Here is a 54,946-nt window from a genome sequence, read left to right on the forward strand (position 1 = left end):
ATACGGGGCGATCTGCACATCCTCGAACGGATATTGCAACTGCGTATCCTCGGCGCCTTCGATGACCAGATTCTTGTTCAGGTAACTTTCGTAGCTGGAGGCGCTGGTCAGGCCGACTTTCTTGCCGCTCAGATCCTTGGCGCTGTGGATGCGATCGTCCTTGGCGTTGACCACAATCACCGCCGGCGAAGCGTAGTACTCGACCGGAAAGTCGAACACCTCGGCGCGGGCCTTGCTCGGCGTCATCGAGCAGATGCAGATGTCGTAGCGCCCGCTCCAGCGGCCGGCGGCGATCACGTCCCAGGACGGGGTTTCGAGACGAAGTTTGACGCCAAGCTTGTCCGCCACGGCTTTGGCAACGTCAACGTCGAAACCGTCGAGTTGATTCTGCTCATTGAGAAACGAGAACGGCGGATAGCTTTCCATCAGCACGCCAACCAGTTCTTTCTTCTGCTCGACACGGTCCAGCGTCGCGCCGCCGAAGGCTTGGCTGGAGGCCAGAATGGTCAGGCCCAGGGCCAATAGCGGTTGGAATTTCACAGTTGCTTCCTGCTGAAAAAAAGAGGTTGTTATTAACCGATTGGTGCGTATTAAATAGTTATAAGAACGGCTCCGATAGTGAGTTATTTTCATAAGCATATGAGTGAATAGCATATGAGCGCAGCAGCAACGGTCATTCTCGATGGCGGCATGGGCCGTGAATTGCAACGCGCCGGCGCGCCGTTTCGCCAGCCCGAGTGGTCGGCCCTGGCGCTGAGCGAAGCACCGCAAGCGGTCGAGGCGGTACACGCCGCTTACATCGCCAGTGGCGCTAACGTGATCACCAGCAACAGCTACGCAGTGGTGCCGTTCCACATTGGCGAGGCGCGGTTTGCAACTGAAGGCCAAGCGCTTGCGGCATTGGCGGGGGAGTTGGCGCAGCGGGCGGTGCTGGCATCCGGCAAACCGGTGCGTGTTGCCGGTTCGTTGCCGCCGCTGTTCGGCTCCTACCGTCCGGACCTCTTCGAAACGGATCGTGTGAGCGAGTTGCTGACGCCGCTGGTCAACGGACTGGCTCCGCACGTTGATCTCTGGCTGGCCGAAACCCAGAGCTCGATCGTCGAGGCACGCGCCATTCACGCGGGGCTGCCGAAGGATGGCAAACCGTTCTGGCTGTCGTTCACTCTCAAGGATGAAGACACCGATGAAGTGCCGCGCCTGCGCTCCGGCGAGCCGGTGACCGAAGCGGCTGCGGTGGCGGCTGAACTGGGCGTCGCGACCTTGCTGTTCAACTGCAGCCAGCCTGAAGTGATTGGCGCCGCCATCGACGCGGCGCGCGTAACGTTCGAGCGTCTCGGTGTGACGATCAATATCGGCGCGTATGCCAATGCGTTTCCACCGCAACCGAAGGAAGCCACGGCCAACGACGGGCTCGACCCGTTGCGTGACGATCTCGATCCGCCGGGGTATCTGCACTGGGCGCTGGACTGGCGACAGCGGGGCGCCAGTCATTTGGGCGGCTGCTGCGGGATCGGGCCGGAGCATATTGCGGTGCTGGCGCAGAAACTCGGTAGCTGAGCCACTCCAATCCAGAATGTGGGAGCGGGCTTGCTCGCGAAAGCGGCTGCTCAGTCACCGTTTGCAGTGACTGACACATTGCCTTCGCGAGCAAGCCCGCTCCCACATTGAAGTACTGTCAGGTGCAGCTACGGCATTCGGCCAAGCTTTTGAGTTGGCCGCCAGGCGTCTGGTTTTCATCGCTCAACCAGCGCTCGAACCCGGCACCAATCGCCGGCCATTCCGCATCCAGAATCGAATACCACGCGGTATCGCGGTTCTGCCCCTTGACCACCATGTGCTGGCGAAAAACCCCTTCAAAGCTGAAGCCCAAGCGCTCGGCCGCGTATTTGGAGCGGGCGTTGCCGTTATTGCACTTCCATTCCAGGCGCCGGTAACCCAGCTCGAACGAATACTTGGCCAGCAGGTACACCGCCTCGGTGCTTTTCGGCGAGCGCTGCATTGGCGCGCCAAAGGTGACGTGGCCGATTTCGATGCGGCCCTGCGCCGGAACGATCGACATCAGGCTGAGGATGCCCTGCACCTGATCGGTCGCACGGTCGATGACGCTGAAAAAATACGGGTCGCTGTTGGCCGCATGATTGTTCAGCCAGTCGTTGAATGCACTGCGCTCGCGGAACGGACCGTAAGGCAGATAATCCCAGAGTTTCGGATCGGCACCGGGGCCTTCAAGTGCGGCGTACAGTTGCTCGGCATGCCGCGCGGGGTCGAGTTTTTCCAGGCGAATGAAGCGGCCTTCGAGCAGGGTGGCGGAGGGGGCGGGGGCGCCTTTCCAGTCAGCGAGTGAAGCGCTCATGTGCGCGTCTCCTTAAAGGGCTTTACGAAACTGGATGAAACCTGGACGTTCGGCAATACGCTCATAGAGCTGGATCGCCGTGGCATTGGTTTCGTGGGTCAGCCAGTGGACTTTGCAGCAACCATCGGCCTTGGCGGTAGCGTAGACGTGCTCGATCAACAGCCGACCGACGCCGGTGCCGCGTGACTCGGGCACTACCAGCAGATCCTGCAGATAGCAGGAGTTTTCAATGCTCCAGTTCGAGCGGTGATAGATGTAATGCACCATGCCCAACGCTTTGCCATCGGCCCAGGCAAGGGCCGCGTGAGTCGGCTCGTTCGGATCGAGAATGCGCTGCCAAGTGCTCTGGGTGACGGCGTCTGGCAGTTCGGTGTTGTAAAAGCGCAGGTAGGCCTGCCACAGCGGCAGCCAGGCGGCGTGGTCATCGGCGCTGACCGGGCGGATATCGATCTGGGTCATACGGTTTTCCTTAACGCATCAAGCGGGCGAGGGTTTGATCGTTGGCGTCAGGGCTGGCGACGAGGCCTTCGCGTACCCCGGCAATGTCTTCGGCGCTGCGGTTCTGGCTGAGCTTGCGTTTGCCTTCGAGGCGGTCGATGGGAATGGCAAAACCGACGATGGCTTTGAGCATGCCATCGATGTAATCGGCCGGCGCATCGTCGACCGACCACGGCTGGGCGCGGCCCGCTTCGTGGCGGTCAGTGAGAGTGCTGACGATGTCGAGCAGACGCCCGCCATCGCTAAAGGTTTCGGCGGGGCCGTAGGCGTGGACAGCGATGTAGTTCCAGGTCGGCACGACTTTGCCGTGTTCGGCTTTGCCCGGGTAGAAGCTCGGGCTGACATAGGCATCCGGGCCGGCGAAGATCAGCATCGCCTCGGCGCCGTCGCGCAGGTCTTTCCACTGCGCATTGGCCTTGGCCAGATGGCCGTAGAGCGTGCCGTACTCGCCCTGTTCGCGATGCAGCAGCACCGGCACATGGCTGGCTTGCAACCCGTTCTCACCGTGGCTGACCAAAATGGCCAGGCGAGTGGCCAGGATCAGTTCGTGCAGTTGGGACAAGTCTTCGATGGCAAAGGCGCGTGGTGTGTACATGGACAGATTTTCCTTGGCGAATGCCTGCATCCTAGGCAGGCTATTGGTCTGTTGTAAGAGCCATTGCCGAGCCATTTGATAGGTCCATTTTCCATGCCTGATCTGCCGCCACTGTCGATGCCTTTCAATCCTGCCGGGATCGAGCTTGATCGCCGACTGGGCCTGAGCCGCCAGCTCTACCAGGCGTTGCGCTTGCGGGTGCTTGATGGGCGTCTGGCCAGTGGCACGCGACTACCGGCCAGCCGCGATCTGGCATCAGCCCTGGGAATTTCTCGTAACAGTGTGGTGCGCGCCTACGATCAGTTGTATGCCGAGGGGTTCATCGAAGGGCGCGTGGGTGACGGAACCTACGTCGCACAATTGGCTCAGGCATCAACCCCGAAGAAAAAACTATCCACAAATTCATCCACAGGCTTGTCAACAGGCTTACCCACAGCTTTATCCACAAATTGGCTGGATTTACCTGTAAATCCATCCAGCAGAGTTATCCACAACGGTGGACTTTCCCGTATCGAAAAGCATCATATGGCTCAACCGCCAAGCGGTCCGCCGCGAGCTTTTCGGGTAGGTGTGCCAGCGTTCGATCTGTTCCCTTTCGAGGTCTGGGCCAAGCTGAGCGCGGCTTTCTGGCGCAAACCGGATCTGCAGCAGCTGTGTTACGGCGACCCGGCCGGTGATGCGCGACTGCGCGGCATGATCGCTGCCTATTTGCGCAGTTCGCGGGGCATGCAGTGCACGGCTGAGCAAATTGTGATCACCAGTGGCGCGCAGCAGGGCATCAGCCTTTGTGCACAGTTGCTGGTCGAGCCTGGAAACGGTGTGGCGATGGAAAATCCAGGCTATCGCGCCGCCGGACATGCCTTCGCCGTAGCGGGAGCAAAATTGCATGGCGTGGCAGTAGACAGCGATGGCATCGATTGCAGCACCATGGCTCAGCTCAGCGACTGCCGTGTAGCCTACGTCACGCCGTCTCATCAATACCCCACTGGCGTGGTGATGAGTCTGGCCCGGCGTCTGGAATTGCTGGCCTGGGCCGAGCGTGTCGACGGCTGGATCGTCGAGGATGACTACGACGGCGAGTACCGCTACACCGGCGCCCCGTTGGCGCCGTTGGCGGCACTTGATCGTCAGGGCCGGGTGCTTTACGTCGGTACGTTCGGCAAAGTGGCGTTCCCGGCGCTGCGCCTCGGTTATCTGGTACTGCCGCCAGCGCTGGTCGAAGCGTTTTCGCAACGCCGTGCCGTCGACGTGCGGCATTCGGAAGTCAGCACGCAAGCGGTGATGGCCGAATTCATGGCGGCCGGGCATTTCCAGCGGCATATCCGCCGCATGCGTCGGGCTGCGCTTAGCCGGCGCAACTGCCTGCTCGAAGGCTGGCCGACGGCGATCGCCGGTGTCGGTCAATTGCCCGCCGTTCCTGCCGGGCTACACCTGACCGTGGCCGTGGACAGCATCGAGCGCGAGCAACAGTTGATCGCTCAGGCTGCTGCCGTCGACGTCGAGATCAACGGCCTGAGCACATACTGGTTACCCGACTCGACCACGCCCATGCAGCAGCGTGCCGGGCTGGTGCTGGGTTTCGCCGCCGTGCCGGAGGCGGCGATCAAAGCGGCACTGGCCCGGCTGCGACAGGCGTGGCAGGGATGAGCCGACAACGCCTCGCAGGCTGGATGAGTATCAAATTGCGAGGCCGTGGTTTCACGTCCCCGATTTGATTTTGGTCCAGGCCCGCGTCCGCGCGCGTTCGGCGTCCCGCGGCAGCGGTTGCAAGGTGTAGAGCGTGCTCATTGCCGCATCGGTCGGGTACAGGTTCGGGTTGTTGCGAATGGCCGGATCGACCAGGCCGGTGGCGTCCTTGTTCGGGTTGGGGTAGCCGACAAAATCGCTGACCGGGGCGATCACCGCAGGTTGCAGCAGATAGTTGATGAAGGTGTAGGCGTCCTCGGTGTTTTTCGCGCCTTTGGGAATGGCGAGCATGTCGAACCAGATCGGTGCGCCTTCCTTCGGCAGGCGCATGTCGACCACGACACCGTTTTTCGCTTCCTTGGCGCGGTTGGCCGCTTGCGAGAAGCTGCCGGAATAACCGACAGCCACGCAGATGTCGCCGTTGGCAATGTCAGCCATGTACTTGGAGGAATGAAAGTACGTCACATAAGGGCGGATCTTCATCAGCAACGCTTCAGCCCTGGCGTAATCGGCCGGGTTTTTGCTGTTGGGGTCGAGGCCCAGATGTTGCAGGACCAGCGGCAGAATCTCCGACGGTGAGTCGAGCAGGGCGACGCCGCACTGCTTGAGCTTGCTGATGTTCTCTTCCTTGAAGATCAGGTCCCAACTGTCCACCGGCGCGTTGTCGCCCAGAGCTGCTTTGATCCTGGCGGGGTTGAAGCCGATCAGGATGGTGCCGTACATGTATGGCACGGCAAATTTATTGCCCGGGTCATTGGCCTCGATCAGTTTCATCAGTTTCGGATCGAGGTGATTCCAGTTCGGCAGCTTGCTGCGATCCAGCGGCTGAAATACCCCGGCCTCGATCTGTTTGGCGAGGAACACGTTGGACGGCACCACCACGTCATAGCCGGAATTGCCGGTGAGCAGCTTGGCCTCGAGTGCTTCGTTGGTGTCGAAGATGTCGTAGATCAGTTTGGTCTGGCTGTTCTGTGCCTTGAAGTCTTCCAGGGCCTTGGGCGTGATGTAGTCGAACCAGTTATAGACGCGCAGCGTGCGTTCTTCGGCGTGGGCGCCAACGCTCAGCAGGGCCGCGCACAGCGCCGAGGCGATCAGTCGCTTTTTCATTGTTCAAAACCTTCCAGCACGTTCACTGCGTTGATGCCGATTTCTTCTACCGCGTAGCCACCTTCCATGACGAACAGGGTCGGCTTGCCGAGGGCAGCGATGCGTTTGCCCATGGCCAGGTAATCCGGGCTGTCGAGTTTGAACTGCGAGATCGGGTCGTCCTTGAATGTGTCGACACCGAGCGAGACGACGATGATGTCCGCGCCGTAGCGGTCAATTTCGTCGCAGGCCTGGTCCAGCGCCGCGCTCCACACATCCCAGCCGGAGCCGGCCGGCAGCGGATAGTTGAAGTTGAAACCTTCACCGGCACCTTCGCCACGCTCATCGTCATAGCCGAGAAAGAACGGAAATTCCGCTTCCGGATGGCCGTGGATCGAGGTGAAGAGTACGTCGCTGCGCTCGTAGAAAATCGACTGAGTGCCGTTGCCGTGGTGGTAATCGACGTCGAGGATGGCGACTTTCTGGTGGCCCTGATCGAGGAACGCTTGCGCGGCGATGGCGGCGTTGTTGAGGTAGCAATAACCACCCATCAAATCGCTGGCGGCGTGATGTCCCGGTGGGCGGCACAAGGCGAAGGCCGCGCGTGCGCCACGCTGGATTTCTGCTTGCGCGGTAAGCGCCACTTGCGCCGCGCTGTAGGCCGCTTGCCAAGTGCCGGCGGTGATCGGCGCGCCGCCATCGAAGCTGTAGTAACCGAGCTGACCATGCAGGCTGGTCGGTTTTATCGCACGCAGGGTGCGCGCCGGCCAGGTGTAGGGCAGCAAATCGCCGTCGGTGTTGAACTCCGTCCAGCGATCCCAGGCGCCCTTGAAAAATTCCAGATAGTCGCGGCTGTGAATGCGCGCGATCGGTTCCAGGCCGAAATCCTTCGGCGCTTCGACCGCACCGAGGTTTTGCTTCTGCACGCGTTGCAGCACATGGTCGGCACGCGATGGCATCTCGAAGCACGGTTTGAGCTGGCCATCAATAAGTTCGCAGCGGCCATGGTGCAAGTGGTGATCGTCTGAGTAGATCGTCAGCATTTGTTGTTCTCCGCAAGGCTGATTCGGTGATCTTCAGTGTTGCGGCGCGGGGCAGATCGGGAAACGTTGTGAGCGGCCAAAAGGGGATCGATGTGGCCAAAACCTCTGACCGAAATTCGCCCCTCACAATCAAAAGATCGCAGCCTTCGGCAGCGCCTGCGGGATTGGTACAGGAGCTGCCGAAGGCTGCGATCTTTTGATTTATCAGGCTCTGAACTGACTCGGCGCCACGCCGCTCCAGCGCACGAACGCATGGCGGAAACTCGCGGTTTCGCTGAAGCCCAGCGTTTCGGCAATCCGATAGATCGGCAACTGATCCTCACACAACATCTGCTTGGCTCGCTCGAAGCGCAGTTCATCGAGCAGTTCCTGATAACTGCTGCCCATGTCTTTCAAATGCCGGCGCAAGGTGCGCGGTGAGCACTTCATCTGCTGCGCCAGACCTTCAAGTCCAGGCGCAGCGTTCAACTGCGCGCTGAGCAGCTGACGAATACGGCCCAGCCAGGCCTGACGTCCGGTGAACTCCAGATTTTGCTTGCGGCAGCGCTCGGCCATGGCCTGATGGGTGATCGCGTCGGCCAGCGGCAGCGGCTGATCGAGCCAGTGACGGTCGAAGGCGAAGGCGTTGTGCCTGGCCGAAAAGTGCAGCGGCGAGTGGAAGGGTACGGCGTAGCTGGCGCGGTAGTCCGGTGCGGCATGTTCGAAGCGCGTGGCGCGCAGCGGCAGCGCATGGCCGAGCAAGTCGTCGCAGATGACTTTCAATGAGACCAGACAGAATTCGGCATTGAACACCGCCATCGCCGGGCTTTCGCGATAGTCGGCGGCGACGAACCAGACCTGCTCGCCATCGTCTTCCAGGCTCAGTTCGAACAGCGTGCCCAACAGCGCCGGATAGCGGATCGCCAGACGCAAAGCGTCACCGAAGGTGGCACAGGTCAGCAGGGCGTAACCGAGCATGCCGTAACAGGACACGTGCATGCGTCGGCCCAGCTCAAGGCCGATGTCACGCTTGAGCGCGACCGCGTTGGTGCAGACCTGCATCTCCTGATGGGTGGTGATGCGCGTATCGGCCCGCTGCAGATCCGCCGCAACAATGCCGCTGCCAGCCAGCAACGCCTCGCTCGACAGGCCTTCGGCCTTGAACGTGTTGAGGATCAGCGAAACCGCATTGAGGGTAGTGAGGTGGGAGTGGAGCATGGGATCTTCCAGCCTGGAGGTGGCTGGCATGCAGCAATTTATATGCCGTACGCAGATCAAAATGTGGGAGCGGGCCCGCTCCCACAGAATCTTGCGTTGTGTCAGACCAACTCGCCGCACAGATCGAGTTCAATCAGCCGGCGCACTTCAGCATTTGCCAGCCCGGCACCGAGCAACCCATGCAACTTGCCGAACGCCGCTTCTCGCGTCATGCCGCCACCAGACAACACCCCAACACCGCGCAAACGGCTGCCCGCCTCATACACGTCCAGCTCAACCCCACCTTCATGGCACTGCGTAACCGCAACCACCACCACGCCGTTATCCCGTGCGCGGCCAAGGCTGGCGAGGAATTGCGGGTTGTCGCTCGGCCCGGTCCCGCTGCCGTAGCATTCCAGCACGAGGCCTTGAATGCCGCTGTCGAACAGGCTGTCGAGGGTCTCGGCGCTGATGCCGGGAAACAGCGGCAACACCGCGACTTTCGCCAGTTGCCTGGGCTGGTTGTAGCTCAGCGCGAGGGGAATCGACGGCGCCTTCACTCCACCGCCCTGACGCTCCAGACGTTTGAACGGATGGCGGCCGAAGCTGCGCACTTTCGCGCAGCGGGTCGGCGCCAGCAGTTCGCCGTGGAAGTACAAATGCACGCCCGGCGCCAGGCCTTGGCCGAGAGCGACCAGCGCGCCGCCGAGGTTTTCCCAGGCATCGCTGTCGGTCACACCCGCCGGCAGCATCGAGCCGGTGAAACACACGCGGGCATGCAGGCCGAGCAATTGAAAACTCATCGCCGCCGCGCTGTAGGCCAACGTATCGGTGCCGTGCAGGATCAGCACGCTGTCGCAGCCTTGCACATCCACGGCATCGACAACCGCCTCGCGCAGTTGCTGCCAGTAGGCGGGCGCCATGTTGGCGCTGTCGATCAGCGGCGACATTTCCCGAAATTGCCACTGCGGCACTACCAGCTCAGGCTGGCTGTGCAGGTAGTCGCGCATCCGCGCTTCGAAACCGGACGCCGGAGCCAGCCCGTTGGCGCTGGCCTGCATGCCGATGGTGCCACCGGTGTAAAGCACCATGACCTGTTGAGCGGCGGGATAGGAATTGGCAATCATCTGAGGTCTCCACAAGAGATGACACGTGGGAGCGGACTTGCTCGCGAAAGCGGTGGGTCAGCTAAAGATATTTCCACTGATTCACCGTATTCGCGAGCAAGCCCGCTCGCACAGGTATTGCATCGCACTGTAACTGACGGGCGCAGGGGATGCGCCCGTCATTCACCTGTCAGCGTTGCGCTGCAGGGACGCCTTGCGGCGCAGTTTCGGTCTGACCCGCAGCTGCTGGCGGATTGACCGGCCAGGCATTGCGATCCAGATCCAGATCGGCGAATTTGCTGGAATCGAACACGGGCTGTTTGACGCCGGCGCGACGCTGCTCATCGTAGTCGCGCATGACGCGCAGGCCGACCTTGAACAGCATGGCCAGAGCCACCAGGTTGACGAAGGCCAGGCAGGTCATGGTGATGTCAGCGAAGGCGAACACCGTCGTCAGATCCTGCATCGAACCCCACACCACCAGCGCCAGCACCAGAGCGCGGAAAACCATCAGCGCGGCGCGGTTGCGGGTCAGGAACTGCAAGCTGTTCTCGCCCAGATAGTAGTTGTAGAGGATGCAGGTGAAGACGAACAGCGACAGCGCGACGCTGACGAACATGCGACCCCAGTCACCCACCACGGCGGCCAGCGAGTTCTGGGTCAGGACGATGCCGTCACCCTCGAAGCCCGGGGTGTAGAAGCCCGACAGCAGGATCAGCAGCGCGGTGCAGGTGCAGATCACGAAGGTGTCGAGGAACACGCTGAAAGCCTGGACCACGCCCTGCGCGCCCGGGTGCTTGACGGCGGCTACGGCGGCGACGTTCGGCGCACTGCCCAGGCCTGCTTCGTTGGCGAACACTCCACGCTTCACGCCCATGACAATGGCGCTGCCGAGCAGGCCGGCGAAGGCCGGGTCAAGGCCGAAGGCGCTCTTGAAGATGGTTTCCAGCATGGCCGGTACCTGTTCGATCTGGGTGCCGATCACGTACAGGGTCACGCCGATATAGGCCAGGGTCTTGATGGGTACCAGCAGGTCGGAGACCGAAGCGATGCGCTTGATGCCACCGATAAAGGTGATGGCCAGCAGCACCGCCAGGACGATACCGGTGTGGCGTGGATCGAACTCAAAGGCGTTCTGCAGCGAATGCGTCACGGTGTAGGACTGCAGGCCAATGAAGGCGAAGCCGTAGGTGACCAGCAACAGAATGGAGAAAACTACCGCCATGCCTTTGAGCTTCAGCCCGTGCTGGATGTAGTAGGCCGGGCCGCCACGGTACAGGCCATCGCCATCGGCGCGCTTGTAGACCTGGGCCAGGGTGCACTCGAAGAAGCTGCTGGACATGCCGACCAGTGCGGTCACCCACATCCAGAACACCGCACCCGGACCACCGAGGGTCACGGCGATGCCGACACCGGCGATGTTGCCTGCACCGACGCGGCCGGCGAGGCTGAGCATCAAGGCCTGGAAGGAGCTGAGCTGCCCGGCGCTGCCTTTGAGACTGTCGCGGAACACCGCGAACATGTGGAAGAAGTGGCGCAGTTGAACGAAACGCGAGCGAATCGTGAAGTAGCTACCAAGCCCGACAATGAGCACGATCAGTACTTTCCCTGAGAGGAAGTCGTTGATGACTTCGAGCATGGATTTTTCCTCGCTGTTTTTTGTGAGAGCAAATACTGGATTGGAGAAACATCGTGTTACACCGCTGTGCGCACGGCACGACGGGCGAGGCGAAGGTTTCGTCCCGGATCCATATCGCGGGTTTTGTTATTAGTTCGGGTTTCGCATGGGTTATGGCCTCGTTACTGACGACCGCTCACGCGAAGAGGGGCGGCACTATACCGATCAGTGGCGCGCCCGTCTGCACGGTAGTGGTGCAAGCGACGAAACGAGGGTGCTGCAAGATCAAAAGATCGTCCGATCGCGGCCCGAGCCTTCGGCAGCTCCTGCAGGTGTACGGCAATCAATGTAGGAGCTGCCGAAGGCTGCGATCTTGGCGTTATCGAATACACAAAACATTTAACGTCCTGCCCGCAAAGAAGTTAAAAAAAAGGGCTCGGGGACAAAATCCCCAAGCCCTCAAAAGGTGAGAGGTGTCTAGTCCCTCGACCTGGTGAGCGGTATTACGAGTTCGCGTCGGCTCAGGCTTTGAGCGGAACCAGACGCGGGGCGATCATGTTTTCCGGGCGCAGAATGTCGGCGAGCATGGCTTCGTCGAGCAGACCTTCTTCGCGCACCAGTTCCAGCACGCCACGGCCGCTTTCTAGGGCGATACGGGCGATGCGGGTGGCGTTCTTGTAGCCGATGTACGGGTTCAGTGCGGTGACCAGACCGATCGAGTGCTCGACCAGTTCGCGGCAGCGCGCTTCGTTGGCGGTGATGCCGACGATGCAGTGCTCGCGCAGCATGTCCATGGCGCGTTGCAGCAGGCGGATCGAATCGAGGATCTTGAAGGCGATCAGCGGCTCCATCACGTTCAACTGCAGTTGGCCGCCTTCGGCTGCCATGGTCAGCGCCAAGTCGTTACCGATGACCTGGAACGCTACCTGGTTGACGGCTTCCGGGATCACCGGGTTGACCTTGCCGGGCATGATCGAACTGCCTGGCTGACGCGCCGGCAGGTTGATTTCATTGATGCCGGTGCGTGGGCCGCTGGACAGCAGGCGCAGGTCGTTGCAGATCTTCGACAGCTTGACCGCGGTGCGCTTGAGCATGCCGGAGAACAGCACGAAGGCGCCCATGTCGGAGGTCGCTTCGATCAGATCGGCCGCTGGAACCAGCGGTTGACCACTGATCAGTGCCAGACGTTGTACCGCCAGCGCCTGATAGCGCGGGTCGGCGTTGATGCCGGTGCCGATGGCGGTGCCGCCGAGGTTGACTTCGGTCAGCAGCTCCGGGGCCAGCGTTTTCAAGCGCGCCAGATCTTCGCCCATGGTGGTGGCGAACGCGCGAAATTCCTGGCCGAGGGTCATCGGCACGGCGTCTTGCAGTTGGGTACGGCCCATTTTCAGAACGTGGTCGAACTCTTTGCCCTTGGCCGCAAACGCCTGAATCAGGCTGTCGAGGCTGGCCAGCAGCGCGTCGTGACCCAGCAGCAGACCCAGACGGATCGCCGTCGGGTAAGCGTCGTTGGTCGACTGCGCCATGTTCACGTCATCGTTCGGGTGCAGGTACTGGTATTCGCCTTTCTCGTGACCCATCGCTTCGAGCGCAATGTTGGCGATCACTTCGTTGGCATTCATGTTGGTGGAAGTACCGGCGCCACCTTGAATCATGTCGACCACGAACTCTTCGTGGTAATCGCCGCGGATCAATCGCGCACAGGCTTCGCTGATGGCAGCGTGCTTGGCTTCGCTCAGGTGACCCAGCTCGCGGTTGGCGTCAGCGGCGGCCTGTTTGACCATCGCCAGGCCCACAACCAGTTTCGGGTAATGCGAAATCGGAACGCCCGAGAGGCGGAAGTTGTTCACCGCTCGCAGGGTCTGGATGCCGTAATACGCATGGGCCGGTACTTCGAGGGCGCCAAGCAGGTCGGTTTCTGTGCGGAAAGATGCAGCGGAGGACATGATAGAAATCATCTCGATAAGGACCCGGTCTGTGCCGGAACGCTGCGAATGCTAGGCTTGTGGGGGTTTTTGGGCCAATGCTGTTCAGCACTGCCCTATGCACATTCGGCATAATGCCCATGTGACGCCGCTTGCGCGGCAGACGTGTGACCTGTTTTGGTGCGTGTCCGGGAGGACGTGATGAATCTGGAAAGCAAATGGCTCGAGGACTTCAGTGCCCTGGCCGCCACTCGCAGCTTTTCGCAGGCGGCCGAACGGCGCTTCGTGACCCAGCCGGCGTTCAGTCGGCGGATCCGCAGTCTCGAAGCCGCGCTGGGGCTGACACTGGTCAACCGATCGCGCACGCCGGTCGAACTGACGGCGGCGGGGCAGTTGTTCCTGGTGACCGCGCGCACCGTGGTCGAACAGCTCGGTGAGGTGCTGCGCCATCTGCATCATCTGGAAGGCGGGCAGGGCGAAGTGATGCAAGTTGCTGCGGCGCATTCCCTGGCCCTGGGCTTCTTCCCGCGCTGGATCGCCCAGTTACGCAACGAGGGGCTGAACATCGCCACACGTTTGGTGGCGACCAACGTTGGCGATGCCGTGCATGCGCTGCGCGAAGGCGGCTGCGATCTGATGCTGGCCTTCTACGACCCGGATTCAGCCATGCAGATGGACCCGGAGATCTTCCCGTCGCTGCATCTGGGCCAGACCGAAATGCTTCCGGTGTGCGCGGCGGATGCCGATGGCAAGCCATTGTTCGACCTGGAGGGCGAGGCGAGCGTGCCGTTGCTGGCTTACAGCGCCGGTGCGTTTCTCGGACGTTCGGTCAATGGCTTGCTGCGCCAGCGTCAATTGCGCTTCACCACGATCTACGAAACCGCCATGGCCGACAGCCTGAAAAGCATGGCACTGGAGGGCCTGGGCATCGCCTGGGTACCACAACTGAGCGTGCGCGCCGAGTTGGCGCGGGGCGAACTGGTGGTCTGCGGCGGCCCGCAATGGCATGTGCCGCTGGAGATCCGTCTGTACCGCTGCGCGCTGGTGCGCAAGGCCAACGTGCGGTTGCTGTGGCGTAAGCTTGAGGGCGGCGCTGCACACTCCTCCTGACCCTGCGCGGACCCCTTGTAGGAATGAGCCTGCTCGCGATAGCTTCTGCACATTCAACGATAATGTGACTGACACACCGCCATCGCGAGCAGGCTCACTCCTACAGGGATTTACGGTGTTGTTTCGCTGACCTTCAAGTCAATAAAACCGGGCCTTTCGCTGATTTGACGGATGGTCGTTTCGGGGGCTGTTTATTACTTTCTTTGCGGTATACTGCGCGGCCTTCGGCCGGCACGTCCGGCCATTTTTCGTACAATCAAGCCACGCAACCTGCGTGGCTTGTTGTTTTATGACGCGCCTGCGGGCGCTCCTGAGAGAAGAGGCGCGACGATGAGTGCACTGGTTGGCGTGATCATGGGCTCCAAGTCCGATTGGTCCACCCTTAGCCACACCGCCGATATGCTGGAAAAGCTCGGCATCCCGTACGAGGTCAAAGTGGTCTCTGCCCACCGCACCCCGGATCTGCTGTTCCAGTACGCCGAAGAGGCTGAAGGCCGCGGTATCGAGGTGATCATCGCCGGTGCCGGCGGTGCGGCCCACCTGCCAGGCATGTGTGCGGCCAAGACCCACCTGCCGGTACTGGGCGTGCCGGTCCAGTCGGCCATGCTCTCGGGCGTCGATTCGCTGCTGTCGATCGTGCAGATGCCAGCAGGCATTCCGGTCGCCACCCTGGCCATCGGCAAGGCTGGCGCGATCAACGCCGCGCTGCTCTCGGCGAGCATCCTGGGCGCCAAGCATCCGCAGTTCCACGCGGTACTGAAAACCTTCCGTGCCGAACAGACAGACAGCGTCCTGGACAATCCAGACCCACGTATTGCCTGAGGTTGTTTTGATGAAGATCGGTGTAATCGGTGGCGGCCAGTTGGGTCGCATGTTGGCCCTGGCGGGTACTCCGCTGGGCATGAACTTCGCTTTTCTCGACCCTGCGCCGGACGCCTGTGCGGCCGCACTGGGCGAACACCTGCGGGCCGATTACGGCGATCAGGATCATCTGCGCCAACTGGCCGATGAAGTCGATCTGGTGACCTTCGAATTCGAGAGCGTCCCGGCCGAAACCGTGGCGTTTCTTTCGCAATTCGTGCCGGTCTACCCGAGCGCCGAAGCCCTGCGCATTGCTCGTGACCGCTGGTTCGAAAAGAGCATGTTCAAAGACCTCGGCATTCCGACCCCGGCCTTCGCCGACATCCAGTCGCAAGCCGACCTGGATGCCGCTGTCGCTGCGATCGGTCTGCCGGCCGTGCTGAAAACCCGCACCCTGGGTTACGACGGCAAGGGCCAGAAAGTCCTGCGCAAGCCAGAAGACGTGGCCGGTACTTTTGCCGAACTGGGCAGCGTTGCCTGCCTGCTGGAAGGCTTCGTGCCGTTCACCGGCGAAGTGTCGCTGATCGCCGTGCGTGCCCGCGATGGCGAAACGAAGTTCTATCCACTGGTGCACAACACCCACGACAGCGGCATCCTCAAGCTGTCGGTGGCCAGTACCGATCACCCGTTGCAGGCGCTGGCGGAAGATTATTCCAGCCGTGTGCTTAAACACCTCGACTATGTCGGTGTGATGGCTTTTGAGTTCTTTGAAGTAGACGGTGGCCTGAAAGCCAACGAAATCGCCCCGCGCGTGCACAACTCCGGGCACTGGACCACTGAAGGCGCCGAGTGCAGCCAGTTCGAAAACCACCTGCGCGCCGTGGCTGGCCTGCCGCTGGGTTCGACTGCGAAGGTTGGCGAGAGCGCGATGCTCAACTTCATCGGCGTGGTACCGCCGGTTGAGAAAGTCGTCGCCATCGAAGACTGCCATCTGCATCACTACGGCAAGGCTTTCAAGGCTGGACGCAAGGTCGGCCACGCCAACCTGCGTTGCGCCGACATGGCCACGCTGCAGGCGCAGATCATCAAGGTCGAAGCGCTGATCGCCGAGTAAAACAGTTTCATGTGGCAGCGGCGGAACCATTGCGGGGCCGCCGTTCTCTCATGGCAGTATGCGAAAGTCTGACTAGGCTTTGGCATAGCCACTTAATCAGAGGGAAATGTCATGGGAATTATCGGAACCATCTTTATCGGCTTGATCGTCGGCCTGCTGGCTCGGTTCCTGAAACCGGGCGATGACAGCATGGGCTGGATCATGACCATCCTGCTCGGTATCGGCGGTTCGCTGGCGGCCACTTACGGCGGCCAGGCTCTGGGCATCTATCAGGCGGGCGAGGGCGCGGGCTTCCTCGGCGCACTGGTCGGCGCTGTCGTGTTGCTGGTGATCTACGGTCTGATCAAAAAGAACTGATCGAAAGCGACAAAGCCCTCTCGGCCATCGCGGCCGGGAGGGCTAGAATGCGCGGCGACTCACCGTTCATTCCTCTGCCTGCCGAGCACCTTCATGCGCCGTCTTCTGTTGACTCTCCTCTTGTTGGGCAGCTATCTCGCCCACGCCGGCGAACTGCCGGAAACCGACTGGCTGGAACTGATGCCCAAGTCGGACCAGAAAGCCCTCGAGGCCATGCCAGACATCGACCACAACTCGCCCGAAGCCACCGGCACTTTCACCGAGAAGGGCGGGATGAAGCAGGCCAAAGGTCTGCCGGCAGTGATGTATTCGACCAAAACCGTGGCGTCGATGAACGACAAACACATCCGCATCGGTGGCTACCCGGTGCCGTTGGAGTCGGATGCCAAGGGCCGCAGCACGCTGTTCTTCCTCGTACCGTATCCGGGCGCCTGCATCCACGTGCCGCCACCGCCGCCCAATCAACTGGTGCTGGTGCGTTATCCCAAAGGCTTGAAGCTGGACGACATTTACACACCGCTGTGGGTGACCGGCACGCTCAAGGTCGAGAAGGTCAGCAATGACCTCGCGGATGCGGCATATGCACTGGAGGCGGAGAAGGTGCGGGTCGTGCAGGAAGCTGACCTTTAAAGCAAAAGATCGCAGCCTTCGTCAGCTCCTACAGGGAAAATGCATTCCAAATGCAGGAGCTGCCGAAGGCTGCGATCTTTTGATCTTAAAGCGGTTTGCTGGCGACGCTCACGCCCATGGTATGGCTCGCCCCCGGCGCCAATGTCACCACGTCATCCATCACATTCGCCGTCTCGATGCACAGCATGCGCTGCCAGCCGTCGTTGTCCATGTCGGGCAGTGCAGCGGCGCGGTCGATCCACGGGTTCCAGATCACTGCGGTGCGTGAACCGCTGGACGTCAGCACGATGCGTCGTTCCCAGGTCGGATCAACGATGCTCAGCCGTGGCGGAGCGTCGAGATAGATGCGGTCGGTCTCGCTGCTGAAATGCAGATCTCCGGTCTGGTTGGCCGTGTTCCAGTCATCCAGGGTCTCGATGTAATTCAGCCCGGCGACGCCATCGACATGCACATTGCGCACGTCACTCACGGCGAAATAGGTGTGCAGCGCCTGACTCAGCGTGACGCTGCCAGAACTCCGGTTATGGCTGGTCAGGCTGTAATGCAGTTGATCCGCCAGATGCAGGGTCAGGGTCAGATCGACCTCGTGCGGCCAGCCTGGCAGACCACCTTCTGGACAGGGCAGCTTGAACTCGACCTTGATGCCGTCAGCCGCCGATTCGATATTGCCCAACTGCCAGTCGATCGCCCGCACCAGACCGTGCGCCGGGGCCGGTTGCGCGCCGGTGTACATGGCTTGCACGCTCTGCGGGTTGCGTTCGAATTTGCCGAACCACGGCCAGCACACCGGCACGCCGGCACGGATGCTTTTGCCGGTCTTGAACTCGGCCTTGTCGTTGAGCCAGATGATCGGCGGCTGGCCGTCGACCTGATAACTGAGGATGTGCGCGCCTTGCTGGGCCACCAGCACTTCGGCTTTGCCGTGGCGGATGCGCCAGCAGTTCAGTTCATCCTGTTTCACGGCTTCAACGTTGGGCGTGTTCATGGGCAACTCTCGATCAGACACTGGGGACGACTATCGACCGCAAAACGGCCGCGAGGTTTAACGCGCGCGTGGTGGCACCGAACGGGTGCGACCGCTGCCGTCGATGGCAACGAAGACGAAAACCGCTTCGGTGACCTTGCGCCATTCGCTGGAGAGTGGGTCATCGCTCCACACTTCGACCATCATCTGGATCGAGCTGCGGCCGATTTCCAGGGTCTGGGTATAAAAGGACAACTGCGCGCCGACGGCGACCGGGACGAGAAATGCCATGCGGTCGATGGCGACAGTGGCGACGCGGCCACCGGCGACGCGGCTGGCCATGGCGGTGCCGGCCAGATCCATCTGTGCGACCAGCCAGCCGCCGAAAATATCGCCAAAGCCGTTGGTTTCTCGCGGAAGGGCGGTGATTTGCAGGGCCAGGTCGCCCTGTGGGATCGGATCTTCTTGTTCGAGCTCTATCATGCCGAGGGGCCTCTGACCCGTGACTCTTCGTGGGTATTGCGGGTGGTAGCCGTCTTCAAGAAAAACGATTCAACACCGAACACACTGCGTTCGTCACGTTTTCCATCAGGCGCCTAAAGGGAAACTCTGCGAAAAAGGCTAAATCCCGAGCAAAGGACGGGCCAACAACGTTTTCGCACAGCAACCTCTTACAAACCCTGCGCAGCTGGCGAGTATATCGGTCGATAGACCCCGCGACGACCACCCGGTTCTGATTTTGACCGTCAATTACGCGCCTCTATGTGCTTTTTCGAACAATTTGCTATGGTGCCGAACCTGTCCAAGCCACCGCCAGCGTTGTTGTGGCGACAGATTCGACTATAAGAGAAGCCCTTGCCATGACCACAGCGCCTTCGAGCCTCGCGCAGCCCGAGCAACCCGCACGACCGTTGACCCGCAACGACTACAAGACTCTGTCGCTGTCCGCCCTCGGCGGGGCGCTGGAGTTCTACGATTTCATCATTTTCGTCTTCTTCGCCACCGTGGTCGGCAAGCTGTTCTTCCCGGCCGACATGCCCGAGTGGCTGCGCTTGATGCAGACCTTCGGCATCTTCGCCGCCGGCTATCTGGCGCGGCCTTTGGGCGGCATCGTCATGGCGCACTTCGGCGACCTGCTGGGGCGCAAGAAGATGTTCACCTTGAGCATTTTCATGATGGCCGTGCCCACGTTGATCATGGGCCTGCTGCCAACGTATGCGCAGATCGGCATCTGGGCGCCGATCCTGTTGCTGCTGATGCGCGTGATCCAGGGCGCCGCCATTGGCGGTGAAGTGCCGGGGGCGTGGGTCTTCGTTTCCGAACACGTGCCGCAAAAACACATCGGCTATGCCTGCGGCACGCTCACCAGCGGTTTGACCGCCGGGATCCTGCTTGGCTCGCTGGTCGCCACGGCGATCAACAGCATTTATACGCCTGCGGAAGTTTCCGATTACGCTTGGCGGATTCCGTTCCTGCTTGGCGGTGTGTTCGGTCTGTTCTCGGTGTATCTGCGCCGCTGGCTGCACGAAACTCCGGTGTTTGCTGAGCTGCAACAGCGCAAGGCCCTCGCTGAAGAAGTGCCGCTGCGTGCGGTGCTGCGTGATCATCGCGGCGCGATCGCGATTTCGATGCTGCTGACCTGGCTGCTGTCGGCCGGCGTCGTCGTGGTGATTCTGATGACCCCGACCGTGCTGCAGACGGTGTACCACTTCTCGCCAACGACAGCCTTGCAAGCCAACAGCCTGGCCATCGTCTTCCTCAGCCTCGGCTGCATTGGTGCCGGCGCACTGGCCGATCGTTTCGGCGCTGGTCGCGTATTCGTGTTCGGCTGCCTGGGCCTGCTGATCAGCTCCTGGACTTTCTACCACAGCCTCGCCGATCACCCGGACTGGCTGTTCCCGCTGTACGCATTGACCGGTCTGCTGGTCGGCACCATCGGTGCGGTGCCGTACGTGATGGTCAAGGCGTTCCCGCCGGTGGTGCGCTTCAGCGGCTTGTCATTCTCGTACAACGTCGCATACGCAATATTTGGCGGCTTGACACCGATGGTGGTGAGCCTGCTGCTGAAGGAAAGCGCGATGGGGCCTGCTTACTATGTAGCGGTGCTGTGTGCGATGGGGATTCTGGTCGGGGCGTGGCTCTGGAAGAAGGGGCGTTGATTTTATCTCCCGCCTGATCGTTCCCACGCAGAGCGTGGGAACGATCTGTTCATCCAGCAAAACCCGATGCTGGCCTTTCATCCAATTGTCATATTTCAGCCATAGAGTGTTCATACGGCCTGCCGATACTTGGCCCCGACTTAACACACCCTATCTGCTAGGAGTAAGGCATGAAACTGAAGCGTTTGATGGCGGCAATGACATTTGTCGCTGCTGGCGTTGCGACTGCCAACGCGTTCGCCGCTGTTGACCCTGCTATCCCGAGCTACACCAAGACCACTGGTGTGTCGGGCAACCTGTCCAGCGTCGGTTCCGATACCCTGGCCAACCTCATGACCCTGTGGGCCGAGAACTACAAGAAAGAATACCCGAACGTCAACATCCAGATTCAGGCCGCTGGCTCCTCCACCGCGCCACCTGCGCTCACCGAAGGCACCGCCAACCTGGGCCCGATGAGCCGCAAGATGAAGGACAACGAACTGCAGGCGTTCGAGCAGAAATACGGCTACAAGCCGACCGCGATTCCGGTTGCCGTGGATGCCCTGGCCGTGTTCGTGCACAAGGACAACCCGATCAAGGGCCTGACCATGGAGCAAGTCGACGCGATCTTCTCGTCCACTCGCCTGTGCGGTGCCAAAACCGACGTGAAAACCTGGGGCGACCTGGGCGTGACCGGCGACCTGGCGAACAAGCCGGTTCAACTGTTTGGTCGTAACTCGGTATCGGGCACTTACGGTTACTTCAAAGAAGAAGCTCTGTGCAAAGGTGACTTCAAGCCAAACGTCAACGAGCAACCAGGTTCGGCCTCGGTCGTACAGTCGATCAGCTCCTCGCTGAACGGCGTTGGCTACTCGGGCATCGGCTATAAGACTGCCAGCGTGAAAACGGTAGCGCTGGCCAAAAAAGGCAGCACTGACTTCATCGAAGACACCGAAGAAAACGCCCTGAACGGCAAGTACCCGCTGTCGCGTTTCCTCTACGTATACGTCAACAAAGCCCCGAACAAGCCTCTGGCCCCGCTGGAAGCCGAGTTCGTGAAGCTGGTGCTGTCGAAACAGGGCCAGGAAGTGGTAGTGAAAGACGGTTACATCCCGTTGCCAGCCAAGGTTGCTGCCAAGGCACTGGCTGACCTCGGTCTGCAGGAAGGCGGCGCTGTCGCCAAAAAGTAACACCTCAGATCCGGGGCAACCCCCCGGATCTGCTGGAACCCTGTAGGAGCTGACGAGTGAAACGAGGCTGCGATCTTTTGATCTGGCCTCTGATCGCAAGATCAAAAGATCGCAGCCTCGGTTCCCTCGACAGCTCCTGCAGAGGTTTCGCAACCTCGAATTCTCGACTCCGCTGCCGGACTTCCGGCTGGCGGATTTGCTGCGTCACTGCATTGTCATCTTTCTGTCATACAGGATCGCTAGGGTGTGCGCATGAATGATCTGGCCAATTCCCCAATGACTACGACTTCCCCTCCCAAGCGCATTGATTTCAATACGCCTGAGCTGCAACGCAAGCGCCGCATTCGCGCGCTCAAGGATCGCTTCACCCGTTGGTACGTGCTCGTTGGCGGCCTGGCGGTGCTGGCTGCCATTACTCTGATCTTCTTCTTCCTCGCCTACGTCGTCGCGCCGCTGTTTCAGGGTGCCGATCTGACCGCGAAAGACTCGATCACCCCGGCCTGGATGCAGGACGCCGGCAAGCCGCTGATGATCTCGCTCGAAGAGCAGAATCAGGTGGCCATGCGCGTGTCCGACAAGGGCCAGGCGCTGTTTTTCGATGTCGACAGTGGCGCTGAGCTCAAGCGCGTCGACCTGCCGTTGCCGACGGGCGCAACCGTAACCTCGATCGGCGAAGATCAGCCAGGTCATCCGCTGGTGGCCGTGGGCTTGTCCAACGGTCAGGCGCTGGTGTTCCGTCACACTTATAAAGTCAGCTACCCCGACGGCAAGAAAACCATCAGCCCGGCCATCGAATATCCGTACGGCGAGACGCCGATCGCGTTGAACGAAAGCGGCGGCGCGCTGGAGCATGTCAGCCTCAACGCCACCGATTCGACCCTGATGCTGGTCGGTTCCACCGGTTCGCAACTCAATGTGCTGTCGCTGACCAGCGAAGAAAACATGATGACCGGCGAAGTCACCAACGAGCAGAAGCGTATCGATCTGCCGCAGATGACCGAGCCTGTGAAAAACATCTTCGTCGACCCGCGCCAGCAGTGGCTGTATGTGGTCAACGGTCGCGCTCAGGCCGACGTGTTCAGCCTTCGCGACAAGAGCCTCAACGGTCGCTATAAACTGCTGGAAAACGCTGACGCCGAAGTCACCGCCACCGGGCAACTGGTCGGCGGCATCTCGTTGATCGTCGGCGACTCCAAGGGTGGTCTGGCCCAGTGGTTCATGGCCCGCGACACTGACGGCGAGCAGCGCCTGAAGCAGATTCGCACGTTCCAGATGGGTGCTACGCCGATCGTTGAAATCGCTGCCGAGGAGCGCCGCAAAGGCTTCCTCGCCCTCGACGCCAGCGGCAAGCTCGGCGTGTTCCACAGCACCGCGCACCGCACGCTGCTGGTCGATCAGGTCGTCGAAGGCCAGGGCCTGTTCGGTCTGTCGCCGCGCGCCAACCGGGTCATCGTTGAAGCAGGCGGCAAGCTGCAACCGCTGCTGCTCGACAACCCGCACCCGGAAGTATCGTGGAGCGCGCTGTGGAGCAAAGTCTGGTACGAAAACTACGACGAGCCTAAATACGTCTGGCAGTCGACCGCGGCCAATACCGATTTCGAACCGAAACTGAGCCTGTCGCCGCTGACCTTCGGCACTCTGAAAGCTGCGTTCTACGCCATGCTGCTGGCCGCACCCCTGGCTGTTGCCGCTGCCATTTACACCGCATACTTCATGGCCCCGGGCATGCGTCGCAAGGTCAAGCCGGTAATCGAACTGATGGAAGCGATGCCGACGGTGATCCTCGGTTTCTTCGCCGGTCTGTTCCTCGCGCCGTACGTAGAGGGCCATCTGCCAGGCATCTTCAGCCTGCTGATGTTGCTGCCGATCGGCATCCTCGTGGCCGGTTTCACCTTCAGCCGCCTGCCTGAATCGATCCGCCTGAAAGTCCCGGATGGCTGGGAAAGCGCGCTGCTGATTCCGGTGATCCTGTTTGTGGGCTGGCTGTCGCTGTACATGAGCCCCTTCCTGGAGAACTGGTTCTTTGGCGGTGACATGCGCATGTGGATCTCCCACGACCTGGGCATCACCTACGACCAGCGCAACGCTCTGGTGGTCGGCCTGGCCATGGGTTTTGCGGTAATTCCGAACATCTACTCGATCGCTGAAGACGCCGTGTTCAGCGTGCCGCGCGGTCTGACCCTGGGTTCACTGGCCCTCGGTGCGACGCCGTGGCAGACCATGACTCGCGTGGTGATCCTGACCGCCAGCCCGGGCATCTTCTCGGCGCTGATGATCGGCATGGGCCGCGCAGTCGGCGAAACCATGATCGTGCTGATGGCCACCGGCAACACCCCGGTCATGGAGATGAACCTGTTCGAAGGCCTGCGCACCCTGGCCGCCAACGTCGCGGTGGAAATGCCCGAGTCGGAGGTCGGCGGCAGCCACTACCGCGTGCTGTTCCTCTCGGCGCTGGTGCTGCTGTTGTTCACCTTCGTCATGAACACCCTGGCAGAACTGATTCGTCAGCGTCTGCGCAAGAAATACTCGTCGCTTTAAGCAAAGGTAGAAGTCTGTGAAACAGAACTCCCTGAAAGGATGGTTCAAGAGCGGCGCCCCGGGCGTCTGGATCAGCGGTGGCGCGGTGTCCATCGCGGTCATCATGACCATCGGCCTGTTGGCGGTGATCGCCGTGCGCGGTCTCGGTCACTTCTGGCCGGCGGACCTGATCCACGCCCATTACGACGTACCGGGCCAGGCCAATCACCTGGTGATCGGCGAAGTGGTGCAGAAAGAAGAAGTGCCGCGCGCGCGTCTGAAGAGCGCCGGCCTGCCGGTGCCTGACGAAGGCCCGGAATTCATGACCCGCGAGCTGATCAAAGTCGGCAACCGTGACCTGAACGGCAACGACTTCACCTGGATCGTCGGCGAATGGCTGACCGACCAGACCACGCCGCCCGAATTGATGGCCATCGAACGTCGCGAGTGGGGCAACTTCTACGGCTACCTGGTCAACGTCAAACAGGACGGCAAGGTCATCGCTGAAGGCGAAGCCGCATGGCCCGAGCTGCAAGCGCGCATCGATCGTGTGAACGATCTCGCCGCTCAGCTCAAGACGCTGGAAAAAGTCGACATTGGCGCAATCAACGCCGGCCTCGAACGCATCCGTCTGCATGGCCGCAAGCTGGAGCTGGAAGGCAAACTCGACGCCACTGCACAAGCTGACATGGAATCGGAGCGTGCCGAGCTGAACGCGCGCTATCAGGACATCGAAGCACGTCTGTCCGACCTGCATGCACAGTTCAACCGCGACGCCCTGACCGCTCGCGACGCCAACGGCAAAGAGATTGAAATCGGTCTGGGCAAAGTGGTTCACGCCTACCAGCCGAACGCGATGAGCACGTTGACCAAGGTCGGCTTCTACTTCAGCAAGATCTGGGAGTTCCTCTCGGATGACCCGCGTGAAGCGAACACCGAGGGCGGCATCTTCCCGGCGATCTTCGGCACCGTGATGATGACCCTGATCATGGCGATGATCGTGACCCCGTTCGGCGTACTGGCGGCGGTGTACCTGCGTGAATACGCCAAGCAGAACACCCTGACCCGCGTCATTCGCATCGCGGTGAACAACCTCGCCGGCGTACCGGCGATCGTCTACGGCGTGTTCGGTCTGGGCTTCTTCGTTTATGTACTCGGTGGTTCGGTCGACCGCTTGTTCTTCCCTGAAGCGCTGCCGGCGCCGACCTTCGGCACGCCGGGCCTGCTGTGGGCCTCGTTGACCCTTGCACTGCTGGCCGTGCCGGTGGTGATTGTGGCGACCGAGGAAGGTCTGGCGCGCATTCCGCGTACCGTGCGTGAAGGCTCGTTGGCACTGGGTGCGACCAAGGCGGAGACGCTATGGAAGATCGTCATCCCGATGGCCAGCCCGGCAATGATGACCGGCATGATCCTCGCCGTGGCCCGTGCCGCCGGTGAAGTGGCGCCGCTGATGCTGGTGGGCGTGGTGAAACTGGCGCCGTCGCTGCCGGTGGACGGCAACTACCCGTACCTGCATCTGGATCAGAAAATCATGCACCTGGGCTTTCATATCTATGACGTCGGCTTCCAGAGCCCGAACGTCGAAGCAGCCCGCCCGCTGGTGTACGCCACCGCGCTGCTGCTGGTGCTGGTGATCGCGACGTTGAACCTGTCGGCGGTGTATATCCGCAACCACCTGCGCGAGAAGTACAAGGCTTTGGACAGTTGATATCCCTGTGGGAGCGGGCTTGCTCGCGAAGGCGGCGGGTCAGGCGACATTGATGTTGAATGTGCCGACCTCATCGCGAGCAAGCCCGCTCCCACCCTAGATTGAGTACAGCCGCACCAAGCGGCTACCCGAACCGAATTTGTCAGCACAGGGAGCCTCCCATGCAGCACGAAACACACAGCCACGGCATCAACATGTCTGCCCTGGGCCGCGACAAGCAGAGCCTGAACCTCGAACAGGAAACCGTCGCCATCGAAGTGCCGGGCCTGAGCCTGTACTACGGCGACAAACAAGCATTGTTCGACGTCAGCATGAACATCCCGAAGCAGCGCGTGACCGCGTTCATCGGCCCGTCGGGCTGCGGTAAGTCGACGTTGCTGCGTACCTTCAACCGGATGAACGATCTGGTCGACGGTTGCCGCGTCGAGGGCGCAATCAACCTGTACGGCAACAACATCTATCGCAAGGGCGAAGACGTTGCCGAGCTGCGTCGTCGTGTCGGCATGGTGTTCCAGAAGCCCAACCCGTTTCCGAAGACCATTTACGAAAACGTGGTGTACGGCCTGCGCATCCAGGGCATCAACAAGAAGCGCATTCTCGATGAAGCGGTCGAGTGGGCATTGAAAGGCGCGGCGCTGTGGGACGAGGTCAAGGATCGCCTGCACGATTCGGCCCTCGGCCTGTCCGGTGGTCAGCAACAGCGTCTGGTCATCGCCCGTACCATCGCCGTTGAGCCAGAAGTTTTGCTGCTCGACGAACCGTGCTCGGCACTTGACCCGATCTCGACGCTGAAGGTCGAAGAGTTGATCTACGAGCTGAAGTCCAAGTTCACCATCGTCATCGTGACCCACAACATGCAACAGGCGGCACGGGTGTCCGACTACACCGCGTTCATGTACATGGGCAAACTGGTGGAATTCGGCGACACCGATACCCTGTTCACCAATCCGGCGAAGAAGCAGACCGAAGACTACATTACCGGTCGTTATGGCTGACAGTTGCGGGTTATTCACAGAATTGACGCTGCGGCCCACCGCACCTAACCGGACGCTCCAAGGACGCCAACATGATTAGTAAAGAAGGCCTTACCCACCACATCTCCGCGCAGTTCAACGCTGAGCTCGAGGAAGTGCGCAGCCACCTCCTTGCCATGGGCGGGCTGGTCGAAAAGCAGGTCAACGACGCGGTGACCGCGCTGATCGAGGCCGACTCCGGCCTGGCTCAGCAGGTGCGTGAGATCGACGACCAGATCAACCAGATGGAACGCAACATCGACGAAGAATGCCTGCGTATTCTCGCCCGTCGTCAGCCGGCGGCGTCCGACCTGCGTTTGATCATCAGCATTTCCAAGTCGGTGATCGACCTCGAGCGTATCGGCGATGAAGCCACCAAGATCGCCCGTCGTGCCATCCAGTTATGCGAAGAAGGTGAAGCGCCGCGCGGTTACGTCGAGGTTCGCCACATTGGCGACCAGGTACGCAATATGGTTCGCGATGCACTGGACGCGTTCGCGCGTTTCGACGCCGATCTGGCCTTGTCGGTGGCGCAGTACGACAAGATCATCGACCGCGAATACAAAACCGCCCTGCGTGAGCTGGCGACCTACATGATGGAAGACCCACGCTCTATCTCGCGGGTGCTGAGCATCATCTGGGTCCTGCGTTCGCTGGAGCGCATCGGCGATCACGCGCGCAACATCTCCGAACTGGTGATTTACCTGGTGCGCGGCACTGACGTGCGCCACATGGGCCTCAAGCGCATGAAGGAAGAAGTTGAAGGCACAAGTGCCGAAACCGCTAATGTTCCGGGCGAAGCTGACGATAAGTAAGATTGCCTGAGAAAAGCGCCCGGCCCTCTGGCCGGGCGTTTTTGTTTGTGCTTTTCACAGGCGACCGAATTGAAAAGCGAATTAAAAAGCAGCACCCGCGAACGAAAAGTCCCGGCGTGACTGAAGAGTTTTGGCAATGTGCCATCAGCCAGCGTTATGCTTGCCGGGATTTTAATAGGGGTGTTGGATGAGCAAGATCAGTGTGTTGGTCGTGGACGATGCTTCGTTCATTCGTGACCTGGTGAAAAAGTGCCTGCGTAATTACTTCCCGGGGATCCGCACCGAGGACGCCATCAACGGCAAAAAGGCCCAGGCCATGCTGGCCAAAGAGGCGTTCGACCTGGTGCTGTGCGACTGGGAGATGCCGGAAATGTCGGGCCTCGAGCTGCTGACCTGGTGCCGCGAGCAGGACAACCTCAAGACCATGCCGTTCGTCATGGTCACCAGCCGTGGCGACAAGGAAAACGTCGTACAGGCGATTCAGGCCGGCGTTTCCGGCTACGTCAGCAAGCCGTTCACCAACGAGCAACTGCTGACCAAGGTCAAACAGGCGCTGAACAAGGTCGGCAAGCTCGACACCCTGATGAACAGCGCGCCGACCAAAATGAATTCGGCATTCGGCAACGATTCGCTGAGCGCGCTGACCGGCGGCAAGCCTGCCGTGGTCGGCGGTGCTGCGGCCAAGCCTGTCGCTGCTGCACCCGCCGCCGCTGCGCCATCGCGCGGTTTGCTCAACAGCCCGCCAGTTCAGGCGCCCGGTGCATCCAAGGCGCCGGTGGGCGGTCGCGGTCAGGGTCAGCTGCGACTGCCGAGCGGCAATCAGCAATGCGTGATCAAGGCCTTGAGCATCAAGGAAGCGCTGCTGGTGGTGAAGCGCACCGAGACCCTGCCGCAGATTCTCGACAGCGCCGTGCTCGATCTGGAGCAGGGCGACAACGCCGAGATCGCGCGCCTCAATGGTTACCTGCACGCCATCGTCGCCCACGAGCAGAAAGCCGACAGCGACTGGCTGCAATTGACCTTCCGCTTCGTCGACCAGGACGCGCAGAAGCTCGACTACATCTCGCGCCTGATCGCCCGTGGCACGGCGCAGAAGCATTTCGTACCGGGCGCCTGATCTCGTCGCCTGACAGTGATCGTTCCCACGCAGAGCGTGGAAACGATCGGCTTCTGCACTGCCTATTTGCAACATCTGTCGACTAGCCTGGTCTGTCTCAGCTGCTAGGCTGATTCCCAGGCCTTCCTTCGACAGACTTTTGCCCATGCTCGCGCGCCTGCTGTTTTTCTGCGGTCTCTGCCTGGCCTCCCACCTGGCGGTGGCCATGACCATCTACAAATCCACCGACGCCAACGGTGTGGTCTCGTACAGCGACCGCCCGAGCAAAGGCGCGAAAGTGTTCGTGTTTCAGGATCGCATGGTCGAGCGCCTCGACCGCCAGGTGTATCTGGACATCAAGAAGCAGAAGGGCGTCGACGTGGTGTTTGCGCGCAACGATCTGTACGCGCCGGTCGAGGTTGCCCTGGCCTTCATCGGCACGAGCAATGTGCGCGGCGCCCCTGCGCAGGCCATACGTCGCGTCCTGCCACCGCGCAGCAACACGCGACTGGCGTTGCTGACGGCGATCAGCCGCGATCAGCCGCTGGTGTATTCGCCGCAGTTCCAGTATTCGCTGGGCGACCCCTCAGGCACCGCGCAGGGCTATCGCTATCCGCTGCCCTGGCGTGGCGGGCCGTTCCGCCTGAGTCAGGGCGCCAACGGCCAGTACAGCCACTACGGGCCGAAGAATCGCTACGCCATGGACATTGCCATGCCGGTCGGCACGCCGATCATTGCCGCGCGAGCGGGGGTGGTGGTCAAGACCGAGAATTCCCAGAGCGGGCGCGGCACCGATGCGTCGGGCAATTTCGTGCGGGTGCTGCACGATGACGGCACCATGGGCGTGTACCTGCATCTGAAGCAGGGTTCGGTGAGCGTACGCGAAGGGCAGCGGGTCAAGGTCGGCAGTGCGCTGGCGCTGTCGGGCAACACCGGCAACAGCAGCGGCCCGCACCTGCACTTCGTGGTACAGCGCAATACCGGCGAAGGGCTGGTGTCGATTCCCTACCAGTTCAATCAGCCACTGGGGGCGTTGCCCAATTTTGCATTGGGCAAGCAATAAGCCTCTGGAAACAAAAGACAGGCAATGCGGTTTCCCGCATGGCACTCAATCGAGCATCAACACCTTGGCCAGCACAATCTTCGGCCCTTTCATCTTCTTGATGATGATGCGCAGGCCTTCGACCTCCAGCACTTCTTCCTCTTCCGGGACCCGTTTGAGGGTTTCGTAAACCAGCCCGGCGAGGGTTTCCGCTTCGATGTGATCAAGGTCGATGCCCAGCAGGCGCTCGACCTTGAACAACGGCGTATCGCCACGCACCAGCAGCTTGCCCGGCTGATAGGCCAGAATGCCGCGCTCAGCCTTGCGGTGTTCGTCCTGAATGTCGCCGACCAGCACTTCCAGCACGTCTTCCATGGTCAGGTAGCCGATGATGTTGCCGTCAGCCTCCTCGACCACGGCGAAGTGCGAGCCACCCTTGCGGAACTGCTCCAGCAACTGCGACAGCGGCATGTGCCGCGATACGCGCTCCAGCGGGCGGGTCAGCTCGGCCAGGTTGAACGACTCGGGAATGTGGTCCAGCGCCGCCAGTTCCAGCAGCAGATCCTTGATGTGCAGCAGGCCGACGAACTCCTGGCGCTCGCTGTCGTACACCGGATAACGGCTGAACTTGTGGCGACGGAACATCGCCAGGATTTCCTTCAGCGGCGCGTTGAATTCGAGGGTGATCAGGTCTTCGCGGGAGTTGGCCCAGTCGACCACTTCCAGCTCGCCCATTTCCACGGCCGAAGCCAATACGCGCATGCCCTGATCGCTCGGATCCTGGCCACGGCTGGAGTGCAGGATGAGTTTCAGTTCTTCGCGGCTGTAATGGTGTTCATGGTGCGGGCCGGGTTCACCTTGCCCTGCGATACGCAGAATCGCGTTGGCGCTGGCGTTGAGCAGGTAGATCGCCGGGTACATCGCCCAGTAGAACAGGTACAGCGGCACCGCCGTCCACAGCGACAGCAGCTCGGGTTTGCGGATCGCCCACGACTTGGGCGCGAGCTCGCCGACCACAATGTGCAGATAGGAAATGATGAAGAACGCGGTGAAGAACGACACGCCTTTGATGATCTCGGGCGAATCTACGCCGACTGCACTGAGCAAAGGTTCGAGAATGTGCGCGAACGCCGGTTCACCGACCCAGCCCAGGCCGAGGGAGGCGAGGGTGATACCCAACTGACATGCCGACAGGTAGGCATCGAGCTGACTGTGCACGGTGCGCAGGATGTGCCCGCGCCAGCCGTGCTGCTCGGCGATGGCTTCGACCCGGGTCGAGCGCAGTTTGACCATGGCGAATTCCGCCGCAACGAAAAAGCCGTTGAGCAACACCAGGATCAGAGCAAAAAGGATCATGCCGAAGTCGGCGAAAATGGTAGCGAGGGACAAGCCAGGGGAAGGGTCCATGATGGAGTTTTGCAGGTTCCGTGTGATTCGAAAGTAAGGGAAAACAGCGCCTGAAAGGCAGGCGCAAGTCAGCCAATGTAGCGGCTGACTTGGCAATTGCCTAGTGGCGTGTGCCGGGCGGCATCACTCGGCGGCGCTGATCGCCCGTGCGCTGGCCACCTGGGCCGGGGCGAAGTGGCAGGTGAACGTGCTGCCGTGGCCGGGCACGCTGCTGATCTCCATGCGCGCACGATGGCGCAACAGCACGTGTTTGACGATGGCCAGGCCGAGGCCGGTGCCGCCGGTGTTGGAGTTGCGGCTGGAATCGACGCGATAGAAGCGTTCGGTCAGGCGCGGCAGGTGTTTGCTGTCGATACCGATGCCCGAATCCTGCACGCTCAGGTGAGCGCCTTGATCGTCGCCCCACCAGCGAATCCGAATGTTGCCTTCGGCCGGGGTGTACTTGACCGCGTTGAAGACCAGATTGGAAAACGCACTGCGCAACTCCGCTTCGCTGCCCTTGAGCAGCACGCCGGCATTGGCCTCGAGGCTGATGCGCTGGTTTTTCGACCCGGACAATTGCTGCGCATCGCTGGTGATCGATTGCAGCAATGTGTCGATCTGCACCGGCTGGTTATCCGACGGATAATCGGTGGCTTCCAGTTTCGCCAGCAGCAACAAGTCGTTGAGCAGCGTCTGCATGCGCCCGCCCTGTTGCTGCATCTGCTGCAGGGCCCGGCTCCAGCGCGGGTTCACTTCCTCGACGTTATCGAGCAGGGTTTCCAGATAGCCGCAGATCACCGTCAGCGGTGTGCGCAATTCGTGGGAAACGTTGGCGATGAAGTCTTTGCGCATCTGCTCCAGTTGATGGATGCGCGTGACGTCGCGCACCAGCATCAGATGCTCGTTGTTGCCGTAGCGGGTCAGGTACAGCTGAATGCGTACGCGATCATTGGTCGGAGACGGGATTTCCAGCGGCTCGGCGAAGTTGTCCTGCTCGAAATATTCCTTGAAGCGCGGATGGCGCACCAGGTTGGTCACCGGTTGGCCGCTGTCTTGTGGGGTCTTGAGGCCGAGCAGGGTTTCGGCGGCGCGGTTCCACCATTCCAGATTGCCGTCGCTGTCGAGCATGATCACTGCGTCTTTCAGCGCGGCGGTGGATTCCTGCACCCGGTCGATCACTGCTTGCAGGCGCCCGCGCACGCGTTGGTCGCGGCGTTGCAGGTGGTAGATGCTGTCGAACACCTCGCCCCACAGACCATAGCCATCGGGCGGTGCTTCGTCGGGTTGGTGCTGGCGCAGCCATTCGTGCAGACGCAGCAATTGCTTGAGCGTCCAGGCCAGATAAAGGCCCAGACCCACTGCGAGGCTCCAGCCGTAATAGCCGGTGATCAGGCCGATCACCAGGCAGGCGGTGACCAGCAACAGCATGTGGCGAATCAGGGTGCCATGCCAGTTTTGATTCACAGTCGATACGGTCCTTGTCAGCGAGTCTGTCGGGCGGATCAGGCCTTTGTAGAGAACCGATAACCGGTGCCGCGCACGGTTTGTACCAGATTTTCGTAAGCGTCGCCGAGGGCTTTGCGCAGGCGCCTGATGTGCACGTCGACGGTGCGCTCTTCGACATAGACGTTGCCGCCCCAGACCTGATCGAGCAACTGGCCGCGGGTGTAGGCGCGCTCCTGGTGGGTCATGAAGAATTGCAGCAGGCGGTATTCGGTCGGGCCCATCTCGGCGGGTTTGCCGTCGATGGTCACGCGGTGGCTGATCGGGTCGAGCAACAGGCCGCCGACTTCGATTGGCGCTTCGCCATCGGTCGGTCCGGCACGGCGCAGCACAGCCTTGAGACGGGCGACCAGTTCGCGCGGGGAAAACGGTTTGGTGATGTAGTCGTCGGCGCCGACTTCCAGGCCCTGGATCTTGTTGTCCTCTTCACCCTTGGCGGTGAGCATGATGATCGGGATGTCCCCGGTCAGCTCGTCACGCTTGAGGCGTCGGGCCAGTTCGATGCCGGAGGTGCCCGGCAGCATCCAGTCGAGCAGGATCAGGTCCGGCTTGCGGTCGACGATGATGGCGTGGGCCTGCTGCGAATTCTCTGCCTCGAGGCAGTCATAGCCGGCCATTTCCAACGCCACGGCGATCATTTCGCGAATCGGCGCTTCGTCGTCGACGATCAGAATGCTCCTGCCAACCATGCCTTAATCCTCTTGTCATTTAACTGTCTTGCGCCGCATTAGATAACGGAATTATTGCAGTCGTGTGACAGTATTTCAGAGTGGCGGTGATTGTGCTGATCCTGAACTAAGCTCCAAGTCCGAATCCTGACAACCACAAAAGAAGGTTTCCATGACTCAGATGACTGCTTGTTTCAAAGCCCTGCTGATGGCCGCTGCCCTGGCGCAGCCTGGCCTGGCCATGGCTGCCGATCCGGCGATGGAGAAGGACGGCATGTTCACTGACCACAAAGGCATGACCCTGTACACCTTCGCCAAGGACGCTGCTGGCAAGTCTGCGTGCAATGACAAATGCGCAGCGAACTGGCCGCCATTGATGGCGCAGGCAGGTGACAAGTCGATGGGCGACTGGACGGTGATCAAGCGTGACGATGGCTCGATGCAGTGGGCCTACCAGGGCATGCCGCTGTACACCTTCGTGATGGACAAGAAGGCCGGCGACATGACCGGCGACGGCAAAATGGACGGCGCGTGGAAAGTCGCCAAGGCCAAATAACCAGAAAACCCCCTGTGGGAGCGGGCTTGCTCGCGAAGGCGGTGTGTCAGTCACATTCAGGGTTGACTGACACACCGCTTTCGCGAGCAAGCCCGCTCCCACAATGATTCAGCGGCAAATCGACCATCTTCAGCGCCACCCGAATCCCTGTGGGAGCGGGCTTGCCCGCGAAAGCGGCGGCAGGTTCAAGATCATATTTGCCTGACACACCGCTTTCGCGAGCAAGCCCGCTCCCACAATGATTCAGCGGCCAATCAACCATCTTCAGCGCCACCCGAATCTCTGTGGGAGCGGGCTTGCCCGCGAAGGCGGCGGCAGGTTCAAGATCATCATTGCCTGACACACCGCTTTCGCGAGCAAGTCCGCTCCCACAATGATTCAGCGGCAAATCGACCATCTTCAGCGCCACCCGAATCTCTGTGGGAGCGGGCTTGCCCGCGAAGGCGGCGGCAGGTTCAAGATCATCATTGCCTGACACACCGCTTTCGCGAGCAAGCCCGCTCCCACAATGATTCAGCGGCAAATCGACCATCTTCAGCGCTACCCGATTCCCTGTGGGAGCGGGCTTGCCCGCGAAGGCGGCGGCAGGTTCAAGATCATATTTGCCTGACCCGGCGCTTTCGCGAGCAAGCCCGCTCCCACAGGTTTGTTGCTGGTCTCAGTAAGGGCTTGCCGTTGGACGCACGATCAGTTCGCTGACGTCGACTTCTGCCGGTTGTTCGACGGCGTAGGCGATCGCGCGGGCGATGGCTTCGGCGGGGATGGCGATCTTGCGGAATGACTTCATCTCGGCGCGGCCGCCTTCGTCGGAAATGCTCTCGGCCAGTTCCGATTCAGTCACGCCCGGTGCGATGACGGTGACGCGGATATCGCCGCCCACTTCCTGACGCAAGCCTTCGGAAATCGCCCGTACGGCATATTTGGTCGCGCAGTACACCGCCGCAGTAGGGCTGACCGCGTAGGCGCCGATCGAAGCGATGTTGATGATCTGCCCGGTGCGCTGGCGCTGCATCAATGGCAGGCTGGCGGCGATGCCGTGAAGTACGCCACGGATGTTGACGTCGATCATGCGGTTCCACTCATCGACCTTCAGCGCGTCCAGCCGCGACAACGGCATGACCCCGGCGTTGTTGACCAGCACATCGACGCGGCCGTAATGCTCGACGGCGAAATCAACGAAGCGCTGCACATCCTGCTGATCGGTGACGTCCAGTGCGCGAAATTGCGCGTGGCCACCGGCGGCGTTGATGTCATCGGCGATCACTGCCAGACGCTCGGTGCGCCGTGCGCCCAATACCACTTTGGCGCCACGCTCGGCGAGCAGGCGTGCGGTGGCTTCGCCGATGCCGCTGCTGGCGCCGGTAATCGCGATTACTTTGTCTTGAATGTTCAGCATGATGTCGTCCTCTTCGCTGTGCCCGGAAGTGGGCCTGGAAGAAGATTAAGCGCGGCAGCGCATAGGCAATTAACCGATTCCTCCTCGGCATTTGCCCAATTCTGCTGCGTCGTTTTTCAACCGAACTTCAACCGCCACGAGGCGTATCGCGGTAGGTGCTCGGCGTAACTCCAACTTCGCGGCGAAAAATCTGGGAAAAGTGGCTTGGGCTGGAGTAGCCGACTTCCAGGCCAATGTCGATCACGCTGCGCGTCGTCTCCAGCAACAACTGACGCGCGCGGCTCATGCGCAGGCGGATGAAGTATTGCGAGGGCGATAAACCGGTGGCGCGCTTGAAGGTGCGGCTGAAGTGGTAGTCGCTCAGCCCGGCGATGACGGCCAGTTGACTGAGGCTGAAATCCTCCGCCAGATTCGCATTCATGGCTTCGATTACCCGGCGCAGTTTGTAGGCGGGCAGGGCGTTGTCGCGACGCGGGTTGCTGTCCGGGTCGAGATAGTGACGCAGCAGATGGATCGCTAAAGCCTGAGCCAGGCAGTGCACCAACAGTGCGCTGGGCTGGCGTTGTTCTGTAAGTTCGACTCGCAGTTGCTCAAGGATGAAACTGACGTGTTCATCACGCGCACCGGAAACGTCAGCGAAGGTCACCGCTCCGGCCTGTTCGCCGAAAGCTTCGCGCGCCGCTTCTTTGATCAGGCCCAGGCCGAGATAAAGGTGCATCACTTCGAACACTTCACAGCCTTCGGTCTGCCAGCGCATTTCGTAGGGTTCGCGGGTGTTGGTCAGGAAGAAATCGCCCGCCGTGACCTGGCTCGCCTGCCATTCGCCACCCAATGAACGCTCCTCGACCCGCGCAGTGCCGGCCAGAACCAGGACCAGCAGCGGTTCGGCCACGCAGGGCACGCGAATCGGCTCGAGCAGAGTCTGATGGCGGAACAACTGCACCACGGCATCCTTGAGCTGCGGCCGGGGCGGCGTCGTTTCCGCGACACCGGGCAAATGCTTCGGCATGGCTTCGGCGGCGATGCGCGCGGGTTGGCTGATTGTCGGTGTAGCAGAGCTGGCAGAGGGCACAGGACGCTCCATCAAAAGCTTCGGCTGCGAATGATTTTGAAGGTTAGGGCGGGTAAACGAGAAACTCCAGCGCAAAACTCCGACAGTCCCGGCAATCGCCCGAAAGCCCGGCGGCGGACAGTGCGCGACAGTGAAGCCGTGTTCACGACTGTGCCATCAGGTGCAACACCGATTCGCTATCGAGGAGTCAAGACCATGACTGATTTCAATCACACCCTGCCACAAGAAGTTGCCGGTAAAGTTGCACTGGTCACGGGGGCAGCCAGTGGCATCGGCAAGGCGATTGCGTTGATGCTGCATGCCCGCGGCGCCAAGGTGATTGCCGAAGACCTCAACCCGGCTGTCGAGGAATTGGCCCGTCCCGATCTGGTGCCGCTGGTGGCGGACATCACCGAGGACGGCGCCGCCGAACGCGCGGTGGGCCTTGCCGTTGAGTACTTCGGCCGCCTCGATATTCTGGTCAACAACGCCGGAATCATCATCAACAAAGCGGTGATCGACATGAGCCGCGACGACTGGGAGAAAATCCAGGCGGTGAATGCCACGGCAGCCTTCCTGCACTGCCGCGAAGCGGTCAGGGCAATGATCCCGAACAAGTCCGGTGCGATCGTCAATATCGCTTCCTATGCCTCGTACTTCGCCTTCCCCACGATTGCCGCCTACACCGCCTCGAAAGGCGCGCTGGCACAACTGACCCGCACGCTGGCGCTGGAGGTCATCGAGCACGGCATTCGCGTCAACGCCATCGGCGTCGGCGATGTGGTGACCAATATCCTCAATGATGTAGTCGAGGACGGCCCGGGCTTCCTCGCGCAGCACGGCGAGGCGGCGCCGATCGGCCGTGCGGCGCAGCCGAAGGAAATTGCCGAGATCGTGACCTTTCTCGCCTCCGACCGTGCCAGTTTCATGGTCGGCGCGGTGGTCATGGCCGATGGCGGCATGACGGTCACGGCGGGCTGACAGTTATGCGGTAAACCCTGGGCGCGCGGGATCACGCGCCCAAGGTTTACCCTGTTCTGACTAACGCAGAATCAGGCAAATCTGCAGCATCTTTGATCTAGCCGCCCTTTGCTGAAACTGGCTAATCTTCATCCGCAGTTGACCCACCTTTCGTCTGCTTTCGAGGCCTTTTGCATGGACAACGACGCTTCCATCCTCCACGACACGGCGGTCTATCGCGCCGAGCTGGTGCGCCTGCTGACTCAGCGCTTCGAGGCGCCGGGCACCTACGAAACCGCGATTGCGCCGTTGCACGTGATCCGTCTCGATGGCCCGTCCGAGCTGATTCACGTTGTGCACCGGCCAGCGCTGTGCCTGATCGTGCAGGGGCGCAAGGAAGTCGGGCTGGGTGACGAACGTTTCCTCTACGACCCGCTGAATTATCTTGTGGTCTCGGTGACATTGCCGGTGTCTGGCCGAGTGATCGAAGCCTCGCCCGAAGCACCCTATTTTTGCGTACGGCTGGATTTCGACCCGGCGCAACTGACGCAACTGATTTCCGAGTCGCCGCCGACCGGGGTGCCGCAGGAAACCGGGCGCGGGATGTTTCTCGACAAGATCGACGTGACCCTGCTCGACACCATGCTGCGTCTGGTGCGTCTGCTGGATAATCCGCGCGACATCGGCATGCTCGCGCCGATGGCGTTGCGCGAGCTGTATTACCGCCTGCTGCGCGGCCAGCATGGACATCTGCTGTATGAAATCGCCGTCAGCGATTCGCAGACGCACCGGGTCACGCGGGCCATCGACTGGCTGAACAGGAATTTTACCGAACCGCTGCGCATCGACGCGCTGGCGCAGATGGCCAACCTGAGCAATTCGGCGCTGCACCATCGCTTCAAAGCCGTCACCGCGATGAGCCCTCTGCAATATCAAAAACAGCTGCGCCTGCAGGAGGCGCGGCGGCTGATCATCAATGAAGGGCTGGACGTATCCAGCGCCTGTTACCGCGTTGGCTACGAAAGCGCTTCGCAGTTCAGCCGCGAATACAACCGCCAGTTCGGCTGCCCGCCGTCGAAGGAACTCAGCCGTCTGCGTCAGACTGGCTGAAGGGGCTCACGCCTGACGCAGTTGCTCGATGATTCTCCGGGCGCGGTTGGCGCCGACGTCGACGTGAATGTCGATCATCGGTCGTGCACCGAACCGGCAGAGGTTGCGGTACTGCGCTTCGATCACTTGCTTGTCCTCATCGAAGGTCAGGATGGTCTGCTCGACGACTTTGTCCTTGATCGCCTGCGGATCGCTCGCCGGATTGGTGGCGATGGTCCAGAAATAATGACTGGTGGTGGCGGTTTCCGGTGTCACGCCATGAAAGCCGCGCATATGAAAACCACCGCGCTCGGGATCGTCCAGCGAGCCGCTGCCGGCATCTACCGCACCGGTCCAGATGCGCAGATGACTGACGTGGAATTCGATTTCCTGCCAACGGTCGACGGTGCCTTTGAACGGGTAGGCGGCGGTATAGGTCGGCGGTGGCACCGAATCCGGCATATGGCGCACCACGCGGACCACGTTGCCTTCACTTTCCACTGTCATCCGCGCGTTCATATGGATGCTGGCGTTGCCGCCGATTGTGCGCAGATGCACATAGCCCAAGTGACTCAAGTCCATCAGGTTGTCGTGAATCAGCTGATACGGCGCCTCGTAGTGATAGACGCTGCCGTCGAACAGGTATTGGCCGCTGCTGTGCACGGCGTAGGGCGGCGGTTCGCAATCGGGCTCGGGCTGCGCCGCGCTGCCGAACCAGATCCAGACGATCTGGTCCTGTTCGCGCACATGATAGGCCGGCACCTTGGCCTTGCTGGGGATCTTGTCCTGCCCGGGTATTTCCACGCACCTGCCGGCGTCGTCGAACAGCAGGCCGTGGTAGCCGCAACGGATGCCGGAGGCTTCAAGCGTGCCGTTGGATAACGGTAGGGCGCGATGGCAGCAACGGTCTTCGAGGGCAGCGACGGATCCGTCGGATTTGCGAAACAGCACCACCGGGTGGTTCAGCAAGGTCCGACCCAGCGGTTTGTCTTCAAGCTCCCAACCGAGGGCGGCGACGTACCATTGATTCAGCGCATACTCGGGCAGAGCAGGGGCTGCAAGTTCGCTGGCGAGTGATTCGGGCGTGGACGTGATCATGAGCTTCTCCTGTCGAGCCAATTGTTTTTGTTGTTCAAAGATCGAGCACCAGGCGCGTCGTCCTGGCCCGCGAGCAGCACGGGGTGAATTGATCGTTGGCGGCCTGTTGGGCGGCGCTGAGGAACTGGTCGCGATGCTCGGGGATGCCGCTGAGCACGCGGGTCATGCAACTGCCGCAGATGCCTTGCTCGCAGGATGAGTCGATGGCCACACCGGCCTCGTCGAGCACTTCGAACACGCTGCGGTCGGCCGGGATCTGGAAGATCTGCCCGCTGCGGGCGAGTTCGACTTCGAAGGCCGTATCGGCCCTGTGATCGATGGGCGCGGCGGCGAAGAACTCCCGATGAACTCTGTGGGCAGGCCAGCCTGCATGCTGCGCGGTGTCGATGATGTGACTCATGAATCCGGCTGGGCCGCAGACGTACAGGTGACTGCCTGCGTCGGACAAGGCGAGCAGCGCCGCGGCGTCGAGCTTCTGCGCCTGCGTGCCACTGTCGTCATGCAGGATGACCCGCTCAGCGAACGGGGTTTGTGCCAGCAGCGGCAGAAACGCTGCGCGATCGCTGGAGCGAAAGCAGTAATGCAGCTCGAAAGGCACGTCTTGCGGAGCCAGGGCATAAGCCATCGCCAGCATCGGGGTGATGCCGATGCCGCCGGCAAACAGCAAATGTCGCGAGGCGGTGGGCTCAAGCGCGAACAGGTTGCGCGGGGCGCTGATCGTCAGCATTTGCCCGGTGAGGATCTGCTCGTGCATGGCCTGCGAGCCGCCACGGGATTGCGGGTCCTTGAGCACGCTGATCAGATAGCGCTGGCGCTCTCTGGGGTCATTGCACAAGGAATACTGGCGGACCATGCCGCCGGCCAGATGAACATCGATGTGCGCGCCCGCTTCAAACGGCGGCAACACGGTGCCATCCGCGGCGCTTAATTCAAAACTGCAGATGCCTTCGGCTTCGCAGGTTTTGCCGGTGACGATGACGTTGAGCATGACTTGTCCCTCCACACTGAAGTGGCTGCTGAAAAAAGACTCGTGGGATTAGCGGGGGGAAGGATCAGCCGGGGGCGGGCGGCGGCAAGGTGATCGCCGAATTTGGCCAATCGACGCCCGCGCAAATGAAAGGATTCATGACCAACACCTGATAATTATTTTTATGACGCGAGCGACGGCCTATCATTCAGCCAGAATCGCCCGCAACGTTCGGCAGGGAAATCCTCTGATTATTTAGTTGCGGTGTCAACCAATAATCTGGCGTTTCGTCGTTTTCGGGTAAATCTTCGATGTCTGCAGAACCGCAATTGAACCTGTCTCGTTATGTTCCCGCGTTGTTGAATTTCCTTTCCAACAAGCTCTCGGCGGGCGCTTCGCAGTGCTATCGCAAGCACTTCGGTATTGGCGTGGTCGAGTGGCGCATGCTCTCGATGCTGGCGGTGGAAAACGACATCACCGCCAACCGCATTTCGCAAACCATCGGCCTCGACAAGAGCGCGGTCAGCCGCTCATTGCAGGCGCTGGAGAAAGCCGGGCATATCCGCAGTCAGGTCGACACGAAGGATGCGCGGCGCAATACGGTCAGCCTCACCGCCAGCGGCAAGGCACTGCATGCCCGTGTGCTGAAAGTGGCATTGGAGCGTGAGCGGCGTTTGCTCAGCGGCTTGTCGGAAGCGGAAGTCGATACGCTGATCGAACTGCTGGGGCGCCTGCATGCGCAGGTGCCGAACGTTAACGAGTACGACCCGGCGCAGTGAGCAACGACGCACTGTCAGAGCCAGCCCATTCATCACGAAATCCCAGCAGAAAATCCACAAACGCCCGCACCCGCTGCGGCACATAGCGGCCGTGCGGGTAGAGCAGGGTATACGGCCGTGAACGCCCGGCGTACGGCTGCAGCACTTCAATCAGGCGGCCATCGGCGAGTTCCTGCTCGACGATGAATCGATAAGTCTGAAACAGCCCGGCGCCGTGTTTGGCCAGCGTCACACCGCCGAGCACATCATCAGAGCAGGAATAGCCACCGTCGGAAATCACTTCCAGGTCTCGGCCGTTTTCCTGAAACAGCCAGGAAATCCGCCGACCACTGCTGGGCAATTCGAACTGGATGCACTCGTGCCCGATGAGATCCTCTGGCGTCTGTGGCGTGCCGGCTCTTTGCAAATATTCGGGGGTGGCGACCACCACCAGGCTGGCGTCTTCCAGCAGGCGAGCGATCAGGGTCGAGTCCGGTTGCGCGCGAACGCGTATCGCCAGGTCGTAGCCCTCTTCGACGAAGTCGATATTGCGATTGCCCAAATGCACGTCGACCGTGACCTCGGGGTACAGCGCACGAAACTTCGGCAGCAGCGGCAGGATGCGGTGATGTCCGTAGGTGGTTGGCAGGCTGATGCGCAGTCGCCCCGACGGCGAGGTCTGCGCGCCCATGACTTCCTGCTGCGCTTCGACCAGTTGCGTCAAGGCCTGGCTGCATTGTTCGAAGAAGCTGCGCCCGGCGTCGGTGAGGCGGATGCTGCGCGTGGTGCGGGTGAACAGTCGCGAACCGAGGCGTTGTTCCAGACGCAAAATCGACCGGCTGACAGCCGCCGGCGTGACCCCGGCCCGTTGCGCGGCAGCGGTGAAGCTGCCGGCTTCGGCAGCCAGGCAGAACAGTTCGATACTGCCTAACTGCAAGTCTTCAAAATGGCGTTTCATTGTGGCTCGCACCGAGGTTCGACGGACGTTCATCCTCTGTGTACCACAACCAGCGACACCGCCGGTATCCACCGGCGGCATTGCCGGTTTTGCTCAATGGCCGGCGCTCTGACCACCGTCGACATGCAGGATCTCGCCCGTGACGAAATTCGCGCCGTCGAGGTAGAGGATCGCTTGCACGATGTCGTCGATTTCCCCCATGTGGCCGACCGGATGCAAGCTGCCCAGAGCCTGATGGGAGTCCTCGGCGTGCATCGGCGTCTTGATGATGCCCGGCGACACCGCGTTGACCCGAATGCCGCGCTTGGCGTACTCGATCGCCAGGGATTTGGTCGCGGCGTTGATGCCGCCCTTGGTCAGCGATGCCAATACCGAAGGCACGCCATCGATTGCATGATCAACCAGGCTGGTGGTCACGCTGACGACGTGGCCGCTGCGGTGTTTTTCCATCTCGGCGATGGCCAGTTGCGATATGTAGAAGAAACCGCTCATGTTGGTCGCCACGACTTGGGCATAGTCCGCCTGGCTGTAAGCGGTGAACGGCTTGGCCAGAAAGATTCCGGCATTGTTGACCAGCGTATCGACGCGACCGAACCTGTCTACTGCGGCGCGAATCACTCGCTCGGCGGTTTGCGGATCGGCGATGTCGCCAGCGACGGTCAGGACATCCGGGTCACTCGACTCTTTGATCGAGCGCGAGGTCGCGACCACTTGGTGGCCAAGGGCGCGAAAGCCTGCGACCAGACCTGCACCAATGCCTTGCGAGGCGCCGGTGATGACAACAACTTTTTTCGATGTGCTCATGATGGTTTCCTCTGTCGCCGGCCCCGTCAGGATGGCGGGTGGCTGTTGGAGGCGACTTTAGGAAGTTGCGCGGAGTTGATAAATGGGGGCGGAGGTACATCATTTGTACTGTGGTGTATCGAATCGGGTCGGGGTGGTAGTGATTGTCCTGTTCAAGTAGACGGTGAAACGCTTTTCAGCCGATTTATCCCTTTGCTGTGCGTCAGTAATCTGTACCCAACTTGAACGCAACAACAAAACTTCAAACTTGAAAAGGGACGTACACCATGACCACTCCAACCTACAACCGCCTGAACAAAGACGACGCTATCGTGCTGCTGGTTGATCACCAGACCGGTCTGATCTCGCTGGTGCAGGACTTCTCGCCGAACGAGTTCAAGAACAACGTGCTGGCACTGGCGGATCTGGCCAAGTTTTTCGACCTGCCGACCATCCTCACCACCAGCTTCGAACAAGGCCCGAACGGCCCGCTGGTACCGGAGCTGAAAGAGATGTTCCCGGACGCGCCGTACATCGCTCGCCCTGGCCAGATCAACGCCTGGGACAACGAAGATTTCGTCAAGGCGATCAAGGCCACCGGGCGCAAGCAGATCATCATTGCCGGTGTGGTGACGGATGTGTGTGTCGCGTTCCCGACCTTGTCGGCACTGGCAGAAGGGTTTGACGTGTTTGTGGTGACCGATGCCTCCGGCACGTTCAATACCACCGTGCAGCAAGCCGCGTGGAGCCGCATGACTCAGGCCGGCGCGCAGATGATGAACTGGTTCTCGGTGGCCTGTGAGCTGCACCGCGACTGGCGCAACGACATCGAGGGCCTGGGCAACCTGCTGTCGCAGCGGATCCCCAACTACCGCAACCTGATGAACAGCTACTCGGCGTTGATGCAGCAGAAGTAAGACACCGCCCACGAAAAAGCCTGCTTTCAACAGCAGGCTTTTCATTTTTCAAACGGAAACCAGAGTTCGACTAGCCCTGTGGAGGCGAGCAGGCGCTGCAGCAAAATTTCACGCCAACCCCGAAACCCCTGAGGGAGCGGGCTTGCGCGCGAAGACGGCGGCACAGTCACCAACGATGACAACTGACAGATTGCCTTCGCGAGCAAGCCCGCTCCCACAGTTGGCAGGCGCTGCAGCAAAATTTCACGCCAATCCCGAAACCCCTGTGGGAGCGGGCTTGCCCGCGAAGACGGCGGCACAGTCACCAACGATGACAACTGACAGATTACCTTCGCGAGCAAGCCCGCTTGTTTCCCACAGTTGGCAGGTGCTGCAGCAAAATTTCACGCCAATCCCGAAACCCCTGAGGGAGCAGGCTTGCCCGCGAAGACGTCGCCACAGTCACCAACGATGGCAACTGACAAATTGCCTTCGCGAGCAAGCCCGCTCCCACAGTTGGCAGGCGCTGCAGCAAAATTTCACGCCAATCTCGAAACCTCTGTGGGAGCGGGCTTGCCCGCGAAGACGGCGGCACAGTCACCAACGATGACAACTGACAGATTGCCTTCGCAAGCAAGCCCGCTCCCACAGTTGGCAGGCGCTGCAGCAAAATTTCACGCCAATCCCGAAACCCCTGTGGGAGCGGGCTTGCCCGCGAAGACGGCGGCACAGTCACCAACGATGGCAACTGACATTGCCTTCGCGAGCAAGCCCGCTCCCACAGTTGGCAGGTGCTGCAGCAAAATTTCACGCCAACCCCGAAACCCCTGTGGGAGCGGGCTTGCCCGCGAAGACGGCGGCACAGTCACCAACGATGGCAACTGACAGATTGCCTTCGCGAGCAAGCCCGCTCCCACAGTTGGCAGGTGCTGCAGCAAAATTTCACGCCAATCCCGAAACCCCTGTGGGAGCGGGCTTGCCCGCGAAGACGTCGCCACAGTCACCCAAGCAATTCGCTGATCCACTGCACCTCTTGCCTCAGCGCCCCGATTTTGTCCTCGGGTAACGCCTGTTGCGCTTGCGTGAACTGCCCCAGCGTCTTCTGCCGCTGACTCAGCCTGCGTTGCCACTTTCGCACAAAGGAAGGGGTGCGCATCTGCAGCTGCAGGGGGCCGAAAAACAGTTCCCTGGCATCGTAAGTCACCGGATCAGAGGCACGCTCGGCAACGATGATTTCGTAGTCGAAGCGGTTCTCGTGCAGCACCTCCTCACAGACGATGCGGTAGCCGTTATCCATCAACCACTGACGCAACGCTTGCTCGCCGCCGTTGGGCTGCAGGATCAGCCGTTCGTGGCCATTGAGGTGAGCTTTACCGCTCTGGAAAATATCGCGAATGGTTTCGCCGCCCATGCCGCACAGGGTGATGGCGGTGATCGCATCTTCAGGTTTGATCGCTGCCAGACCATCAGCCAGGCGCACACTGATGTGGCTGTGCAGGTCGCTGTCATTGACGGTGCGTTGCGCTGCATGGAACGGCGTGCGCGCGACCTCACCAGCCACCGCCGCTGTAATCAGGCCCCGGCGCATCAGGGCTACCGGCAGATAAGCGTGATCGGAGCCGATATCGGCCAGCCGTGCGCCGACCGGCACATGGGCAGCGACGCGTTCAAGGCGCATGGACAATGTCTGTTGGTTCAACGGCGACCCCTGTTCACCCAACGGTGGAAAAAAGGGGTGCGACTCTGGCGAGCAACGCTGGCGCTGTCAAATCGCGCCGATGGAATCCCTTAAGCCATCGGCAGCACGTCGCTGCCGATGGACGTTGGCGATTAGCCGGCGAGGGTTGCGTTGTCGATGACGAAGCGATATTTGACATCGCCCCTGAGCATACGCTCGTAGGACTCGTTGATCTGGTCGGCACGGATCAATTCGATGTCGGAAACGATGCCGTGCTCGGCGCAGAAATCGAGCATCTCCTGAGTTTCGGGAATGCCGCCGATCATCGAGCCGGCAATGGTCCGCCGCTTGGTGATCAGGTTGAACACGTTTGGCGAAGGATGCGGCGAAGCAGGCGCACCGACCAGGGTCAACGCGCCATCGCGCTTGAGCAAAACCAGGAACGCGTCAAGATCGTGTGGCGCGGCGACGGTGTTGAGGATGAAGTCGAAGCTCTTGGCGTGTGCTGCCATTTCCTCGGCATTGCGCGACACCACCACTTCGTCCGCGCCCAGTGCTTTGGCGGCTTCACGCTTGGATTCGGAAGTGGTGAATGCGACGACATGGGCGCCCATGGCGTGGGCCAGTTTGATGCCCATGTGGCCGAGGCCACCGATGCCGACCACGCCGACTTTCTTGCCGGGGCCGGCGTTCCACTGGCGCAGCGGCGAATAAGTGGTGATGCCAGCGCAGAGCAGCGGCGCGACGGCGGCCAGTTGCGTTTCGGGATGACGAATACGCAACACGTAGCGCTCGTGCACGACAATGTTTTGCGAGTATCCGCCGAGGGTCCAGCCTGGTGCGTCGGGGGTCGGAAAGTTGTAAGTGCCGATCATGCCGTCGCAGTAGTTTTCCAGGCCGGAGTCGCAGTCGTCGCAGTGCTGGCAGCTGTCGACGATGCAACCGACACCGACCAGATCGCCGACCTTGTAGTCTTTGACGTGATTGCCAACCGCTGAGACGCGGCCGACGATTTCATGGCCGGGGACGCAGGGGAATTGCGTGCCTGCCCATTCCGCGCGCACCTGATGCAGGTCGGAATGGCAGATGCCGCAGAAGGCGATATCGATCTGCACGTCATGCGCCGCCGGGGCTCGGCGGTTGATCTGCATCGGCTCAAGAGGTTTGTCGCCAGCGTGGGCGCCGTAAGCTTGTACCAGCATGTGAGCATCCTCCATGGGTTGTCGGACGCTCATTGTTGCGCGGGGGTCCGAGCGCGAGGTAGTGCATTTCTGTGAAATGCTTGCCTGATTCTGCCGTTGACGCATAAGCCAAAGGCAGCCGTAGGGCGACGGCTGCGATTGAAGGCTCATCGCGGATTGGGCTGATCGTCCATCTCGGCGTTATCGGTTTCCTGTCGCACCTGCTCGGGGTCCAATCCGGCATCGTCATTATCCAGCGGGATTTCACCTTCGTTGTCGGGCAGTTCGTCGATGCCGCGCTCCTTCATCGGATCCACCTCGGTACGCCCCGGACTCAGCGGATCCGGTGTGGTTGGGAGTGGATCGTCACCTTGCTTGCCTTGATCATTATTCATCTCACACCTCCTCGTTACGGTTTTACGGCTCGTGCACGTTGGAGGTGCGGACAATTTTCGCCGTTCGATTTTTTTGCCTGCCGATGGTCGCCTCGCAGAAATGCGGAATTTCTCCAGCGCGCACGGCTCCATAAACCAACAAGCCAGAGGCGAGGACGCAATGATGAGCAGCTCATTCAAGGTCGGCGATGCGGTGCGCTGGAATTCCGAGGCCGGCGAGATTCACGGCAAAGTGGTCAAGGTGCACACCCGCGACACCGAGTTCATGGGCCGCCACCGCCCGGCCTCGAAAGACGCGCCGCAGTACGAGGTCAAGAGCGACAAGACCGGCCATCTGGCCATGCATCACGGCGACGCGCTCAAGCACGTTTAGAAACGCGCCAGTCGGTAGGGCTCGGTATTGGGCAACGCGAGGGTGGCGCCTGAAACCATTTTCCCGATCATCTCAGCTGTGACCGCCGCCTGGGTCAGCCCAAGATGCTGATGACCGAAGGCAAGCAAGACCTTGCCGTCGCAGACCTGATCGATCACTGGCAGCGAATCCGGGAGTGATGGTCGAAACCCCATCCACGGCGTCGCGCCATCAGCGTTCAGGTCATGGCTAAACAGGCCTTGGCTCAGGCGCTGCAATTGCCAGGCGCGGGCCATGTTCGCCGGCCGCTCCAGTCCGGCGAATTCCACCGTTCCGGCCAGGCGCAGGCCTTCGCTCATCGGCGTCATGATGAATTTGCGTTCCAGCGAGGTGACGGGGAAGGGCAGGCGATCACGCTCGTGCGGCAGCATCAGGTGATAGCCTCGCTCGGTGTCCAGCGGTACCTGTTTGCCGGTCAGCGCGGCGGTGAGTTTCGCCGAATGCGCACCGCAAGCCAGTAACACGCGGCTGGCCATTACACCGCCGTTGCCGGTCACCAGTGAAACGCCGTTTTCCTGCACATAGCCACCCCGAACCTGTTGCTTGAGAAAACTCACGCCGCTGCTGCGAGCCGCCTCGACCAGCGCACACACCACCCGATACGGGTCGAGAAAGTGCCCGGTGCGCGGGAAAAACAGTCCGCCCTGAATTTGTTCGCTGAGCTGCGGCGCCGTTTCGCGGACCGCCCCGGCCTGCCAGTAATCGACCGGTACCTGCTGCTGATGCAGTCGTGCCTGCAAGGCTTCGATGGCTTGCCGGGATTCAGGTTTTTCAAAGACCAGTAACGAGCCGTCAACCTTGAGCAGATCCGCGCGCTGGATATCACCGAGCAAGCGCTGCCACGCGTCCAGGCTGCTGTCATTGAGCGCGCGCAAGCCGGCGACGGTTTTCTGAAAAGGCTCAGGCCGCAGATTCAGCAGCAAGCGGGTGAACCACGGCAGGGCGTGCGGCAGGTATTTCCAGTCCAGACGCAGCGGCCCCATCGGGTCCATCAGCATGGCCGGCAAGCGTTTGAGGATCGACGCGTCAGCAATCGGGAACACCTGCTCGGTGGCCAGATGCCCGGCATTGCCGAACGAAGCGCCATGCCCCGGTTCCTGCTGATCGATGACCACCACGCGCAAACCCTGACGCGCCAGGCGCAGTGCGCAAGCCACACCAATGATTCCAGCGCCGACCACGGCGACGTCGTGCGAAGGGTTATTCGCCATGGCGTGTCGCTTCCCGTTGGCCATCGAGCAGACGTCGCAGGTGCAGTGGATTGGTCTGTTGCAGCGCCGTCGGCAGCAAGCTGTCGGGGAAGTCCTGATAGCACACCGGCCGCAGGAAACGCAGGATCGCCGCAGTGCCGACCGAGGTGCTGCGCGCATCCGAGGTCGCCGGGTAAGGCCCGCCATGAACCATCGCCTCGCAGACTTCCACGCCGGTCGGCCAGCCGTTGACGAGCAGGCGCCCAGCCTTGCGTTCCAGGGTAGGCAGCAACGTGCGCGCCAAAGCAAGGTCGGCGTCATCCATGTGCAACGTCGCGGTCAGTTGGCCCTCAAGGTGTGCGCAGACCTGACGAATTTCTTCCTCGCTGCTGCATTGCACGATCAGCGATGCAGCGCCGAAGACCTCGGCTTGCAAACGCTGATCGGCGAGAAAATCCGCCGCGTCGGTACTGAAGACTTGCGCCCGACACTGATTCGGGCCGCTGCCGGGTTGGCCAGCCGCTACCGCGCGTGCACCAGGATTGTCTTGCAAAGCCGTCACGCCTGCTTGATAGGCGCCGAAAATGCCGGGTGTGAGCATGGTTTGCGCCGGGCTGCGGGGGATCAGTTCAGCCACCGCGCTGAGAAACTTATCGAGCGCTGGGCCGTGACGGGCAATCAGCAATCCCGGGTTGGTGCAGAACTGCCCGGCGCCGAGTGTCAGCGACGCGACAAATCCTTCGGCCAACGCCTGCGGCCGATTTTCCAGCGCGGCAGGAAACAGCACTACCGGGTTGATCGAGCTCATTTCCGCATACACAGGAATCGGCTCCGGCCGCGCTTGCGCGGCTTTCATCAACGCCAGCCCGCCACTGCGCGAGCCGGTGAAACCGGCGGCTTTGATGCGCCAGTCGCCGACCAGCGCAATACCCACTTCGTACCCGGAATCGAACAACAAGGAAAACACGCCCTCGGGCAAACCGCAGGCCTTGACCGCTTGAGCCACTGCGCGGCCGACCAGTTCACTGGTGCCGGGATGGGCGCTGTGCGCCTTGACGATCACCGGGCAACCGGCCGCCAGTGCTGCAGCGGTATCGCCACCGGCCACGGAAAACGCCAGCGGAAAGTTGCTCGCGCCAAATACCGCCACAGGCCCCAGGGCAATCTGCCGTTGCCGCAAGTCAGAACGGGGCAACGGTTGGCGTTGCGGTTGCGCATTGTCGATGCGCACGTCGAGCCATTCACCGGCGCGCACCGTGCGAGCGAACAGGCGCAATTGCTGGCAAGTGCGCCCGCGTTCACCCTCAAGGCGTGCGCGCGGCAAACCGGTTTCGGCGTGGGCGCGTTCGATCAGTTCATCGCCAAGGTTTTCGATGTGCTCGGCAATGCTGTCGAGGAATGCGCCACGGGTGCTCAGGCTGGTTTCGCGATAGGCGTCTTGCGCCGCCCAGGCCAGGGCGCTGGCCTGTTCGACCTGTTCGGCTGACGCCCCGGCGTACTGCGGTTCGAGTGCCTGGTTAGTCGCCGGATTGATGCCGCGAAAGGCTGGACGATTGCCCGCCACGGCTTGCTGGCCGATCAGCATATTGCCCGTCAGAGTCATGGTGTCTTCCTGTGAAAATCAACGAGGCCTGCCGCAAATCGTGTTGACTCGCGGCAGGTAGTAGTCAGGCGAAGTTCTGCTCGGCCGACCAGTTTTCGTACCAATGACGGAACAGCGAATATTGCTTCTCGGCATAGCGCCGTTGCGAGTCGCTCAGCACGTCAGTTTCGTTGAAGTGCAGGGTGTATTCCTTGTCGCCGTTGAGCACCATCAGGTGCTTGTAATACAGCACCAGATCGCAACCTTCGTCGAACGACGACAGTACCGCCAGCGCCGACTCCAGCTCCCGCGCCTGGCGCCGGGCCTTGGCATCGCCTTGCGCGGCCTGCTTGCTCAGCGCAACCAGTTGCAGCACTTCGCGGGGCAGGGCGTTGCCGATGCCGGTGATGGCGCCGGTGGCGTTGCAGTTGACGAAACCGTGCACCACTTGCGTGTCGACGCCGACCATCAGCGTCACGTCGTCATCCTTGGAAGTGATGTTCTCAGCTGCGTAGCGCAGGTCCGCGCCGCCGCCGAATTCCTTGAAACCGATGAGGTTCGGGTACTCACGGCGCAGTTCGAAAAACAGGTCGGCGCGGGTGGCGAAGCCGTAATAAGGGCTGTTGTAGATCACCGCCGGCAAGTTCGGTGCGGCTTGCAGGATGGCGGCGAAGTGGGCCTTTTGCGCCGTCGCCGAAGCGCCACGGGACATCACGCGCGGGATGACCATCAAGCCTTGCGCGCCGACTTTCGCCGCATGCGCTGCGTGGGAAACCGCTTCACGGGTATTCACCGCACCGGTACCGACGATGGTCGGCACCCCGGCAGCCACCAGCCGTGCCACGCCTTCTTGGCGCTCGGCTTCGGTGAGCAGCGGCCAGTCGCCCATCGAGCCGCAATAGACTACGGCGCTCATGCCGACATCGATCAGCTCGCGTCCCTTGGTCACCAGCGCGTCGAAGTCCGGTTTGCGCTCGGTGGTGCACGGGGTCATCAGGGCCGGCATGCAACCGGTGAAGATGTTGTCGCTCATGATTCAACTCCTTGGCATTTCGTTTGATTCGTAGTGAAAAATCGGCGTGGCGGCGCAGATGCCCCACGCGAACGGGTCGCCGTCGTCGATCAGCAAGGTGCTGTCGGCGGTCATAAAGGCGCGGCCGGTGATGAACGGGCGAATGCGTTCGCCCTCCCATTCGAAACGGCCTTCGAACTGGCTGCCAGTAATGCTCGCCTGCACCCACGGCGCGCCCGGTTGCAGTTTGTCGTCGGCCGCCAGGCAGGCGAGTTTGGCGCTGGTGCCGGTGCCGCACGGCGAGCGGTCGTAGGCTTTGCCGGGGCACATGACGAAGTTGCGACTGTCGGCCTGATCGTCATCGGCGAACAGTTCGATGTGGTCGATGACCGCGCCGTCTTCCCCAGAGATGCCCTGATCTTCCAGCGCCTTGAGCATCGCCCACGTGTACGCCGTCAGGTGCTCGACGTTGTCCATGGTCAATGTCTGGCCATGCTCGGAAACGAGGAAAAACCAGTTGCCGCCGTAAGCGATATCGCCGACTACGCGGCCAAAACCGGGGACGTCCACTGGCACCTGTTTGCGATGACGGTAAGCCGGCACGTTGCCCACGGTGACCGAGCCATCGTCGTGCAGCGTCGCGCTGACTTGCCCCACCGGCGTGTCGATCTTGTGCCGGCCCGGCTGGATTTTCCCCAAATGCTGCAACGAGTTGATCAGGCCGATGGTGCCGTGGCCGCACATGCCCAGGTAGCCGGCGTTGTTGAAGAAAATCACCCCGCAGGTCGCGTCCGCCGAGGCGGGCGGGCAATACAGCGCGCCGACCAGCACATCGTTGCCGCGTGGTTCGAGCAGACAGGCGCGGCGCCACTGATCGTGCTGGCTGCGCAGGGCGTCGCGTTTCTCGACCATGCTCTTGCCGGGCAACTCGGGGAAGCCGCTCATGACCAGCCGCGTCGGTTCGCCGCCGGTGTGGGAATCAATGACGTGTACTCGTTTCATGAAGAAATTCCGTTGGATGATTTCAGTAGGCACCGGCAGGTCGGGCGTTGACGGTGGGCGAGGGCGCGGGGCTTTCGCTTTCTTCGTCCTCGTCGTCCAGACGCAGCAGATGGGCAGGCACGCCGGTCGCTGCGCCCCAGTAGTAAATACCGGTGGCGCAAGCGGCGACGACGATGGTGTCGAACGGATGGGCGAGGATGCCCAGACCACCGAAGGTGCCGAGTTTCGACAGCACGATGGTCACCGCGTAGAAGGCGATCAGCCACGCCGATGAACGCACCTGACTCGCCAGACTCAAGTGCGCGGTGGGCACAAAGCGGCCACAGAACAGGTAGATGACAAACATCAGGATTTGCAGGCCGAGCAGCCACGACACGGTGTTCCAGCCCGACCAGTAGACGATCAGCGCCGCGATGATGAACGACACTGGCCCGAGCAGGCCCATGCTTCTGACCCGGAAGGGGCGCGGCATGTCCGGCGCATTGCGGCGCAGCGCCGCCACCGACACCGGCGCTACCGCATAGCTCAGCACCAACGCGGCGGAGACCACGTTGATCAGCGCTTCCCACGATGGAAACGGCAGGGTCCAGAACACCGACAGGGCGCAGGTCAGCCACAGCGCCGGACGCGGGATGCCGGACTTTTCATCGATGTGAGTGAAGACCTTGAAGAAGGTGCCGGTCTGCGCCCAGCCATAGATCACGCGCGGCGTGGCGTTCATGTAGATGTTGCCGCAGCCGCTCGGCGAAATCACCGCATCGGCGACCACCAGATACGCCAGCCAGCCGACACCAAGCGCCAGGGCGATGTCGCGATAAGGCAGGGCGAATTCCTTGCTGATGCCGGCCCAGCCGTTGGCAAGCATTTCTGTCGGAATGCTGCCGAGGAAGGCCATTTGCAGCAGCACGTAGATCAGGGTCGACAGCAGCACCGACAGAATCAGCGCGATGGGAATGGTGCGCTGGGGATTTTTCACTTCGCTGGCCACGGAAATGATCGGCGTCAGGCCAAGGTAGGCAAAGATGATCCCGCCAGCGGAGACGGCCATTTCCACGCCGGACAGTCCGAACGGAGCGAAGCCCTGAACCTGGAAATTCTCCGGTTTGAAAAAGGTGAACAGCACGCCGATCACCAGCAGCGGCACAATGAATTTGAACACGCTGACCAGATTGTTGGCCTTGGCGAAGGTTTTCACGCTGCGGTAGTTGAGCAGGAAAAACACGCAAAGCAGGCCGAACTGCACCAGCCAGCCAAGTATCGTCGGGTCGCCACTGCCAGCCTTGGTCAGGCCGGGAAACCACGCCGCCGCATATTGGCGCGAGGCGACCACTTCGATCGCTACCAGACTGGAAAACGCAATCAGGGTAATGAAGCCCATCAGGTAGCCGAGCAGCGGGCCGTGGGAGTAAACCGGGTAGCGCACCACGCCACCGGCACGGGGCAATGCGGCGCCCAGTTCGCAGTAGACGATGCCCAGCAGCAACACGGCGAAACCGCCCAGCAGCCAGGAGAAAATCCCCGCCGGCCCGGCAATCGCCGAGACATGGCTGGCGGCGAACAACCAGCCGGAGCCGAAGATCGCGCCGAGTCCGATAAAGGTGAGGTCGATCAATGAAAGCTGTTTTTTGAACTTGCCTTGGCCTGACATGGCATCGCCTTCTTGTGAGTTATTGGATAGGCAGTTGTGTCACGGGGACGACCAGACTTTGCACCGCTCGACGCCGATGGCGATTGATGTTTTATGCCGGGATCGATGACGAATTCAGCACAATGGCGCCGATGAATGCACGGCCTCGACAGGGCGGCGACGTTGCTGCAATCTGCTGGCGAGTGGCGTCTGTGGTGGTTCAGTTCGAGGAGAGTCTTTGATGCAGTCAGCGTTTTCGATCCTGTGCCAGGGCACTGACGGCTTGCGTGCGCAGACTCTCGAAGAGATGGTCGCGGGTGTCGCGCAACTGTTGCCGATACTCGATGTGATCCCCAATGCGGCGATCTTCATCAAGGATCTGCAAGCGCGCTATGTGCTGGCCAACCGCACGCTGGTGCAGCGTTGTGGCTTGAAGGACCTGCGCCCGTTGCTCGGCAAAACCAGTGCGCAGGTTTTCCCGGCGCAGTTGGGCCCGGGATACACCGAACAGGATCGCAAAGTGCTGGAGGAAGGTTTCGTGTTGGAGGATCAGCTCGAACTGCATCTGTATGGCAGTCGCGAGCCGGGCTGGTGCCTGACCCACAAGAGGCCGATCTACAACCGTGACGGGACGATCATCGGCCTGGTGGGGATCTCGGTGGATCTGCAGTCAGCCAGCGAAACCCATCCGGCTTTCGAGCGCCTGGCGGCTGTCGATGAATACATTCGCGGCAACTTCAACCGGCGGGTGACGCTGGGTGAACTGACGCGCATCGCCGGGATTTCCGTGGCGCAACTGGAGCGCTACTGCAAACGCGTTTTTCACCTGACGCCACGGCAGATGATTCAGAAAGTCCGGCTGGAGCATGCGCATCGCTTGCTGCACAGCGACTTGCCGATCACCGAGGTTGCGCTGCAATGCGGCTACACCGATCACAGCGCTTTTACCCGTCAGTTCAAGGCCTCGACCGGGTTTACACCGCGCGAATACCGGCAGGCGACCGGGCATTAGACCAACACGGCCAACCAGGCCGAAAGCAGCAGAAGAAAGGCCAGTGCCGCGTTCATGCGCTTGAACGCTTGCGGTGAACCGAGCAACCGCGCGCTGCCGACGCCGAGCAGCGCCCAGAGCGTCATGCACGGCAGCGACACCAGCAGAAATGCCAGCGACAACACTAGCAGGCGCAGTGTCTTGTCGCCGCCACCGACGAATA

General features: G+C 61.2%; 53 protein-coding genes (2 of these 53 running past the window's edge). 22 read left to right on the forward strand and 31 right to left on the reverse strand.

Features of this window, described 5'->3' with window-relative positions:
• Nucleotides 1–540, reverse strand: partial view of an ABC transporter substrate-binding protein gene (locus ACP7D9_RS01045; protein ID WP_426155132.1) — the 5' portion only. The gene continues 279 nt to the left of window position 1, outside the view; only the first 540 of its 819 coding nucleotides appear in the window; its start codon is at nt 538–540; its stop codon lies beyond the left edge, outside the window.
• Between the two features lie 114 nt (nt 541–654).
• Here ACP7D9_RS01045 and ACP7D9_RS01050 point away from each other — a divergent pair, with 114 nt between their 5' ends.
• Nucleotides 655–1,557 (forward strand): homocysteine S-methyltransferase family protein, encoded by a 903-nt coding sequence (locus ACP7D9_RS01050; protein WP_426155134.1) that lies wholly within the window; start codon nt 655–657, stop codon nt 1,555–1,557.
• 118 nt (nt 1,558–1,675) lie between these two features.
• Here ACP7D9_RS01050 and ACP7D9_RS01055 read toward each other — a convergent pair whose 3' ends face one another.
• Genes ACP7D9_RS01055 through ACP7D9_RS01065 form a run of 3 tightly spaced genes read right to left on the reverse strand, consistent with a single transcriptional unit; the run spans nt 1,676 to nt 3,446 of the window.
• Nucleotides 1,676–2,353 carry a GNAT family N-acetyltransferase gene (locus ACP7D9_RS01055; protein WP_426155136.1) on the reverse strand — a complete coding sequence of 226 codons (678 nt, stop codon included), beginning with the start codon at nt 2,351–2,353 and terminating at the stop codon, nt 1,676–1,678.
• Between the two features lie 12 nt (nt 2,354–2,365).
• Nucleotides 2,366–2,812, reverse strand: a complete 447-nt coding sequence (locus tag ACP7D9_RS01060; protein ID WP_101161776.1) for a GNAT family N-acetyltransferase — start codon at nt 2,810–2,812, stop codon at nt 2,366–2,368.
• A gap of 10 nt (nt 2,813–2,822) precedes the next feature.
• The gene (locus tag ACP7D9_RS01065) at nt 2,823–3,446 is read right to left on the reverse strand and encodes an FMN-binding negative transcriptional regulator (RefSeq protein ID WP_426155138.1); all 624 of its coding nucleotides are present in this window, start codon (nt 3,444–3,446) and stop codon (nt 2,823–2,825) included.
• 93 nt (nt 3,447–3,539) lie between these two features.
• Between ACP7D9_RS01065 and ACP7D9_RS01070 the strand changes: the two genes are divergently transcribed.
• Nucleotides 3,540–5,093: a PLP-dependent aminotransferase family protein gene (locus tag ACP7D9_RS01070; protein WP_397478680.1), complete on the forward strand. Its 1,554-nt coding sequence runs from the start codon at nt 3,540–3,542 to the stop codon at nt 5,091–5,093.
• A gap of 51 nt (nt 5,094–5,144) precedes the next feature.
• Here the strand turns inward: ACP7D9_RS01070 and ACP7D9_RS01075 are convergent, their stop codons facing one another.
• The 6 genes from ACP7D9_RS01075 to aspA form a co-directional block, all read right to left on the reverse strand.
• A complete protein-coding gene (locus tag ACP7D9_RS01075; protein WP_426155140.1) occupies nt 5,145–6,239 on the reverse strand; it encodes a polyamine ABC transporter substrate-binding protein in 1,095 nt (364 codons plus the stop codon).
• A complete protein-coding gene (locus ACP7D9_RS01080; RefSeq protein ID WP_101161768.1) occupies nt 6,236–7,261 on the reverse strand; it encodes a histone deacetylase family protein in 1,026 nt (341 codons plus the stop codon). The genes ACP7D9_RS01075 and ACP7D9_RS01080 overlap by 4 nt, the downstream gene beginning before the upstream one ends.
• Nucleotides 7,262–7,465: 204 nt before the next feature.
• The gene (locus tag ACP7D9_RS01085) at nt 7,466–8,458 is read right to left on the reverse strand and encodes an AraC family transcriptional regulator (RefSeq protein WP_313000087.1); all 993 of its coding nucleotides are present in this window, start codon (nt 8,456–8,458) and stop codon (nt 7,466–7,468) included.
• A gap of 101 nt (nt 8,459–8,559) precedes the next feature.
• A complete protein-coding gene (locus tag ACP7D9_RS01090) occupies nt 8,560–9,564 on the reverse strand; it encodes an asparaginase (protein ID WP_101161764.1) in 1,005 nt (334 codons plus the stop codon).
• A 169-nt stretch (nt 9,565–9,733) separates the two neighbouring features.
• Nucleotides 9,734–11,182, reverse strand: a complete 1,449-nt coding sequence (locus ACP7D9_RS01095; protein WP_101161762.1) for an alanine/glycine:cation symporter family protein — start codon at nt 11,180–11,182, stop codon at nt 9,734–9,736.
• 500 nt (nt 11,183–11,682) lie between these two features.
• On the reverse strand, nt 11,683–13,107 hold the full coding sequence (gene aspA, locus ACP7D9_RS01100) for an aspartate ammonia-lyase (RefSeq protein WP_016772472.1): 1,425 nt from the start codon (nt 13,105–13,107) through the stop codon (nt 11,683–11,685).
• Between the two features lie 180 nt (nt 13,108–13,287).
• Here aspA and ACP7D9_RS01105 point away from each other — a divergent pair, with 180 nt between their 5' ends.
• From ACP7D9_RS01105 to ACP7D9_RS01125, 5 genes are all read left to right on the forward strand, one after another.
• Nucleotides 13,288–14,196 carry a LysR substrate-binding domain-containing protein gene (locus tag ACP7D9_RS01105; protein ID WP_426155144.1) on the forward strand — a complete coding sequence of 303 codons (909 nt, stop codon included), beginning with the start codon at nt 13,288–13,290 and terminating at the stop codon, nt 14,194–14,196.
• Between the two features lie 330 nt (nt 14,197–14,526).
• Complete coding sequence (gene purE / locus ACP7D9_RS01110) at nt 14,527–15,018, forward strand: 5-(carboxyamino)imidazole ribonucleotide mutase (protein ID WP_007954291.1); 492 nt, start codon at nt 14,527–14,529, stop codon at nt 15,016–15,018.
• 10 nt (nt 15,019–15,028) lie between these two features.
• Nucleotides 15,029–16,111 carry a 5-(carboxyamino)imidazole ribonucleotide synthase gene (locus ACP7D9_RS01115; RefSeq protein ID WP_426155147.1) on the forward strand — a complete coding sequence of 361 codons (1,083 nt, stop codon included), beginning with the start codon at nt 15,029–15,031 and terminating at the stop codon, nt 16,109–16,111.
• 111 nt (nt 16,112–16,222) lie between these two features.
• Nucleotides 16,223–16,468 carry a GlsB/YeaQ/YmgE family stress response membrane protein gene (locus ACP7D9_RS01120; RefSeq protein WP_016772475.1) on the forward strand — a complete coding sequence of 82 codons (246 nt, stop codon included), beginning with the start codon at nt 16,223–16,225 and terminating at the stop codon, nt 16,466–16,468.
• 93 nt (nt 16,469–16,561) lie between these two features.
• Nucleotides 16,562–17,098, forward strand: coding sequence for a DUF3299 domain-containing protein (locus tag ACP7D9_RS01125; RefSeq protein ID WP_101161756.1), 537 nt, complete (start codon nt 16,562–16,564; stop codon nt 17,096–17,098).
• Nucleotides 17,099–17,183: 85 nt separating this feature from the next.
• Here the strand turns inward: ACP7D9_RS01125 and ACP7D9_RS01130 are convergent, their stop codons facing one another.
• The gene (locus ACP7D9_RS01130; protein ID WP_426155149.1) at nt 17,184–18,083 is read right to left on the reverse strand and encodes a D-hexose-6-phosphate mutarotase; all 900 of its coding nucleotides are present in this window, start codon (nt 18,081–18,083) and stop codon (nt 17,184–17,186) included.
• A gap of 57 nt (nt 18,084–18,140) precedes the next feature.
• Nucleotides 18,141–18,545: an acyl-CoA thioesterase gene (locus ACP7D9_RS01135; RefSeq protein ID WP_003229628.1), complete on the reverse strand. Its 405-nt coding sequence runs from the start codon at nt 18,543–18,545 to the stop codon at nt 18,141–18,143.
• A gap of 377 nt (nt 18,546–18,922) precedes the next feature.
• On the opposite strand from ACP7D9_RS01135, the gene ACP7D9_RS01140 reads away from it, so the two are divergent.
• The 8 genes from ACP7D9_RS01140 to ACP7D9_RS01175 all read left to right on the forward strand — a co-directional run bounded on the left by ACP7D9_RS01140 (nt 18,923) and on the right by ACP7D9_RS01175 (nt 29,602).
• On the forward strand, nt 18,923–20,221 hold the full coding sequence (locus tag ACP7D9_RS01140) for an MFS transporter (RefSeq protein WP_101161753.1): 1,299 nt from the start codon (nt 18,923–18,925) through the stop codon (nt 20,219–20,221).
• A 170-nt stretch (nt 20,222–20,391) separates the two neighbouring features.
• Complete coding sequence (locus tag ACP7D9_RS01145; RefSeq protein WP_101161751.1) at nt 20,392–21,390, forward strand: phosphate ABC transporter substrate-binding protein PstS; 999 nt, start codon at nt 20,392–20,394, stop codon at nt 21,388–21,390.
• 504 nt (nt 21,391–21,894) lie between these two features.
• Complete coding sequence (locus ACP7D9_RS01150; protein ID WP_426155578.1) at nt 21,895–23,928, forward strand: ABC transporter permease subunit; 2,034 nt, start codon at nt 21,895–21,897, stop codon at nt 23,926–23,928.
• A 16-nt stretch (nt 23,929–23,944) separates the two neighbouring features.
• The gene (gene pstA / locus ACP7D9_RS01155) at nt 23,945–25,615 is read left to right on the forward strand and encodes a phosphate ABC transporter permease PstA (RefSeq protein ID WP_101161747.1); all 1,671 of its coding nucleotides are present in this window, start codon (nt 23,945–23,947) and stop codon (nt 25,613–25,615) included.
• A 161-nt stretch (nt 25,616–25,776) separates the two neighbouring features.
• Complete coding sequence (gene pstB, locus ACP7D9_RS01160) at nt 25,777–26,610, forward strand: phosphate ABC transporter ATP-binding protein PstB (protein WP_101161745.1); 834 nt, start codon at nt 25,777–25,779, stop codon at nt 26,608–26,610.
• A 71-nt stretch (nt 26,611–26,681) separates the two neighbouring features.
• Complete coding sequence (gene phoU, locus ACP7D9_RS01165; RefSeq protein ID WP_016772483.1) at nt 26,682–27,443, forward strand: phosphate signaling complex protein PhoU; 762 nt, start codon at nt 26,682–26,684, stop codon at nt 27,441–27,443.
• Between the two features lie 187 nt (nt 27,444–27,630).
• Complete coding sequence (locus ACP7D9_RS01170) at nt 27,631–28,560, forward strand: response regulator (protein WP_426155153.1); 930 nt, start codon at nt 27,631–27,633, stop codon at nt 28,558–28,560.
• A 145-nt stretch (nt 28,561–28,705) separates the two neighbouring features.
• Nucleotides 28,706–29,602: a peptidoglycan DD-metalloendopeptidase family protein gene (locus tag ACP7D9_RS01175; protein ID WP_426155155.1), complete on the forward strand. Its 897-nt coding sequence runs from the start codon at nt 28,706–28,708 to the stop codon at nt 29,600–29,602.
• Nucleotides 29,603–29,647: 45 nt separating this feature from the next.
• On the opposite strand, the gene ACP7D9_RS01180 is transcribed toward ACP7D9_RS01175, so the two are convergent.
• From ACP7D9_RS01180 to phoB, 3 genes are all read right to left on the reverse strand, one after another.
• A complete protein-coding gene (locus tag ACP7D9_RS01180) occupies nt 29,648–30,988 on the reverse strand; it encodes a hemolysin family protein (protein ID WP_016772486.1) in 1,341 nt (446 codons plus the stop codon).
• A 123-nt stretch (nt 30,989–31,111) separates the two neighbouring features.
• The gene (gene phoR / locus ACP7D9_RS01185) at nt 31,112–32,398 is read right to left on the reverse strand and encodes a phosphate regulon sensor histidine kinase PhoR (RefSeq protein WP_256589924.1); all 1,287 of its coding nucleotides are present in this window, start codon (nt 32,396–32,398) and stop codon (nt 31,112–31,114) included.
• Nucleotides 32,399–32,472: 74 nt separating this feature from the next.
• Nucleotides 32,473–33,162, reverse strand: a complete 690-nt coding sequence (phoB, locus tag ACP7D9_RS01190) for a phosphate regulon transcriptional regulator PhoB (protein WP_007896474.1) — start codon at nt 33,160–33,162, stop codon at nt 32,473–32,475.
• Nucleotides 33,163–33,313: 151 nt separating this feature from the next.
• Here phoB and ACP7D9_RS01195 point away from each other — a divergent pair, with 151 nt between their 5' ends.
• Nucleotides 33,314–33,697, forward strand: coding sequence for a COG4315 family predicted lipoprotein (locus tag ACP7D9_RS01195; protein WP_426155157.1), 384 nt, complete (start codon nt 33,314–33,316; stop codon nt 33,695–33,697).
• Nucleotides 33,698–33,743: 46 nt separating this feature from the next.
• Here ACP7D9_RS01195 and ACP7D9_RS01200 read toward each other — a convergent pair whose 3' ends face one another.
• The 3 genes from ACP7D9_RS01200 to ACP7D9_RS01210 all read right to left on the reverse strand — a co-directional run bounded on the left by ACP7D9_RS01200 (nt 33,744) and on the right by ACP7D9_RS01210 (nt 36,102).
• Entirely contained in the window at nt 33,744–34,229 is a 486-nt protein-coding gene (locus ACP7D9_RS01200) for a hypothetical protein (protein ID WP_426155159.1), read from the reverse strand.
• Nucleotides 34,230–34,355: 126 nt separating this feature from the next.
• The gene (locus tag ACP7D9_RS01205; RefSeq protein WP_426155161.1) at nt 34,356–35,093 is read right to left on the reverse strand and encodes an SDR family oxidoreductase; all 738 of its coding nucleotides are present in this window, start codon (nt 35,091–35,093) and stop codon (nt 34,356–34,358) included.
• A gap of 127 nt (nt 35,094–35,220) precedes the next feature.
• A complete protein-coding gene (locus ACP7D9_RS01210) occupies nt 35,221–36,102 on the reverse strand; it encodes a helix-turn-helix domain-containing protein (RefSeq protein ID WP_426155580.1) in 882 nt (293 codons plus the stop codon).
• A gap of 258 nt (nt 36,103–36,360) precedes the next feature.
• On the opposite strand from ACP7D9_RS01210, the gene ACP7D9_RS01215 reads away from it, so the two are divergent.
• Together ACP7D9_RS01215 and ACP7D9_RS01220 are read left to right on the forward strand one after the other, a co-directional pair.
• Complete coding sequence (locus tag ACP7D9_RS01215; RefSeq protein ID WP_426155163.1) at nt 36,361–37,125, forward strand: SDR family NAD(P)-dependent oxidoreductase; 765 nt, start codon at nt 36,361–36,363, stop codon at nt 37,123–37,125.
• A 174-nt stretch (nt 37,126–37,299) separates the two neighbouring features.
• Entirely contained in the window at nt 37,300–38,214 is a 915-nt protein-coding gene (locus ACP7D9_RS01220; RefSeq protein WP_426155165.1) for an AraC family transcriptional regulator N-terminal domain-containing protein, read from the forward strand.
• A 6-nt stretch (nt 38,215–38,220) separates the two neighbouring features.
• On the opposite strand, the gene ACP7D9_RS01225 is transcribed toward ACP7D9_RS01220, so the two are convergent.
• Together ACP7D9_RS01225 and ACP7D9_RS01230 are read right to left on the reverse strand one after the other, a co-directional pair.
• On the reverse strand, nt 38,221–39,291 hold the full coding sequence (locus ACP7D9_RS01225; protein ID WP_426155167.1) for a Rieske 2Fe-2S domain-containing protein: 1,071 nt from the start codon (nt 39,289–39,291) through the stop codon (nt 38,221–38,223).
• A 34-nt stretch (nt 39,292–39,325) separates the two neighbouring features.
• Entirely contained in the window at nt 39,326–40,279 is a 954-nt protein-coding gene (locus ACP7D9_RS01230) for a PDR/VanB family oxidoreductase (RefSeq protein ID WP_426155169.1), read from the reverse strand.
• Nucleotides 40,280–40,569: 290 nt separating this feature from the next.
• Here ACP7D9_RS01230 and ACP7D9_RS01235 point away from each other — a divergent pair, with 290 nt between their 5' ends.
• Nucleotides 40,570–41,037: a MarR family winged helix-turn-helix transcriptional regulator gene (locus ACP7D9_RS01235; RefSeq protein WP_101155322.1), complete on the forward strand. Its 468-nt coding sequence runs from the start codon at nt 40,570–40,572 to the stop codon at nt 41,035–41,037.
• Here the strand turns inward: ACP7D9_RS01235 and ACP7D9_RS01240 are convergent.
• Nucleotides 41,012–41,974, reverse strand: coding sequence for a LysR family transcriptional regulator (locus ACP7D9_RS01240; RefSeq protein ID WP_426155170.1), 963 nt, complete (start codon nt 41,972–41,974; stop codon nt 41,012–41,014). The genes ACP7D9_RS01235 and ACP7D9_RS01240 overlap by 26 nt on opposite strands.
• A 93-nt stretch (nt 41,975–42,067) precedes the next feature.
• Entirely contained in the window at nt 42,068–42,778 is a 711-nt protein-coding gene (locus ACP7D9_RS01245) for an SDR family NAD(P)-dependent oxidoreductase (RefSeq protein WP_426155171.1), read from the reverse strand.
• Between the two features lie 266 nt (nt 42,779–43,044).
• Here ACP7D9_RS01245 and ycaC point away from each other — a divergent pair, with 266 nt between their 5' ends.
• Nucleotides 43,045–43,674: an isochorismate family cysteine hydrolase YcaC gene (gene ycaC, locus ACP7D9_RS01250; RefSeq protein ID WP_426155173.1), complete on the forward strand. Its 630-nt coding sequence runs from the start codon at nt 43,045–43,047 to the stop codon at nt 43,672–43,674.
• A 979-nt stretch (nt 43,675–44,653) separates the two neighbouring features.
• On the opposite strand, the gene ACP7D9_RS01255 is transcribed toward ycaC, so the two are convergent.
• The 3 genes from ACP7D9_RS01255 to ACP7D9_RS01265 all read right to left on the reverse strand — a co-directional run bounded on the left by ACP7D9_RS01255 (nt 44,654) and on the right by ACP7D9_RS01265 (nt 46,907).
• Nucleotides 44,654–45,352 carry a tRNA (adenine(22)-N(1))-methyltransferase gene (locus ACP7D9_RS01255; protein WP_426155175.1) on the reverse strand — a complete coding sequence of 233 codons (699 nt, stop codon included), beginning with the start codon at nt 45,350–45,352 and terminating at the stop codon, nt 44,654–44,656.
• Between the two features lie 131 nt (nt 45,353–45,483).
• On the reverse strand, nt 45,484–46,533 hold the full coding sequence (locus ACP7D9_RS01260; protein ID WP_101155312.1) for an NAD(P)-dependent alcohol dehydrogenase: 1,050 nt from the start codon (nt 46,531–46,533) through the stop codon (nt 45,484–45,486).
• Between the two features lie 146 nt (nt 46,534–46,679).
• Nucleotides 46,680–46,907: a hypothetical protein gene (locus ACP7D9_RS01265; RefSeq protein ID WP_101155310.1), complete on the reverse strand. Its 228-nt coding sequence runs from the start codon at nt 46,905–46,907 to the stop codon at nt 46,680–46,682.
• A 163-nt stretch (nt 46,908–47,070) separates the two neighbouring features.
• On the opposite strand from ACP7D9_RS01265, the gene ACP7D9_RS01270 reads away from it, so the two are divergent.
• On the forward strand, nt 47,071–47,280 hold the full coding sequence (locus tag ACP7D9_RS01270; protein ID WP_076563378.1) for a DUF2945 domain-containing protein: 210 nt from the start codon (nt 47,071–47,073) through the stop codon (nt 47,278–47,280).
• Here ACP7D9_RS01270 and ACP7D9_RS01275 read toward each other — a convergent pair.
• From ACP7D9_RS01275 to ACP7D9_RS01295, 5 genes are all read right to left on the reverse strand, one after another.
• Nucleotides 47,277–48,530 (reverse strand): FAD-dependent oxidoreductase, encoded by a 1,254-nt coding sequence (locus tag ACP7D9_RS01275; RefSeq protein WP_426155178.1) that lies wholly within the window; start codon nt 48,528–48,530, stop codon nt 47,277–47,279. The genes ACP7D9_RS01270 and ACP7D9_RS01275 overlap by 4 nt on opposite strands.
• The gene (locus ACP7D9_RS01280) at nt 48,520–50,112 is read right to left on the reverse strand and encodes an aldehyde dehydrogenase (NADP(+)) (protein ID WP_426155180.1); all 1,593 of its coding nucleotides are present in this window, start codon (nt 50,110–50,112) and stop codon (nt 48,520–48,522) included. Before ACP7D9_RS01280 ends, ACP7D9_RS01275 begins: the two co-directional genes overlap by 11 nt.
• A gap of 64 nt (nt 50,113–50,176) precedes the next feature.
• Nucleotides 50,177–51,124 (reverse strand): dihydrodipicolinate synthase family protein, encoded by a 948-nt coding sequence (locus ACP7D9_RS01285; RefSeq protein ID WP_426155182.1) that lies wholly within the window; start codon nt 51,122–51,124, stop codon nt 50,177–50,179.
• A gap of 3 nt (nt 51,125–51,127) precedes the next feature.
• Nucleotides 51,128–52,105 (reverse strand): 4-hydroxyproline epimerase, encoded by a 978-nt coding sequence (locus tag ACP7D9_RS01290; RefSeq protein WP_426155184.1) that lies wholly within the window; start codon nt 52,103–52,105, stop codon nt 51,128–51,130.
• Nucleotides 52,106–52,127: 22 nt separating this feature from the next.
• The gene (locus ACP7D9_RS01295; protein WP_426155186.1) at nt 52,128–53,753 is read right to left on the reverse strand and encodes an APC family permease; all 1,626 of its coding nucleotides are present in this window, start codon (nt 53,751–53,753) and stop codon (nt 52,128–52,130) included.
• A gap of 220 nt (nt 53,754–53,973) precedes the next feature.
• Between ACP7D9_RS01295 and ACP7D9_RS01300 the strand changes: the two genes are divergently transcribed.
• Complete coding sequence (locus ACP7D9_RS01300; protein ID WP_426155188.1) at nt 53,974–54,744, forward strand: helix-turn-helix domain-containing protein; 771 nt, start codon at nt 53,974–53,976, stop codon at nt 54,742–54,744.
• Here the strand turns inward: ACP7D9_RS01300 and ACP7D9_RS01305 are convergent.
• Nucleotides 54,741–54,946, reverse strand: partial view of a LysE family translocator gene (locus tag ACP7D9_RS01305; protein ID WP_426155190.1) — the end only. The gene runs 391 nt beyond the window's last position; the window shows 206 of its 597 coding nt (coding positions 392–597); its start codon lies off the right edge, out of view; the stop codon is at nt 54,741–54,743. The genes ACP7D9_RS01300 and ACP7D9_RS01305 overlap by 4 nt on opposite strands.

It is taken from the genome of Pseudomonas sp. TSRC2-2, from assembly GCF_049897785.1.
Lineage (GTDB): Bacteria > Pseudomonadota > Gammaproteobacteria > Pseudomonadales > Pseudomonadaceae > Aquipseudomonas.

Excerpts from the sequence above, each read along its gene's own strand:
- ACP7D9_RS01050 (WP_426155134.1), top strand. The coding sequence starts at position 655 with ATGAGCGCAGCAGCAACGGTCATTCTCGATGGCGGCATGGGCCGTGAA.
- ACP7D9_RS01055 (WP_426155136.1), bottom strand. The coding sequence starts at position 2,353 with ATGAGCGCTTCACTCGCTGACTGGAAAGGCGCCCCCGCCCCCTCCGCC.
- ACP7D9_RS01060 (WP_101161776.1), bottom strand. The coding sequence starts at position 2,812 with ATGACCCAGATCGATATCCGCCCGGTCAGCGCCGATGACCACGCCGCC.
- ACP7D9_RS01065 (WP_426155138.1), bottom strand. The coding sequence starts at position 3,446 with ATGTACACACCACGCGCCTTTGCCATCGAAGACTTGTCCCAACTGCAC.
- ACP7D9_RS01070 (WP_397478680.1), top strand. The coding sequence starts at position 3,540 with ATGCCTGATCTGCCGCCACTGTCGATGCCTTTCAATCCTGCCGGGATC.
- ACP7D9_RS01075 (WP_426155140.1), bottom strand. The coding sequence starts at position 6,239 with ATGAAAAAGCGACTGATCGCCTCGGCGCTGTGCGCGGCCCTGCTGAGC.
- ACP7D9_RS01080 (WP_101161768.1), bottom strand. The coding sequence starts at position 7,261 with ATGCTGACGATCTACTCAGACGATCACCACTTGCACCATGGCCGCTGC.
- ACP7D9_RS01085 (WP_313000087.1), bottom strand. The coding sequence starts at position 8,458 with ATGCTCCACTCCCACCTCACTACCCTCAATGCGGTTTCGCTGATCCTC.
- ACP7D9_RS01090 (WP_101161764.1), bottom strand. The coding sequence starts at position 9,564 with ATGATTGCCAATTCCTATCCCGCCGCTCAACAGGTCATGGTGCTTTAC.
- ACP7D9_RS01095 (WP_101161762.1), bottom strand. The coding sequence starts at position 11,182 with ATGCTCGAAGTCATCAACGACTTCCTCTCAGGGAAAGTACTGATCGTG.
- aspA (WP_016772472.1), bottom strand. The coding sequence starts at position 13,107 with ATGTCCTCCGCTGCATCTTTCCGCACAGAAACCGACCTGCTTGGCGCC.
- ACP7D9_RS01105 (WP_426155144.1), top strand. The coding sequence starts at position 13,288 with ATGAATCTGGAAAGCAAATGGCTCGAGGACTTCAGTGCCCTGGCCGCC.
- purE (WP_007954291.1), top strand. The coding sequence starts at position 14,527 with ATGAGTGCACTGGTTGGCGTGATCATGGGCTCCAAGTCCGATTGGTCC.
- ACP7D9_RS01115 (WP_426155147.1), top strand. The coding sequence starts at position 15,029 with ATGAAGATCGGTGTAATCGGTGGCGGCCAGTTGGGTCGCATGTTGGCC.
- ACP7D9_RS01120 (WP_016772475.1), top strand. The coding sequence starts at position 16,223 with ATGGGAATTATCGGAACCATCTTTATCGGCTTGATCGTCGGCCTGCTG.
- ACP7D9_RS01125 (WP_101161756.1), top strand. The coding sequence starts at position 16,562 with ATGCGCCGTCTTCTGTTGACTCTCCTCTTGTTGGGCAGCTATCTCGCC.
- ACP7D9_RS01130 (WP_426155149.1), bottom strand. The coding sequence starts at position 18,083 with ATGAACACGCCCAACGTTGAAGCCGTGAAACAGGATGAACTGAACTGC.
- ACP7D9_RS01135 (WP_003229628.1), bottom strand. The coding sequence starts at position 18,545 with ATGATAGAGCTCGAACAAGAAGATCCGATCCCACAGGGCGACCTGGCC.
- ACP7D9_RS01140 (WP_101161753.1), top strand. The coding sequence starts at position 18,923 with ATGACCACAGCGCCTTCGAGCCTCGCGCAGCCCGAGCAACCCGCACGA.
- ACP7D9_RS01145 (WP_101161751.1), top strand. The coding sequence starts at position 20,392 with ATGAAACTGAAGCGTTTGATGGCGGCAATGACATTTGTCGCTGCTGGC.
- ACP7D9_RS01150 (WP_426155578.1), top strand. The coding sequence starts at position 21,895 with ATGCAGGACGCCGGCAAGCCGCTGATGATCTCGCTCGAAGAGCAGAAT.
- pstB (WP_101161745.1), top strand. The coding sequence starts at position 25,777 with ATGCAGCACGAAACACACAGCCACGGCATCAACATGTCTGCCCTGGGC.
- phoU (WP_016772483.1), top strand. The coding sequence starts at position 26,682 with ATGATTAGTAAAGAAGGCCTTACCCACCACATCTCCGCGCAGTTCAAC.
- ACP7D9_RS01170 (WP_426155153.1), top strand. The coding sequence starts at position 27,631 with ATGAGCAAGATCAGTGTGTTGGTCGTGGACGATGCTTCGTTCATTCGT.
- ACP7D9_RS01175 (WP_426155155.1), top strand. The coding sequence starts at position 28,706 with ATGCTCGCGCGCCTGCTGTTTTTCTGCGGTCTCTGCCTGGCCTCCCAC.
- ACP7D9_RS01180 (WP_016772486.1), bottom strand. The coding sequence starts at position 30,988 with ATGGACCCTTCCCCTGGCTTGTCCCTCGCTACCATTTTCGCCGACTTC.
- phoR (WP_256589924.1), bottom strand. The coding sequence starts at position 32,398 with ATGCTGTTGCTGGTCACCGCCTGCCTGGTGATCGGCCTGATCACCGGC.
- phoB (WP_007896474.1), bottom strand. The coding sequence starts at position 33,162 with ATGGTTGGCAGGAGCATTCTGATCGTCGACGACGAAGCGCCGATTCGC.
- ACP7D9_RS01195 (WP_426155157.1), top strand. The coding sequence starts at position 33,314 with ATGACTCAGATGACTGCTTGTTTCAAAGCCCTGCTGATGGCCGCTGCC.
- ACP7D9_RS01200 (WP_426155159.1), bottom strand. The coding sequence starts at position 34,229 with ATGGTCGATTTGCCGCTGAATCATTGTGGGAGCGGGCTTGCTCGCGAA.
- ACP7D9_RS01205 (WP_426155161.1), bottom strand. The coding sequence starts at position 35,093 with ATGCTGAACATTCAAGACAAAGTAATCGCGATTACCGGCGCCAGCAGC.
- ACP7D9_RS01210 (WP_426155580.1), bottom strand. The coding sequence starts at position 36,102 with ATGCCGAAGCATTTGCCCGGTGTCGCGGAAACGACGCCGCCCCGGCCG.
- ACP7D9_RS01215 (WP_426155163.1), top strand. The coding sequence starts at position 36,361 with ATGACTGATTTCAATCACACCCTGCCACAAGAAGTTGCCGGTAAAGTT.
- ACP7D9_RS01220 (WP_426155165.1), top strand. The coding sequence starts at position 37,300 with ATGGACAACGACGCTTCCATCCTCCACGACACGGCGGTCTATCGCGCC.
- ACP7D9_RS01225 (WP_426155167.1), bottom strand. The coding sequence starts at position 39,291 with ATGATCACGTCCACGCCCGAATCACTCGCCAGCGAACTTGCAGCCCCT.
- ACP7D9_RS01230 (WP_426155169.1), bottom strand. The coding sequence starts at position 40,279 with ATGCTCAACGTCATCGTCACCGGCAAAACCTGCGAAGCCGAAGGCATC.
- ACP7D9_RS01235 (WP_101155322.1), top strand. The coding sequence starts at position 40,570 with ATGTCTGCAGAACCGCAATTGAACCTGTCTCGTTATGTTCCCGCGTTG.
- ACP7D9_RS01240 (WP_426155170.1), bottom strand. The coding sequence starts at position 41,974 with ATGAAACGCCATTTTGAAGACTTGCAGTTAGGCAGTATCGAACTGTTC.
- ACP7D9_RS01245 (WP_426155171.1), bottom strand. The coding sequence starts at position 42,778 with ATGAGCACATCGAAAAAAGTTGTTGTCATCACCGGCGCCTCGCAAGGC.
- ycaC (WP_426155173.1), top strand. The coding sequence starts at position 43,045 with ATGACCACTCCAACCTACAACCGCCTGAACAAAGACGACGCTATCGTG.
- ACP7D9_RS01260 (WP_101155312.1), bottom strand. The coding sequence starts at position 46,533 with ATGCTGGTACAAGCTTACGGCGCCCACGCTGGCGACAAACCTCTTGAG.
- ACP7D9_RS01265 (WP_101155310.1), bottom strand. The coding sequence starts at position 46,907 with ATGAATAATGATCAAGGCAAGCAAGGTGACGATCCACTCCCAACCACA.
- ACP7D9_RS01270 (WP_076563378.1), top strand. The coding sequence starts at position 47,071 with ATGAGCAGCTCATTCAAGGTCGGCGATGCGGTGCGCTGGAATTCCGAG.
- ACP7D9_RS01275 (WP_426155178.1), bottom strand. The coding sequence starts at position 48,530 with ATGGCGAATAACCCTTCGCACGACGTCGCCGTGGTCGGCGCTGGAATC.
- ACP7D9_RS01280 (WP_426155180.1), bottom strand. The coding sequence starts at position 50,112 with ATGACTCTGACGGGCAATATGCTGATCGGCCAGCAAGCCGTGGCGGGC.
- ACP7D9_RS01285 (WP_426155182.1), bottom strand. The coding sequence starts at position 51,124 with ATGAGCGACAACATCTTCACCGGTTGCATGCCGGCCCTGATGACCCCG.
- ACP7D9_RS01290 (WP_426155184.1), bottom strand. The coding sequence starts at position 52,105 with ATGAAACGAGTACACGTCATTGATTCCCACACCGGCGGCGAACCGACG.
- ACP7D9_RS01295 (WP_426155186.1), bottom strand. The coding sequence starts at position 53,753 with ATGTCAGGCCAAGGCAAGTTCAAAAAACAGCTTTCATTGATCGACCTC.
- ACP7D9_RS01300 (WP_426155188.1), top strand. The coding sequence starts at position 53,974 with ATGCAGTCAGCGTTTTCGATCCTGTGCCAGGGCACTGACGGCTTGCGT.